Origin of the sequence: Noviherbaspirillum phoenicis (genome assembly GCF_047237965.1) — a bacterium.
Lineage (GTDB): Bacteria > Pseudomonadota > Gammaproteobacteria > Burkholderiales > Burkholderiaceae_D > Noviherbaspirillum_A.
The window spans coordinates 230,687-288,357 of the sequence record NZ_JBDFLX010000003.1 but is presented as its reverse complement, the minus strand read 5'-3'; the positions used below and the strand labels follow the sequence as shown (position 1 = coordinate 288,357).

The window sequence follows — 57,671 nt, the reverse complement described above, 5'->3', positions numbered from 1 at the left end:
CGTAGAGCAGAAAATCGGCCATGACAGTCTCCTGTTGTCGTCGTGTGGATGCCGCCAAGGCTAGTAAAGCCACGCTTAAATGTCCAATATCAAAATCGCTAGCACTGATACCAGATCGATATGAGGCGCCGTCGTGCTGCGTCTGCTGATGCGCAGTCGTCCCAGGCTCTCGATCAGGCCAACTGGAACGGTCTTGCGTTGATAGAGTTACCTTGGTTAATAGAGCGTTAATCCATCCACCTGTCAATTTGTAACTCATAAACAGCTTGGAAAAACCACTGCTATGTTGTGTGGCGTGGATGAGAAATGACGTAATTACCCACGCCATAGTGAGAGTTTTTACCTCCCATTACGACGGCGGCATCTCCGTGCTGCTCGCATCGCAGATGGCATATCAGCATTGTGATGCGTGGCAATCTTTCTAACAAAACCTTGTAAGTTCTTGATTTGCTTCGTGCTGCTCAAATCGAACCTAACAAAGGAAAGGAAAGGATTTTTGAAGAGCACGATTTTGATTAGCGCATTTTAAACGCCATAAATCGCTGAGCGGATAATACCGGTTATCAACCTAGCGATTTTAGAATTTGTCGCCTTAAACTAAAGAAATGATGGCGGGAGAGGAGGGCAGTCGAGCAAGCCGGCGCTGCAAGCAATTTACCTAGGGAAGTCATGTCATGCGCGATTCGACAAGCCAAAGTCGCTTCTCCGATTGAAAAGTGTTGCCCGGTTATCTTCCGATACTGTGATGGGTAGGGCATATGGCCTGGCTATGGCCATCTCCTCTGTCAATGACTTCGGCATGCAGCTATTTCTCTTTGTTTGCAGAATAAAAATAGCGTTGCAATCGCTGTTGAATGTATTATGATGTTCTATAACGTTTCATTACCACTTACCTTGTTTGCGCAGGCCTATATGTCGACGCCCGTCCCGTTAATGTCTTCCAGTGCGGAGCCGCTGTACGTGCAATTGGCAGCACGAATCGCGGCAGAGATTTCGGCTGGTACGCTGCCGCCAGGAAGCAAAATTCCTTCTGAAGCGGAATTAATGTTGACCTATGCAGTAAGCAGGATTACTGTCCGCCAAGCTATCCAACTGCTTTCAAGGAGTGGGCAAGTGATCCCGCATCGGGGCAAGGGCACGTTTGTCAGCCGTCCCAGCCTCCAGCAGGATCTCAGCACGCTGCAGGGTTTCCAGGAAGCACTTCGCAGCCAAGGCATAGAGCCCGAGACCGAATTGCTGGAGTTTTCCGCGTTCGCTGGGCGCATGGATCCACAGTTGCCGCAGGGTCTGGATTTTCCGGTCCGCCTGCGCCGGCGATATTGTCTGGAAGGAACGCCGTTTGCCGTGGTGGAGGCCTACCTGCCGTCCGAAGCTGCATCGCTGGGCGAGGCGAGGGCGCGGCAACTGGCCATCTACGATATTGTTCAGCAGTACATGGGCCTGCGCATCAGTCGTGCCGATGTCGCAATCAAGTGCGCTAAGCCGGGCATCCAGGTTGCGGCTGAACTGGATCTCCCCGCACGAACCAATATCCTGATCATGGAAAGAACTTCCTACAGCGGTACCGGCCACCCCTGTGAATACATGCGCATCAATATAGTCCCTGAGCGATATACCTTTCGCCTCAGTGTTCCGGGGCCGCTCGAAATAGCCAGGGCATTACAACCTGCCAAAACGAAGGCAGCCAAGCAGCAGTCGTGAACAGCGCGTCGGCGGTAATGGGCCAATGCGCAGATAAACAATGAAGGAGACAAGCATGCGGTTCCGGCACATATGCAGGAAAATGGCGGTATTGCCTTTCATAATAGGTTTGGGTGCCTCTGCTGCAGCATGGGCGAATGATAGCCCGGCCTTTCCCACGAAACCGATTCAGCTGGTTGTTCCTTTCCCGGCGGGCGGTCCAACCGATATTGTGGCAAGGCCGTTCGCGCAAATGCTCGGGGAGCGTTTAGGACAATCGGTCGTCGTCGATAATCGGGGTGGCGCCGGCGGTTCGATCGGCGCCAAGGCTGTCACGGCGTCCCAGCCCGATGGGTACACGCTGTTGCTGGGTACCGTTGGGACGAACGCGATCAATCCAAGTTTGTACAAGAATCTGGGCTATGACGTAACCAAGGACTTTACGCCGTTGGCAAGCTTGGCGAGTGCGCCCGTCGCCGTGGTAGTGAATGCGCAGTCCGACATCACGTCGTTGGCCGAACTTGTAAGTAAAGCCAAAGACAATCCTACAAAAATCTATTATGGTTCTGCGGGGAACGGCACTCCCGGGCACTTGGCTGCGGAAATGTTTTCGGCGAAAGCCGGAATCCGCCTGGCCCATGTTGCTTATAAAGGAAGCGCTCCTGCAGTTACCGATTTGCTCGGCAACCAGATTCCATTGATGTTTGATCCGCTCCAGTCCGTACTTCCCCACGTCCAATCAGGAAAGCTGCGGATCCTGGCCATTTCAAGCCGGCAGCGATCGAGCATCCTGCCTGACGTGAAAACAATAGCGGAATCCGGGTTTCCCGAGTTTGAAGCGACGGCGTGGTGGGCGCTGTTTGGCCCGGCCGGCATACCGCCCACCATTTCCAAGAAAATCACAACCGAGGCCGAGGTTGTCACGCAGTCTCCCGAGTTCACCAAGAAGCTGGAAGCCATGGGCATACAACCAATGAAACTTCCGCTCGCTGATTTCCAGAAGTCCGAAACCGCCAAATGGGGCGAAGCTGTGCGCGCCACCGGCATTACCATCAAGTGAGACCTATGATTTTAAATGATGAAGAGAAAGCGATGCTTGCGGGAGAACTGGGCATCGTGGCAAAGACCGCGATTGAACACCAGATCAAAGTCGGCAGGTTCTTTGGCGCTCAGGACTTTGTCCCGGTAACTCAAGCACACATCATGGCTGATACGGAGAGCCTCGGCCAGGCGGGTGTGATGTGGCTAGAGCGCCTGGCTGATGCTGGCGAAGGCGGCGTGCGGATACCGACGATCACTGATCCCCGGGGCACGGACTTTGAAAAGGCATCATTTCTGGGGCAGGAGGAGTGGATGCTCGAACTGGAGCGTCGCGCCATCGCAGCATTTACCCGCCTTGGCGTAAGCATGACGGACACCTGCATCAATTATCAAACGATCCTGGCCGCTACGCGCGGGGAGCATGTCGCGTTCGGCGATACCGGCGTGGTGATCTATTCCAATTCGGTGGGCGGGGCACGTTCCAACTTTGAAGGCGGCCCTTCTGCGCTATCAGCAGGCCTGACTGGGCGCACGCCACGGTATGGTTTCCATCTGGACGGCCAGCGGCAAGCGACGTTAAGAGTGCGTGTGGACTGGACACCACGCGAGCTCAGTGATTGGGGCGCACTGGGCGGGGTGGTCGGACGCTTGGCGAACAACTACTGGCAAGTGCCCGTTCTGGAAGGCCTGGACCGCGGCCCATCCTCCGATGAGTTGAAGCACTTCGGCGCAGCGATGGCCAGCTTTGGATCGACGGCCCTGTTTCACCTGGTCGGCATTACCCCGGAAGCATCGCGGCTTTCCGATGTAGGAGGCGACAAATTGCCTGTTGCCCATCGCATTGGAAAGAGCGACCTGGATGCGCTGCGTGAAGCCTATGCCGTAGAGAAGAATATTGATGTGGTGGTCTTCTCCGCACCGCAACTGAGCCTGTACGAGCTGCGCGACCTGGCCGCGCTGTGCGATGGCAAACGCTTCAAGAAGCCGCTGCTGGCAGTGACCAGCCCACAGGTCAAGCCGGATAGTGACCGCTTTGGCTACACCCAGCGGATTGAAAGCGCCGGCGGCACCGTATTGTCCGGCATGTGCTTCTATCAATCCTATGCCCGGGAGATGCAGGAGGCGAAAGGCTGGAAAAGGTTGGCGACAAACAGTGCTAAGCTCGTCAACATCCTTGGCGGCTATGGCTACGTACCGATGCTGGCGACGATGCAGGACTGCGTGAACGCCGCTATGACAGGAGAACTGAAATGAGCGACAAGACTTACTCGGCTAGGCATTCAATGGGGCGACGTGTCGTCGGGCAGGCGCTCGTGGCACATGACGGCTTTTCGGCGCGCTACGATCTTAACCGTCTGCGCGGTGTGTTCTCACGACCGGCTCATAAGCTGGCTGGCCAGTCCTATGTCGACAAGATTCTAGTGCTGGACACGGCAAAGGGGGGTGTGGCAACCGCATGGATGCTGCACGAAATGCAGTCGCGGAACATGGCGCCGTCCGCCATCATCTTCAATACGGTCAATACGATACTGGCGCAAGGCGCTGCATTGGGCGACGTTACGATGCTTGCTGGCTTTGACACCGACATTACGGCTGTAATTCCGCAGGGCGCCATGGTCGAAGTGGATCCTGAAGCGGGAACGATCCGAGTGCTGGATGACTCGGCAGCACAGCCAGCGCGATCGGTGCCCAAAGGAGCGTCCAAGGTGCATGGTCCAAAGAGCTAGATGCGGCAAGCAGGCTGCCGTTAAGAGCGAATGCGATATGCTGTTCCGCGACACGGTCAGGCGCAATGCATTTTGCGCACACACATTGCGCAGCGTAAGCTGCACTATCGGTCTGGCACCAGTGGCCCAGGCTGCGGATCCTTAAGTTATTGAGGTGATGGCGGAAGTCCAGGTTCACCCTAAAGCAGTATTGGCCATGCTGCTTACCGCCTCGTCGGCCGCAGCAGGGCCCTGCTTAGGTCACACTGGGCTAGACCGATGATAGTGCACATGGAATGAGCTTGACCGCGTTGATCGACTGCTTCGACTGCTTCGCTTAGTGCGTTCCGGTTTTCCGTTTGCCGAGTCCTGGAACGCGAATTTACAGGTCGAGGAAATCTAGCACGGCATCTCCGAACGGTATAACCTGCTCCTGATTCGATATATGCGCTGCAGCGACTTCAACGTAGCGGGCGCCTCGTATTTGCTGCTGCAGGTAGTGTCCATCGGCAGGCGGCGTCGGCAAGTCAAACGTGCCGGAAATGATCAATGTTGGCGAAGTGATGCGCTCGACATCCTTGCGCAGGTCTGCATCGCGCACGGCACTGCACGCCGCTGTATAGCCTGCTGCGGGAGTTGCAAGCAGCATTGCCAGCAACTCGCTTGCCAGCGCAGGATGGGAGGCGGCAAACTCCGGTGTGAGCCACCGTGCGACAGCGCCCGGCGCAATCGATGCAAGACCATTCTCGTTGACTGCGTTAATCCGGTTTGTCCAGTTTTCAGGGGGGCCGATGTAGGCTGCGGTGTTGGCCAGAATCAGGCGCGACAGGCGTTCAGGATGGTGAACACCTATCCACATTCCAGTCTGCCCACCCATTGACAAGCCGCAGAAATGCGCCTTTTCAACGTCCAGGTAATCAAGGAGTGCAATGACGTCCTGGCCAAGCTGGTCAATCGTATAGGGACCGGGCACAACCTCGGACTTTCCATGGCCCCGGGTGTCGTAACGCAGAACGCGAAAATGCTTACGAAACCTCTCCAGTTGGGGCAGCCACGTATCGAGCGACGTACCAAGCGAATTGGATAGAACGAGAACCGGGTTTGATTCCTCGCCGTCAATCGTGTAATGCAGTCTTGCATCTGCTAATTCTGCGTATGGCATATAGATAGTCAGGGAGAGCTATAGTCAGAAGTGGTGTACGGGCTGATGCCTGAAGGCTGGAGGAAGGCGGTGGAAGTTTTTGTTGGAGAATTTGATTGTCTAGGTCAAATCAACCAACAGAGGAAACTCCCACCATGCGCAAGGATAAGCAAGACGCAACCATTGGTCTACCGGAAATTGGCATATCGCTGGACGAACTGGTGCGTCGCGGCGCGCGGCAAGTCATCCAGCAAGTGATTGAACTAGAGCTGGCAGCACTGCTGGAGCAGTACGCCAACGTGAGAACCTTGTCAGGCAAGCGAGCCGTTGTGCGCAATGGCTATCTGCCCGAGCGCGACGTGCTCACGGCAGCCGGGCCGGTGACGGTCAGGGTGCCGAAGGTGCGAGACCGCTCGGGAACGGGCGTAAAGTTCCATTCGACGGTGGTGCCTCCCTATATCAGGAAGTCGCCACGTGTATCGGCAGCACTGCCCTGGCTATACCTCAAAGGCATTTCGACCGGCGACATGAGCGAAGCGCTGTCGGTGCTGTTGGGCGAGGAAGCCAAAGGCCTGTCGGCCAACGTGGTCAGCCGCCTCAAAGCGCAGTGGTCGGACGAATGGCAGCAGTGGGACCGGCGGGATCTGTCCGCTGCCCGCTATGTGTACTGGTGGGCCGATGGCATCCATACCGGCGTCAGGAGCGAGGGCGGCGATGGGCAATGCCTGCTGGTGATTGTGGGCGTTACACCGGATGGCAAGAAGGAGCGCGTGGCCATTGCCGACGGCTTCCGGGAATCGACGGCGTCGTGGCGCGAGGTGCTCCTGGACTTGAAGGCGCGCGGTTTGCAAGCTGGGCCGCTGCTGGCAGTGGGCGATGGCGCCATGGGCTTTTGGGCCGCGCTGGAAAAGGTGTTTCCTGCCACACGGGCGCAGCGCTGCTGGTTCCATAAGCTGGGCAATGTGCTCAATGCGTTGCCGGCATCGCAGCAAGCCAGAGCCAAAGCGGCGATGCAAAACATCTTTATGGCAGCCACCAGGGCAGATGCCCTTGTCGCCTTCGAGAAGTTCGTGACGACCTATGGCGCGAAGTATCCGAAGGCCGCGGACAAGCTGACGCATGACAAGGCGAGTTTGCTGGCGTTTTATGACTTCCCGGCGGAGCATTGGCAGCATGTACGGACCACTAATCCGATCGAATCAACGTTTGCCACGGTGCGGCATCGAACCACGCGGGCGAGGAATTGCCTGTCGCGGGCTACGTTCCTGGGGCTGGCATTCAAACTGATGGAAGAGGCAGAAAAATCGTGGCGCCGGATTCGCGGCGCCGACCGAATTCAGCCATTACTGGACGGCGTGCCGTTCAAGGATGGTATCCCGGCGCCGGACAATCCGCCGGAACAACAGAAGCTCGCCGCCTGATGTTCCTTCTATCCTTCAGGCCAGTCGTACACGACATTTGACATTAGCTCAGTCAGGGAAGGCCCGGTGAATTGCCGGTATTGACAGGATAGATAAGCGGTATAAGTGCGTCCAACACTGATTAAATATCCTTTCCATACCTTGAAGGTATCCCTGTCGAGTGACGGTGCCTGCGTGACTTTGTCGCCATGGCAGGAGGGTGCAACTTCCGTCATGCCGCCCGGAGGCCGCACATCGCGCGGCCGCCTTGAGCGGGATGTATCTAACAACTGGAGAAAATTGCCGGCCGTCCTGCCGCTTGGTCATCCCATAAGCTTTCGGGATCGCGGCCCATGCCCGCGCGAGCAGGTCTACGACAAGCTGATCGGGTCCCCGGAGGCGCCTCGCCCGGGCTTTGCGGACAAAATCGTCCCTGCTTCTTGGACGGTGGGCAGGACCGGGTAGATACCCTGGAAGTGGGAGAGCTACAGGCGCTGCGTCTTCGCAGTTCGGAACACGGATTTGACAAAAGCGAAGTTCGTAAAGATTGTTGTGTTTAATGCTCTTCAAGGGTGTATGGGCAAGACAAAGACAGTAGATTTTGATTTGTTATACTTGTGACAATTGAGTCTTATGTAGATACAACGTATGCCCATTACTTCGACAAAGACGAGACCGGAAACGTTGAGCAATGCAGACCTTGAACTGGCGATTCGCGAGCACTTGGAGCATGTACGCAAGCTCATCGAAGAAGTCCAGACGAGACGATTGGAAGAGCAGCGGCCGAATCAGTCGCAGACACCCAGCGACCAGTAGGATGCACTGCCCGTAAAAGAAGCGTTTCAAGGACAATTAGCCACGGCTGGGCTTGAGAGCGGCGACAGGGAAGCTGGCCGGAATAGAACAAGCACTGACCAGCATCTGATGAATGGCCTCGGCGCGGTCAAGATGGCCATGCTTGTCTACGAATCGCAACCAGGCGAGGTAATTGTCCGTCCAGCGGGTTGCAACGCCGTTGAAGCGGCGAATCCACTGTTTCAGGCGGCGATGGTGAGCATTGACGTGCTGGATGTGGATGATTCCCGCTTGACCCGCACACCAGCCTTCGCGTTGATTTCCTGATCGTCTACGCAAGCCTCTTTCGCGAATTTGAGGTACTGCGCTTCAGCATCCGTGCAAAGGGTCGTCATGCCTTCTGTATGGCTGCCGAGAATGGCTTTAATATCGGAAGAGGCGATTCGGCCCATTCCGGCCACCTGGGACAACACATGGCCCTGCCGGTCCTGTGCAACAAACACGCAAACCTGCTCTTTGCTGATGCCGCGCTTCTTTGCCTTCCCACCGCTTCGGCGAGGCTTTCGCCCGAATACCGCCGCAATGTTCCGATGGCCCTTATGGGATTCGAGGAAGTAAGTCTCATCAGACTCCACGATGCCCGCCAAGCTGTCAAAGCCCATGGCTCGAATCGCGCACAGTACCTTGTGCCGCCAGTAGAACGCCGTACTTAGATGAATTTCGAGCTTCTTCGCAATGTACCGCAGAGGCTTACTGGACACCATGTACTGGATGTACTGCAGCCATTTGTCGCTGTAGCGGGTGCCTGCCAATGGACTCAGCGTAGTATCGTTAAAGGTCTTTCCACACTCAGGCATTTTGCAGCGATAGCGCTGTCGGTCGCGGTACTTCCCAAAGCGCACAACTTGGTCACCGTGGCAATGCGGGCAGCACAGGCTTGAGGTGTTGCGCGCCTCGCGGATGTCCTTGATACGCCCGTGGATGTCCGGCTTCTTGTTAGGGAACAGGTGGTCCTTCAGCGCAAAGAACAGACGATGCTGCTCAGACAGCGCGAGCCGCATTACAGCTTTGGCGACCCTGGCTGCTGACGGCGATTTCCGAGCGGATGGCATGGCGCTGATCTACTCTGGATGCCAGAAAGGGGCAAGAATCAACAATGAATGCGCACTGCGCGTTGACAAAGCACGGCAGCTTCCGTGCCTGGGCGCAAGGCTTGAATGCCGCCTTCGAATGGCTCGTGCCGCACCTTCAGGCAGACGGGTCCTTGGTATGAAAGCATGCTGCTCAAGAACAGGCGCAAGTGTTTCAGTCATTGCAATGTGCGCGACTATCGTCTAATACCAAAGAGCAGCCGGTGGAGAAATCGATGGGGCATGCTACTGAACAGAAAAACGGTGGAGACGGATCGGCACTGACAGAGGATCAAGTCAGACAGGGTTTTACACGAGCCGTTCGCGCGCTTAGAACGTTAAGCGCCGGCGGCCGGACCCTGCTGCGCGCCTCCAACGAGAATGATTTGCTGCAGGAAATGTGCCGGGTGATTGTCGAGACCGGCGGCTACCGCCTTTCCGCAGTCGCCTATGCCGAGCAGGACGAACGGAGGAGTCTGCGCTGGATGGCTGCGGTCGGTGTCGACATCGCATTTCTGGAGACACTGCGTTACACATGGACCGATACGAAGAGCGGACGCAATGCGACAGGCACCGCAATCCGCACTGGCCGCCCCGACGTAGCGCGCAATCTGTTGACCGATCCGGTGTACGCCGACCCAGGCTACGACAGCCTGCGCGAGCGGGGGCGGCGTATGGGCTTTGCTTCTTCCACTTCCTTTCCCTTGCGCATTGATGGCGAAGTATTCGGAGCCTTAACGATGGCCGCGCCTGAACCGGACGCCTTTGACGCCGAGGAAATCGCGTTGCTCGGTGAACTTGCCGACGACTTGGCGTACGGCATCGCGAATCTGCGTCTCAGTGTCCAGCATCGCAAGGCGCAAGCCATCATTGTGCGTCAGGCGTACTACGACCCGCTAACTGGATTGCCAAACCGTACCTTGCTGCAGGAAAAAATCGAAGCGCGGATGACTGACGCCAGGCAGCAGGGCCGCGCGCTTGCACTGCTGCACCTGGAAGTTGGTCGACTGAGCGAAGTGAACAAGGTACTCGGCTACCGTGCAGGAGAGGAACTGCTGCAGGAGCTTGCCCGGCGCCTGGCGAAGGCTGTGCGGCCCGACGAAGTCCTGGCGCGCGTGGGCGACGCCGAGTTCGCCATCCTGCTACAGGACGGCAGTGCCCACTCTGCCACACAGGCAGCGCAGCACTTGGCCGTTACGCTAGGCGAGCCAGTCGAGGTCACCGGGCTGATGCTCCAGGCAGGCATGAGCATCGGCATCGCGCTGTTTCCAGAACACGCGACCAATGCGCAAACCCTGATCCAGCGCGCCAACGCCGCGATGCACCAGGCCAGGCCGATCTACGGCGGCTACGCGATGTACAGGTCTGGCCAGGAGCAGGAATATACCCGTCGCCTGGCACTGATCGGTGACCTGCACCGGGCAATTCGAGGTAACGAGATGCGCCTGTATTGCCAGCCCAAGGTTGACATCGCATCGCGCCGTGTTTGCGGCGTCGAAGCCCTGGTGCGTTGGCAGCATCCGCGGCATGGCATGGTTTCGACCGCCGAATTCATCCGTTTGGCCGAGCAGGCGGGCACAATCACACCCCTGACACACTGGATGCTGGACGCGGCATTCAGACAAAGCCATGCATGGAGCGAAGCCGGCGTGAACCAGGCACTCGCGATCAACCTGTCAGCGTACGACCTTTACAGCCCCGGACTGGCCGATCGCATCGGCGGCCTGTTCTCGACCTGGGGCATATCACCGCAGATGATCCAGTTCGAGCTGACCGAAAGCGCGCTGATGGCCGATCCCGCCGCGGCCATGGAAACGCTGACCTGCTTGAAGAATCTCGGCGTAGAGCTTTTCATTGACGACTTTGGCACCGGCTATTCAGGACTCAGTTACCTGCAGAGGTTGCCAGTCGATGGCATCAAGATAGACCAGTCGTTCGTCATGCCGATGATCAGCAGCGGCGATTCCGAAGTGATCGTGCATTCCACGATTGAACTGGGGCACAACCTCGGCCTGAAGGTGACGGCAGAGGGCGTGGAAACCGACGCCGTCTGGAAGCGCCTCGCCGCGCTCGGATGTGACGTTGCCCAAGGCTACCTGATCAGCATGCCTATGCCAGCGCAGAGTTTTGAAAGCTGGAATCGTCGCTGGGCTGCCAATTAACGGTACGCCGGCAGGTCCCACCGTCTGGATCAGGATCAGCATCGAACCGGCAGCAAGGACACGCGTGGCGATCCCGAGCGTCCCGTGAGCGGGCGCTATTTCGGCGTGGCATGGAATCGGCAGCGGCCAATCCTCAAGCAGAAAATAATAAAAAAATCCGCTTGCATCTAAAACTATATAGGACTACAGTGCAACCAGCGATTCAAACAAAATAGGAAAGAACGACTTCTTCCCTAAAAACTATATAGCTTTATAGGAAAATCGTTGCCGCTCCGATGAAACGGCGGCCCTTCATACCGGGTGCATGGCGCCATGCGCCGAATGTATCCCGGCCTTTAACGGAGAACGAGGCGTATGAACAATCACCACTACCCCAGCCAGCTTCCCTTGCTGATCGACGGTGAATGGTATGGGCCGGAAGGGCACGACACCCAAGCCGTGATCAACCCTGCCACGGAGGAAGTACTCGCGCAATTGCCCCATGCGTCACTGGCCGATCTCGACCGCGCGCTTGCAGCGGCCCGACGCGGCTTCACCACCTGGAGCGCCATGTCGCCCTGGGCGCGAGCCGACGTGATGAAGCGGGCGGCGGAGATTGTGACCGATCGCAAGGCGGCGATTGCGGCAATCCTGACGATGGAAAACGGCAAGCCGCTTGCTGATTCGCTGGGGGAACTGGACCGCGTCATTGAGACCATCATCTGGTGCGCCGAAGAAGGCAAGCGGGCTTACGGCCGGGTCATGCCGCCGCGCGCGCCTGGCGTGACGGAATCGACGATCAAGCGTCCGGTAGGCCCCGTTGCAGCCTTTGCGCCGTGGAATTTTCCGGTCGTGCTGGTGGCGCGCAAGCTTGCCGCGGCACTGGCTGCCGGATGTTCGATCGTGATCAAGCCCGCCGAGGAAACGCCCGGCGCATGCATTGAGCTGGCGCGCGCCTTCCAGGACGCTGGCGTGCCGGCCGGCGTCATTAATGTCGTGTTCGGAAATCCGGCCCAGATATCGGAATACCTGATCAAGTCGCCCATCATCCGAAAAGTCACTTTTACCGGGTCGGTGCCGGTCGGCAAACTGCTGAGCAAGATGGCAAGCGAGCATCTGAAGCCGGCGACGATGGAGTTAGGCGGGCATTCACCCGTCATCGTGTTCGACGATGTCGATGTGGACCGCGTTGCCCGCGCCTGCGCCACCTTTAAATATCGCAATGCCGGCCAGGTCTGCCTGTCGCCCAACCGTTTCTACGTGCATGAGAATGTCCATGACCGTTTCGTGGATGCATTCACAGCCGCTGCGCGCGCGCTGGTCGTGGGCAACGGCATGTCGCCGGCGACGCAGATGGGGCCGCTCAACAACGCGCGCCGGCTCCATGCGGCGCAAGCCTTCGTTGCCGATGCGCGCGATCGCGGCGCCCGTGTCGCCGCCGGCGGGTCGCGCATCGGGACGCGCGGCTTTTTCTTCGAGCCGACCGTTCTCACCGGGCTCGATGAACAGTCGTCCATCTTGCATGAAGAACCGTTTTGCCCGGTCGCGCCGATCATGTCGTTCTCGACGATCGACGAGGCCGTCGCAAAAGCCAATGGCGTCGACTTCGGTCTTGCCGCCTACGCGTTCACCCGCTCGATCCGCAATGCGGCGACGGTTACCGAAGTCTTCGAAGCGGGCTGGATTGGCATCAACAGCTTTACCCCGTCGCTGGCCGACGCGCCGATCGGCGGCTTGAAGCAAAGCGGTGTCGGCTACGAAGGCGGTCCCGAAGGGCTAGATGCCTACCTGCATATCAAGTTCGTCAGCCAGGCAATGCCAGTGTAAGCCCTGTACTTCAAATGCGTTTTTATCAACGATCAAAATTGTTCCTATAACGGAGATACCCATGAGCCAAGTCACCAAGGAAGTCGTTCTGAAGCACATGCCTTTTGGCGGTTACTACAAGCACAAGGACAGCGCAAAGGGCCACGATGCCGAACTCACCCATACCGATGCAGGGACGCCGATGGGTGAATACATGCGCAAGTTCTGGCAGCCGGTTTGCCTGTCGGAAGAATTGAAGGAATTGCCCAAAGCAATTCGCATCCTCGGCGAAGACCTCGTAGCGTTCCGCGACAAGCAGGGCAGGGTAGGCGTGATGCATCGCCACTGCGCCCACCGCGGCGCCTCGCTGGAATTTGGCATCATCACCGACCAGGGCATCCGCTGCTGTTACCACGGCTGGCACTATGCCCTTGACGGCACCTTGATCGAAACGCCCTGCGAACCGGCCGACAGCCGACTGAAGGAAATCGTATGCCAGGGCGCTTACCCGGCATTCGAGCGCGACGGCCTGGTTTTTGCCTATCTGGGTGCGCCCGACTCCATGCCCGAATTTCCAGTGTTCGACTCGTACGTGTATCCGAAGGGAACGCGGCTGGTGCCATTCTCGAATATCTATCCATGCAACTGGCTGCAGGTGTTCGAGAACATCATGGACCACATGCACACCGCCGTGCTGCATAACCACATGACGGTCGAAGGCGTCGATGCCTCCACGTCCGAAGGGGTTTCGCTCGAAGGATTCGGCGACATGCCGGTGATGCAGTGGGAGGCAACCCGGGAAGGCAACGGCATGATTTTCATCGCCGCGCGCCGCCTGCCGGAGGACAAGGTCTGGATAAGGATCACCGAAATGCTGTTCCCGAATTTTCTGCAGATCGGTTCGCTGGTGCCGACCGCTGCGCGCGAGCGGCATTCGACGACGGCAATGACCCGCTGGCAAGTGCCAGTCGACGACACCCACATGATCATCTTTGGCTATCGCCACTTTAACGATGAAGTCGACCCCGACCACCTGGGCAGCGAAGAGGAATGCGGCGTCGACAAGATCGATTTCCTGGTCGGCCAGACGGGCAATCGTACTTATGAGGAAGGTCAGCGCGCTCCCGGCGACTGGGAAGCGCTGGTGAGCCAGCGCCCAATCGCGATCCATGCCCAGGAAAATCCCGGCCGGTCCGATGTCGGCGTATACATGTGCCGCAAGCTGCTGCGCGATGCCGTACGCGGCCATACCAAGCCCAATGCCACTCACAATACGATGCAGGCGGGCGGCGACACCCTGCCTCTGTATGCGCAGGACACGGTATTGCGGGTTCCACAGGAACAGGACGACCGGGCGCTGCTTGCGCGTCTTGGCAAGCAGGTGCTCGCAATCCTCAAGGAAGCAGACGGCCTGCCGAGCCAGGCGCGCGATGCGCATGTACGACGCCGGCTGGATGATCTGGATGGCGGCCTGAAGGCCGGGTTCAAGCAGCTTCGCACGGGAACCGGTTTCTAAGGCAGCCGCATTGCATAGTTCATCAGGAGGAGTACCATGCTAGAGCTTCGCGTACGTTCAGTCACGAACGTGGCCACCGGGATCAACGTCTATGAACTGGTTGACCCGGCCGGCGGCGACTTGCCACCCTTTTCCGCCGGGAGTCATGTGGACGTCCATCTTCCCGGCAATTTCGTGCGACAGTATTCATTGTCGAATGACCCGGGTGACAGCAAACGCTACGTCATCGGCGTACTCAATGCGCCTGACAGCCGTGGCGGCTCCAAGGCCATGCACACTTTGGTGCATGCCGGCGCCACGATCCGGGTATCCGCACCCCGCAACAACTTTCCGTTGCACGAGGGCGCGCGCCGCTATGTGCTCATTGCCGGCGGCATCGGCATCACGCCGATCATGTCGATGGTCAGGGTGCTCGAGGCCCAAGGCCGCGACTACGTTCTGCATTACTGCTCGCGTTCCCCGGAGCGCACGGCGTTCAGGGAAGAGCTCCAAGCGCTGGTGCAGCGGGGAACGCTGGTTCACCACTATGACCATGGCGACCCCGCAAAGGGCATTCCACTGTCCAGAGTCCTCGAATGGGCTGAGCAGGACACGCACCTCTATTACTGCGGCCCTTCGGGCCTGATGGCGGCGATCGCCAAGGCAAGCGCGCATTGGCCGGCCGGCACGGTGCATTGCGAGCACTTTGCCGCCCCGCCAGCAGCGTGGCCTCAAAAGGAAGCGTCCGCCGCCAGCGGCGAATTCCAGGTCAGGATCGCGAGCACCGGCCAGACCATGCCGGTCCCGGAAGGAAAATCGATCCTGCAAACGCTGCGCGAAGCAGGGGTGCCCTGTGAGAGTTCCTGCGAGGCCGGGGTATGCGGTTCCTGCCGCACCCGATACCTGGAAGGCACGCCGGATCACACCGACTTCGTCCTCGACGATACGGAGCGCGAGCAATACCTGATGATCTGCTGCTCGCGCGCGCAGTCCGAACTGCTGGTGCTGGACCTGTAATGACAACGTTGTAGCAGCGCGTTGAAAATCAAGGAGACGAAAGTGGAAGAGCAGGTTTATGACTATGTCATCGTTGGCGCCGGTTCCGCGGGCTGTGTGCTGGCCAATCGGCTGACGGCGAACGGCAAGCACACTGTGCTGCTGCTGGAAGCCGGGCCAGCGGACAAGAATATCTGGATCCATATACCGATCGGTTATGGCAAGACCATGTTCGACAAGCAGGTCAACTGGCAGTTTTACACCGAGCCGGAGCCCAACCTGGGTAACCGGAAGATCTATTGGCCGCGCGGCCGAACTCTGGGCGGCTCCAGCTCGATCAATGGTCTGGTCTACGTCCGTGGCCAGGCCGAGGACTATGATCACTGGGCAGCATTGGGCAACAACGGCTGGTCCTGGAAAGAGGTGCTGCCGTATTTCATCAAGGCGGAATGCAACAATGGCGTGGGCGGCGCCTATCATGGCGCAAGCGGCCCGCTGCACGTTTCGCCGATCCGCGAAAAGCATGAACTGGTCGATGCCTTCATTGCCGGCGCCGGGGAGCTTGGCATTCCGCATAACGAGGACTTCAATGGCCGTACACAGGAAGGCGCCGGCTACTATGAACTTACCTCGCGCAAGGGCCTGCGCTGCTCGTCTGCCAAGGGTTACCTGAAGCCTGCCCGCCTGCGACCCAACCTGACGATCGCGACCGAAGCGCTCGCTTCGAAAATTCTGTTCAACGGCACCGTCGCCACGGGCGTGCGCTACCGCCAGCGTGGCAGGGAGCGGGTCGTACGTGCGCGCAATGAAGTCTTGCTCTGCGCAGGAGCGATCCAGTCGCCCCAACTGCTCCAGTTGTCCGGCATTGGCCCGGCCGCACTGCTGAAGCGATATGGTGTCCCGGTAGTGGCGGACTTGCCTGGCGTGGGCGAAAACCTGCAAGATCATCTGCAGGTGCGGCTCATGTATAAATGTTCCAAGCCTATCACCACCAATGACGATCTCATGAGTCTGTGGCGCAAGGCCAAGATCGGTATGAAATGGACTTTCTTTCGCAAGGGCCCGCTGGCCATTGGCATTCAGCTGGGCGGACTGTTTACCCGTGCAATGAAAGATGCGGCGACACCGGATATACAGTTTCACTTCGGTACGATCAGCGCCGACATGACTGCCGGCAAACCGCATCCGTTTTCGGGATTTACCATGTCCATGTGCCAGCTTCGGCCCAGCAGCCGCGGCACGATAAGGATCAGGTCCGCGGATGCGAGCGTTCCGCCGGAAATGAAGCCGAATTATCTGGACACCGAGCATGACCGGAAGGTAATGATTGCCGGGGTACGCGTGGCGAGAGCGCTGGCGGCGACCCGCGCGATGACACCATACATTCTGGAAGAGTACAGGCCGGGCGCCGCGGTCGAGTCCGACGAGCAGATCCTCGATTTCATCCGCAAGTACGCCACCACGATCTTTCATCCGGTAGGTACTTGCCGGATGGGCAGCGGAAGCGATGCGGTCGTCGACGAGCGGCTGAAAGTCAGGGGCGTCAAGGGTTTGCGCGTCGTGGATGCCTCCATCATGCCGACCTTGATCTCGGGGAACACCAATGCGCCGGCAATCATGATCGGCGAAAAGGCTTCCGATATGATATTGGCCGACGCGGCGGCAGGACAGCACGGGGCAGGTCTCGTTGGCAGCCGTGCCGATGAGCTTGCCGCAGTGCCAAGGCAAGCCGAGGTCATCACGCAAGGCAGGTAGCGGGCGGTCCGTGGATGCATTGATTTTTCGTCGCGCGGCCGCTGAAGACACCGAAGAAAATAGAAATGGCTTGCCTAATCAGTCCGACAGAGCTATATAGTTTCTATACGGATTAAAGAAGAGGTCTGCATCATTCAGGCTCGGCAGTCCGCCTTTTTAGGAAAATCATGGAAATAACAACAGATCATTCTGAGCTTTTCAAACGGCTGCACCAACCCAACCGCAGCGGCTTGCCGAAATACATGCTTCTTACCAATGCGCTAATTGAAGGCATTACCTCGGGCCACTGGAAGGCAGGAGACAAATTGCCGACCGAAGAAGAGCTTGCCGAGATCACGCCGTTCAGCCTGGGGACGGTGCAGCGCGCCCTGCGCAGCCTTGCCGAACAGGGAATCGTGGTGCGCCAGCATGGCCTCGGGAGCTTTGTGGCAGATACGAATCTGCGGCTGGAAGATCCCTGGCATTGCCGCTTCGTGGCGGACGATGGCCATAGCTTTTTGCCGATTTATTCCAAGGTGCTCAAGCGGGAACAAGCTGTTGCGCCGGGAGCGTGGATGCAGTATTTCCCGAACGCCCGCGATAGCGTCATTAAGATCGACAGGGTGATTAATGTCGACAACGAGTTCAATGTCTACACGCAGTTCTACGCCGACAGGAATCTGTTGCCCGCGCTGTGGGCAAAGCCGCTAGCCAAGCTCAATGGACTGAATTTCAAGAAGATGATTGCGCAGGAGTCCAATGTGCCGATTACCCATGTCGACCATCTAGTCCGTCTTACCCGGCTGGATGCGACTATGGCGACCGCGCTGGACGTGGCGGCTAGCACGCCCGGTATCTTCCTGCAGGCGGTGGCTCGGATGGGCACCAGCGCCTGCGTGTATTACCAGGAGTTCTTCATTCCGCCGACGGAACGGGTTTTAAGTGTTCCGGCGGAAATGGGGTCTGCCTTTTCATTGCGAACCATACGGTAAAGCACAGGTTTAAAGAAGGAGCAGGGGCACTTACCTCGTCCTGTTCCTTCGCAGTCAAAAAAATTTTTGTCATTTTTAGTCCTATATAGCTTCATATGATAAGGAGTTGAAGCATGAACAGTACCGGTAAAAATCTGTTAGTCATCATGTCTGATGAGCACAATCCGAAAATGCTCAGCTGTGCTGGGCATCCTATCGTCAAGACCCCTAATCTCGACCGGCTTGCCGCGGGAGGAGTGCGGTTCAGTTCGGCTTATTGCACCAGCCCAGTCTGCATTCCGGCGCGTGCCTCATTCGCCGTCGGCAAATATATCCACCAGATCGGCTACGCCGACAACGCCGACGCCTATGACGGGAAAATTCCAAGCTGGCACCATAAGCTGCGCGACCGGGGCCATCAGGTCGTATCGATCGGCAAGCTGCATTTCCGTGAGACCGGCGAGGACCATGGCTTCTCAGAAGAAATCATCCCTATGCATATCATTGAAGGGAAAGGCGACCTGATGGGTCTGGTGCGCAGCGACCTGCCGGTGCGCAAGGGCGCCTACAAGATGGCCAACATGGCTGGCCCCGGCGAAAGTCAGTACACCTTTTACGACAGGGAGATCGCCGCCCGCGCACAGGTGTGGCTGCGCGAGGAAGCGAAGAAGCATCAGGAGAAGCCCTGGGTACTGTTCGTCTCTTTTGTCGCGCCGCATTTCCCGCTCACCGCGCCACCGGAGTTTTTCTACCAGTACTATGATCAGGTCCTGCCCCTGCCGAAACTGTATGCGCGCGAGGAGCGGCCCACTCATCCTTATCTGATGGACTACCGCAGCAGCTTCAACTACGACGATTATTTCGACGCGGTAAAGCTGAAGAAGGCGCTCGCAGGCTATTACGGCCTGTGCTCCTTCCTCGATCACAACGTGGGCCTCGTGCTTGACGCGCTGACCCAGTCGGGCCTGGCGGGCGACACCCAGGTGGTCTATACCAGCGATCATGGCGATAACCTCGGGGCGCGCGGCATGTGGGGCAAGTCGACGATGTTCGAAGAGGCATCCGGGGTGCCGCTGATCATTGCCGGGCCGAATATCCCGAGGTCCGAAGTGATCGACACGCCCGCCAGCCACGTGGATGTCTATCCGTTTATTTTGGAAGCCGTTGGCGCGGCGGATCCTTCGCTCATGGGAGGCTTCCCGGGGATCTCGCTCAATTCCCTTGCCCAGGGCGAAAAGCCTGATCGCAACGTGCTGGTCGAGTATCACGGCATGGGGTCGTCGACCGGGGCATTCATGATCCGGCACCACCAGTACAAATATGTGTATTACATTGACTATCCGCCGCAACTGTTCGATCTGAAGGCGGACCCCGAGGAACTTACCGACCTTGCAGCCGACCCCTGCCAGGTCGCCGTACTCGCCGAGTGCCATGCCCGCCTCCTCGCGGTCTGCGACCCGATCGCGGTGGACCGCGAAGTCAGGCGGCGCCAGGCGGAACTGCTGCAGGCCAATGGCGGTCGCCAGGCCGTGATTGAACGCGGCGACCTCGGGTTCAGCCCGCCGCCAGGCGCAGCGGTTGTATTTGACTAGGCGGGCAGCCGCCTTCGCAGGCGGCTGCAATGACAGCCAGTCCCGCATCGCATCCGTAAAAAGAACAAGAATAAGCTTAACCACACCTTTCCGGAAAATCTGGAGGAGACAATGTCATACAAACGCTATCAGGGTTTTACAGGCCCATTCCCGCACCTCGCGCGTAGCGAGGAAATCAGCACCAGCAATCGAGCAGCGGTCATCGCGTGTCTACACCATGCGCCGCCATCGTACGGACGGCAGCGAAGTGAGCCGCCTGCGGAGTCCAGCCCGATTTGCCAGTCTTGATCTTATCTTTCTTACGGAGCAAAAAATGTCGCCTGTATCCCGCACCGTCCCACGCGCCTGGGTCATCACTCTGATGCTTGCGCTATTCATGGTCCTGAACTTCATGGACAAGGCCATCCTCGGCATCGTTGCCAAACCGCTAATGGCCGATCTGGGCATTTCGCCTTCCGAGTTCGGCATGATCGCGAGCAGCTTTTTCCTGCTGTTCTCCATTTCGGCCATCGGGTTCGGCTTTATTGCCAACCGGGTGTCATCCAAAGGACTGCTGATTGTTTGCGCGGCCATCTGGGGCATCGCCCAGTTCCCCCTTGCCTTTACTGCTTCCGTTCCGCTTCTTTACTTCTCCCGGATTTTGCTCGGAATAGGGGAGGGGCCGGCTTATCCGCTTGCGTTGCATGCCTGTTACAAATGGTTTCCCGACGACAGGCGCGGTCTGCCCTCGGCAGTGATTTTCCAGGGCGTTACAGCGGGACTGCTTATTTCCGGTCCTGTGTTGTCCTATGTGCTGGTGCGCTGGGGCTGGCACGCCGCGTTCATGGCGCTGGGCCTGGCCAGCGTGGTATGGATGGTGGTCTGGGCCATCTTCGGCGCGGAAGGCAAGGTGGCAAGCCCTGATGCAGCAAAGAGCACGGCCCAGGAAAAGCCGGCTATGGCTATTTCTTACTGGAAGCTCATATCCGACAGGACCTTCCTGGCGAACATGCTGCTTTACTGGACCACGTACTGGATCTTTTCGGTGATGTTTACCTGGATTCCATCCTATCTCGGCACCGTGATGAACTACGACGCTACACAGACGGGCTGGATGTTCATGGTATTCACCGCCTTTAACATCCCTATCGTCCTGGGTGGATCCTGGCTGTCCGAACGCTTGCTGCGGGGCGGTATGCGATCCTGTCGCGCCCGGGGATGGCTGACCTGCAGCTTTGTTCTGCTGGGTGGCGCAATCATACTGTTTGCGGTCTATTTCGTGCAGCAGCCGCTGCTCAAAGTCGTCCTGCTTGCCATCGGATGCAATCTGCCGCAGATAACCTTCGTGCTCAGCTCGACCATTGTTGCGGAAATTATTCCTGACAGCCAGCGTTCCGCAATGATGTCGATTAACAGCGCACTGGCCACTACCGGCGGGCTGGTAGCACCCGCGCTGATGGGCAGGTTCATTCAGGGCGCATCCAATCCTGGCCTAGGTTACGACACCGGTTTTGTTGTCGCCGGGGTGCTTTCAGTCGTCGCCAGCGTAATCGGCTTTGCCCTCATTAATCCCGAGGCCAGCAAGCGGCGTTTTGCGCTTATGAAGAAGCACGCTGAATCCGCCTCCCCAACCCAGGTCGCGCGGCCAATGACTGTCGCGGCCGAGCGCGCATAAGGCAAACGGGCCATAGCGCCGGCGCCGCGTCAGCGCCTTGTCCGGGGCAGGCTCTCCGCTTGCCTGCCCGGGCTCGGCGCCAGCGCTTCTTGCCGACGGCTGTCGACATCACGCGGTATCACATTGCAGGAATGGAGAAAGAAATGCTGATGAAAAAGCTTGTCGTAGCGACTTTGCTCGCCACTAGTACATTGGCCATGGCGCAGGAATGGCCGGACGGAAAACGCGTACGGGTGATCGTGCCTTATCCGGCCGGTGGCGGCGCGGACTTCGTATCCCGTATCGTGTCCAACCGCTTGGGCGAGACGCTGAAGACGACGGTCATTGTCGAAAACCGTACCGGTGCTTCAGGCACCATTGGGGCCGACGCGGTAGCCAAGAGCGCACCTGATGGAAATACCATCCTAATCGCTTCCCCTGCCGAAGTACTGGTTGGCCCGATCTCTGGCCAGAAAACCGCCTATTCGGCGGAGCAAGACTTGGTGCCGGTGACCTTGATCGACGAAACGCCCTTGGTGATCGCCGCCCATCCTTCGGTACCGGCTAGCAACCTGACTGAACTGATCGCGCTGGCAAAGGATGCGCCATCTAAGTATGCCTATGGCACGCCAGGCAACGGCAGTTCGATGCATTACGCGGGTAAGTCCCTTAATGCGATCGGGAAAATCAGCCTGCAGCATGTGCCTTACCGGGGAGCGGCTCCGGCGATAGCGGATCTGCTTGGCGGCCAAGTTCCCATTGGAATGGTTGGCATGCCACCCGTACTGGCGTTTGCTAAAAGCGGCAAGCTTCATGTCCTCGCCGTTACCAGTGCAAAGCGCTCTGCGGCCATGCCCGATGTGCCGGCCGTGTCCGAACTCCCCGGCTTTGCAGGCTATCGTTTCACGAACTGGATGGGAGTCTATCTTCCCGCAAAAACGCCCCAGGCAGTTGTCGATAAGCTGGCCGCCAACATCGCGCAGATCGTGCGAGAGACGGCAACACGGGAGAAACTGCGCGAGCAGGGTGTCGAACCGGTTGGCAACTCGCCGGCTGAATTTGTCTCGTTCCTGAAGTCGGAGCGAACTACCTATGCAAAGGTTGCGGCGGATCGCGATATTCGCGTCAGTCAATAATTGAAGCGCATGCCGCCACCTTGGATGTTGGCTTTACGCATTAAGCTAAAGGCGAGACTGGCCGGCATGCCGCCGCACGGCGGGCAAAAACGAAATTTGTTGATGCGAATCCTCTCATGACTGATCCTAAATGGCGCCGCGAAGGCACCGAGCCAGACTATCGATTCTCATTGGCCAACGAAAGAACATTTCTTGCATGGATCCGCACAGCGCTCGCCTTGATTGCCGGCAGCGTATTGCTCAAGCAGTTGGCGACCAGCATTCATCCGCAGTGGGTTCTGCTTGTCCTGGGAGTCGGCATTGCTGCCCTGGCTGCGCTGCTGTCCGCGCTGGCCTATTACCGCTGGAGGGACAATGAAATCGCCATGCGGCATGCACGTCCATTGCAATCAACGCGCCTGATGCCGCTGCTGTCGGGGCTGGCCCTGCTAGCATCCTCGGTACTGATCGTGGTCGTATTTATCTGATGATTCATCGGGATCCGGGCCTGCAGCCGCAGCGCACGTTGCTTGCCTGGTCGCGAACCGGCTTGGCTGTTCTGGTAAATGCGATCATCGTGTTGCGTACCGCGGTGAATGGCCACGACGGATTTCTCCTGGCATTGGGACTGGGCCTTCTGCTTGCTTCGGGCATTGTGGGTTTGTGCGCAGCTGACCGCAGCACCGCGCTTCGGTCGGGCCTGCACGAGACTGGCGTGCCGTGGAGATCGATAGTCAGCGTAACAGTCGTTACCCTGACTGCCGCTGCCGCTGGAATATTGTGCATGCTGGCCTCGTAAGCATACCGTGCCGCGCAGCTGCGATGGCGTCGAGGAAAGCAATTTTGTCTACATTTTTTCGACACCTACCGTAGGAGACAGCTCGATTTGTAGACAAATTTACTAGCATAAAAAAGAGAGCAGTTAAAACCGGAGGCAACCATTCAGTAAGGCTTGGCGCTACATTTATTATCACGCGAACAATCAGGGAGACAGATGTGTTGCCTAGTAGTGCCTCCGGTTTTAACTGCTCTCCCGCCTTTCTGCTTACGTATTCACGACTGCGACAAAAGGGGCTCGATCGCGTTCAATCTTGCCCGCGGGGTTCCATGCGAGGCCCGGCGAGGCGGAGCGCAAGCGATCTAGGAATCATTGATGTCGAAGTACGCGAAAAGAAGGACTGAAGCCCCTTGCTAGCTGTGATAGACGCGCACAGCGGCCATTTTTCTCCTACTTGCCTTCTAGCTAGCACTACTCTGCCATGTCACTCGCGCTGATGTATGTTTATCGGGGCGCCGCAATTAGGACACCAGAGGCGAATTACGGGACGCAGCACGGCTAGAATGGCGCGGCGTACCGCCGGTAACGTGGGCTGAGGTGGCGGACCCGGTGCATTGGCTTTTGTTTTTCTCCCCCGCCTGTAACTGGCTGGCCAAGCGTCGATGCTGCAGATAGGTAAATGCCATCATCGTCAGTAACGCGTGATGGTGCAGCCCTAGCCAGGATCTGCCCTCGTAATGGTCCAGGCCCAGTTCGTCCTTGAGCTGTTGATGCGCTTGCTCACATGCCCAGCGGGCCTTGATGGCGCGTACCAGCGTCCTGCGTGGCGTATTAGGCGGGTGGTTGGTGAAGTAATATTTGCGCTCGCCGCTGGAGCGTGCTTCGCACACCAGCCATGCGGCCTGGCCAGGAAGATGCTGCCAATGCGAAGCTAGTACACCATCTGCAACGCATACGCGCACAGCAGCAAAGCGCGCGCTAAGCATGCCTTTGGTACCGTAGCGCCACGAACAGCGCCGCAGTGCTTTGGGACCCAACGTATCAATCATCTGTACGACCGACACGCTCGGCACCGAAGGCTTTGCATACTTGGCCGGGCGCCCCACCGGAGGATTGGCTGGCATATCAAGCGTCACATCCACTGGATAGACCTTCTGAGTCGGCTGCACACCCACTGCCCAGCGTAGCCCTCGCTGCGTCAGTCCGGCGCGAAACTCTGCCGAACTGCCATAGCCGGCGTCGGCCAACACGATGCCAAAGCGCACATCGTCGGCCAGCGCAGCATCAATCTGTGCCAGCGCGATGTTGCCCTTGGGTTCGAACGTAACGAATTCAGGCACCTTGGCTGCTGCGCGACGCGCTTCGTCCTGTGCCCAATCTTCGGGCAAGTACAGCCGCAGGGCGATCGGCACTGGCACCTCCTTGCGCGCCAGAGTAAGCGAGACCAATACTTGGCAGTTGGCCTGCTTGCCCAGCACGCCGCAGTGCTGGCGCTTGACACCGACCGAATGCTTGCCCTGCTTGGGCAGCGCTGTGTCATCCACGATCAGTACGGCGTCCTTGCCGCCTACCAAGGCGTCAGCCGTCTTGCGCAGCACCTGTTCCAGCGGCGTAGTGGACCAGGTCGACGTGGATACGAAGTGGTGGAGCTGCTGTGTCTGCCCAGGACACACGCGCTCGGCCATCGGCTCGACACTCTTGCGTGTCCCCGCACCGAGGAGTCCTTGCAAATAGAGTGGCGCCCAGCAGCGCTGCTTGGAACGCTTAAAGGCAGCCAGAAATGGTTGTAGCCATTCTTGGAAATCTGCAAGCCAGTCGGTTCCGGCTGGAATTACGGAATTCATGGATATTCCTCCATAAAGCCATAACCAGAAATCCTACTCCTTTACTTGGCAGAGTAGTGCTAGTCGGTGCTGAACAATTCTACTTTTCAATAAGTCGGGACCATGGGGCGGCCGGAGTTAAGCTTATTAATGATGAGCCGGATATTGTGTCCGGCGCCGCAAAGCACTGCATGTATGGCATCGCCCAGTGTCCCTTTGAGCCAGTTGCGTCTCAGCTTGCCATCGTTCTTCATGTGGCCGATGGTCGGTTCGATAGCGCTTCGGCGCTTGATCATCGCCTTAAGGCCACGCGTGACGCCGCGTCGCTGACTTGATTTCCATATCTCTACGCCGTCGACCTCGACACCGCGATAGCCGCGGTCGACGAACGCCATCAGTGGTTTGACCTCGGCGAGAATTTCGGCCTGCTCCAGGGCTTCGTGGAGTGTATGGCCATCGTAAGGATTGCCTGGCATGGAACGCGCACCGACCACAAGACCTTCTTTCAACGTGTGACCCTGCCCCGATTTCACGTACAGCAGGAAGTTTGTTAACTTTCTAGTTGTATGGAGGAATACATGGGTGAGAAGTTGGTGCCGAAACGGCAGTACACGGAAGAGTTCAAGACGGAGGCGGTCAGGCTGGCGCAATCGGTCGGCCAGCACGAAGCCGCCCGCCGATTGGGCGTGCCGGCGGCAACGCTGGGGAATTGGGCGCGTCGGGAGCGTAATTTGGAGGCCACATCCGCAAGTAGGATCGCGGCATCATCGCCGGTAAAGCGCCCGGTGAGCGAGATGGAGGCCGAGATCACGCGACTGCGCAAGGAATTAGCCAGTGCCAAGCTCGATATCGAAATCCTTCGAAAGGCGACGGCATACTTCGCGAAGGGGTCGCGGTGAAGTATGCATGGATCGATGCCCACCGCGACCAGTACAGCGTCAGTCGACTTTGCCAGGTGCTTGGTGTGTCGCGCAGCGGCTATTGCCAATGGCGTTGTCGGACCCCGAGCTCACGGTCCCAAGCCAATGCCGCGCTGGATGCCGAGGTCAGTGCAATCCACCGTGCCCACTGCGGCAGATATGGGCGGCCACGCATCGTGGCGCAGCTACGGGCACGGGGCCAGCATATCGGTGCCGAGCGAGTGCGACGCAGCTTGCAACGGCAAGGACTACGCTCAGTCTACAAGCGTGCGTACCGGGTGACGACCGATTCCGCGCACAGCTTGCCGGTGGCGCCGAACCTGCTGGATCGGCGCTTTGATGGTTGGCAGCCGAATCAAGCCTGGGTCAGCGATATCACTTTTATCGCGACCGGAGAAGGATGGCTATATCTAGCGGCCATTCTGGACTTGGCCAGCCGGCGTATTGTAGGCTGGTCGATGTCCGAGCGGATACAGTCCGATCTCGTTTGCCAAGCCTTACGCAGCGCGTACTGGCAGCGCAAGCCGCCACCGGGCTTGATCTTACATTCCGATAGGGGCAGTCAGTATGCCAGCCGGGCGTACCGGCAACTGGCCGCATCCTTCGGCATGACGGTGTCGATGAGCCGACGTGCCAATGCCTGGGACAATGCGCCGATGGAGAGCTTCTTTAAGATGTTGAAGGTAGAACGGATTTACCAGACGCACTATGAAACGCGAGCCCAGGCGCGCCTGGACATCGTGGACTGGATCGAAGGGTATTACAATCGCCAACGGCTGCATTCCTCGGCCGGGTATGTCACCCCGGTTCACGCTGAGGAAGCACTCTTGGCTGCATGACTTGCTGTACGCGAAAACGAGGCAAGGTCAGTGGTGACGATCGATACCTTTACGCCGAATTCATACGGTGTTCGAGCTTTGCCTTTAGCGATGCATTCCACTTCGGGCGCATGCAGCGCATACAACTTGTTCTTGTCCATGCGTTGCTGCGTCAGGATACGGCCAGTCCGGGCCAGCAGGTCATCGAGTGTCTTGCGCTGTGGCTGGGGTACCTGATCTAACTGGCGTGCGATATCGCGGTGAACTCGCCCCACTCGTGAGCGCAGGGTACGCAAGGCTGCACGCATGCGCCGGAACTGTTTGGCATGGGCATAGCGGCCTATTTGCTGCACCAGCCGGGGCGCTTCACGGTTGTAATTCTGGCGAAGACGCAGGCTGCACTGGCGTGCTGCCTTCACCAGGTGTTCACGACTGCGTTCCAGCAGTGCCGAATCGGTTGGATAGGCAATTGCCTTCTCCATGACTGTCGTATCGACAATCACCCGCTGCACACTCGACGGCTTGATTACATTGGCCCGCTTGGCCGCCTCGATGCTCTGCGCCAGCAGTTCCTCCATGCCGACTTCGCCCAGCCGCTGGCGCCAGCGTGACAGGCTGGACGGGTCGATGGGTGGCTCGGTCTGCAGATGCGTCTCGCCGGTGAACACCTGCCAATATGGGTTCTCCAGCCAGCCGGCAACGACCTGTTCATCGGAGAGATTGAATGCATGCTGCAGGAACAGGAGGCCGGCGACAAGCCGTGGCCGCAAGATTGGCCGACCCGGCCCGGGCTGAAACGGCTCGGTAGCGACGCGGTCAATGGCTCCCCAGTCAATCATGTCGGCCAGCTCGACCAATGGATGATGCAAGTCGATATGGTCTCGCAACGGGTAGCCTTGCGTGTTGCTGTGTTGGAAAATACGGCGTTTCCTGCGTATGGAAGCCTCCGCCAAATTTGCAAGGAAAAGGCCAGTTATATTGGCCATTCCTGCAAATCCAACACTGACCTATCTCAGCCAAGACCGCGTGGAGGCTGGGCGTCCGCTATATTTCAGCGTCGACTAATTCACCTGTACAGCCAACTTGCGAGGCTTGGCAGGTAATGCTTTGGGTAATTCAACGCGCAGCACCCCATCCTTGCATACGGCCTTCGCTTGGTCGCTCAGGACTTCGGACGGCAATGGGACAACCCGCCTGAACTGGCCGTAGGCGCATTGCAGCACCCGGTATTGCCCTTGCGTTTCTTCTCGCTCGAAACGCTTCTCTCCGGAGACAACCAGCGACTGATCCTGTACTTCGACCTCAAGGTCCTCCCTGCTCACGCCAGGGATCTCCAGGCGCACAACAATGCGCTTGTCATCCTCGAAAACATCATCGCCGAGCATGGACCAGCCTACATGCGGCAGATAAAAGCCATCGTCCACCTGACTTTGCGTCGGGAGATTTGTTTGCGTGCCTGGTTTGAACCTGGTAAGAGAGCTGGAAGCGGACTGGCGCAAATGCTGCCAACCGTCGGACACAGAGTCCCAGAAAGAAGACAGGCCGTGTTTAATGTCGTCTAATTTCATGAGTTACCTCCTTACCTAATGAGGCTTTTCCTGCACCCCCTAAACGGGTGCAGGAAGAACCTTCGGATCAGGCCGCCCTTACTTCGATCCTCCGCGGCTGCACATGTGCGGCCTTTGGTATGCGCAGCTTGAGAACACCATTTCTGAACTCGGCCGACGTATTTTCGGTATCAAGTTCCTTCGACAGACTGAAAACTCTGCGATAACGCGGCAATCTGACTTCGGCGTGTGACGACTCCATTCCCTCAGGGGTTTCAAGAAATACTTCGCCTTCGATCGTCAGACTGTCGGTTTCAAACTGCACGCTTAGTTTGTCCTTGGACACGCCAGGCAGGTCGGCCAGCAGGGTGATTGCCGAAGCGTCCTCGACGACATCGACCGGGGGAGTCATGGCTATGTCGCGCCTGTCTTCCCGCCGGTCCTGCTTTTCCTGCGGCACTTGCCTGTCCTGCTTCGTAACACTGTTTTTGTCGCTCATGATTGTCCTCCTTTCATTCACTGAACTGTGATTCGGCGCGGTTGAGCCGATTCACGACGCTTGAGTTGAATGTGCAGCACGCCATCCCGGTACTTCGCCGACACATCGCTCGGATCAATCTCCTCAGGCAGGCTTAGCACGCGCCGGAAGCGGCCCGCGAAACGTTCATTGATATGAACGGTGGACTTCTCATTCGGAGTCGGCAGGTCGCTGTTGCGCTCGGCAGCAATGGTCAGTACACCACGCTCCAGATTGACGTCGATGCTGGCCGGGTCCAGGCCTGGCGCAAAAGCATAAAGCTCAATCGATTGCGGTGTCTTACCGACATTCAGCATTGGATACGTTCCGATGGTATTGCCGCGAATGCCGCTGCCGGCATTAAATGCACGCTGCACTTGCTGATGCAAGTTCTCTAACTCCGAAAAGATGTCGCTTGAAAACGTTGACTGGAACATTTTTCAATCCTCCTATCATTGTTCATAAACGGCACTCGGACTTACCAAGGCCTTCGCTGCGCAAAATAGGGCTGCCCATTTTGATTTCAAGAGGTCTCGCAATTCTTCGAATAACGTTTCAGAGCGTAAATATTTCTGCAATCGCTTGGACAACAGTGAGGCGCGGTTTGCCCGCTGTATATTGATGACGCATGACCGGGTGATAGGCGACGACTTTTATCTCACCCAGGAATTCCTGGCTGGCATGCTGGGAGCGCACCGCCCGACCATCAGCCTTGTCGCCGGTTCGTTTCAGCCGGCCGGCGCGCTGCAATACAATCGGGCACATGACGGTTCTCCAGCGGGCAGCGTTGGAAGAGATCAGCTGTGAATCCTACAGCATTGTCCAGAAGCATTTCGAGCGCTGCATTGGCCCATTCCGTAAAAACGAAGCATGACCGCTCCAAACGGCGCTTTGTAACCTCTGGACAATTTTCCTTGTGGAAAGTAGATGTGTAGGCGCATCAGGCCTAGTCATACATCTATCATTTTATTCTGCCTCTGCCCCATGCTGCGAGGAGGGCGCAGAGGCTGCTGACCCTTGCAAAGCGGCGATATGTCGCCTATTGCGCCGCAACCGCCGGTTGCAGTTGCGGGGCCGCCGTCCCCACCGCCGCCAGAGGCTCCAGTGCCGCCAGGGCGGCCACTACGCGGGGGCGTCATGCCTAAATCAATCGCGGAAGACGGCGAATCGTCAACCATGCAAGGAGCGGTTGCGCGCTTTCTGACCAATCCGGACGGAGGTGTCGACTGTTTCCTGACGAGCGACGGCGCACAGGTCCGCTTTCCGCCGCACATGGGTTCGCAAGTCACGTCGGCTATTCGCCCGGGTGACAGCGTGCGGGTGGTAGGCCGGCGCGATTCGGCTGGCAACTTTAACGCACAGCGCATCGTCGGCGAGCGAAGTGGTCGTGAACTGATCAACCAGCCGCCCACGCCAGGCGCGTCACCAATACCGCGGGAGTTGCGCGGCGTCCGGCTTTCGCGCCTTGACGCGCAGGGCCAGGTAGCGCACGTCACGACTGCACCGCGCGGCGAAACCGACGGCGTCATCCTGGTCGATGGCACGGTCATCAGGCTCACCCCTCCCGTCGCTAAGCAATTCCCGGCCTTGTTGAAAGTTGATGCGAACGTCGCTGCGCAGGGTTATGGAACCCGCAGTAAATATGGCACGGCCTTGCAGGTCACGGCATTCGGTCCGCCGGGGCACGTGAAGCAGATCTACGACGAAGCCCCGCCGCACCCCTGACCATATCGAAAGATGTCGCGAAAATCATTGAAGAAGGAGAAGCGGCATGCACTGGATCGACCCCGAGAGCCTTTCCGAAAAAAAGGGACCGTTATCCGTTTTTTTACCCAACCCGCACGGCGAACTGGACGGAATCGTACTCGGTCCGCGTCAGCAGCAACAGGTGCATTTTCCACCGCACCTGTCCAGCCAGATCGCTCGCCATATAGCGGTAGGCGATGACGTTCTCGTGCGAGGTGTGAAACCACGTGGTGCTGACATGATTGCAGCGGTCTCGATCATGGCCAAAGGCGGCAAGGTCATCCTTGATAAGGGGCCAAAGCATCACGACGAAAAGCCGCATCGGCCGCATGCCAGGCGCAAGGCCATGGAAGCAAGTGGCGAGGTGGCGCTCTCGCTGTTCGGGCCGAGGGGAGAGCTGCGCGGCGCATTGCTCGACGACGGCACATCCCTGCGCATGCCGCCTCATGCTGCGGCCGAACTGGCGTCGTACCTCGCGCCGGGCGCACTTGTGCAGGCGTGGGGGCATGGCATGAGGAATCGACACGGATGCGTGATCGAAGTGGACGAGATCGCTGAACTTGTCGATGGCGCGCCATGACAGTCGCAATCGGTGACACGCCGCTTGGGTCCGAGCCGGGCGGACCGCATCGGCGCATAGCCAATGCGCCCCGCGAGCGGACGAGCACGGCGCTCCACTGATGTCTCCTCGATAAGCACTCGAAGCGTTGAGCTTCTTCATGGCGGACATGCAGGCAGGCGTCGGTCCCTTTTTGGGCGTCATCCTTCAGTATCCTAGTGGTGTCTTACAAACCGGTGAGCCCGAGGAAAAGGGTGGCGCCGCCGTCGCTTTTTATGGCACGGGTGAAGTGGGGGGATTAACCGTCGCAATAGGGGCAACAGGCCCAGCTAGCCTCTCGCTCGAGATAGGTACGGATGATGCTCGACAGTTCCAGTGAGCGGCAAGCATATCTAGGCAACTGGCCCATTGCGTGCCCCAGTGCTCGACAGTTTTGCTGCGACTGCCGCATCCGCTGCACTCTATGAAATACCCTAAGCGAGCCCACTCGTTGCCAAAGAGCGACGATGCAGTTTTGATTCCAGCAGATCCGCCGCAGAACGGGCAGGGGTGAAGTTGATCGATCACTTTGCCTCCCTTTCAACGCTCTTCCAAATGCGGGAAATGAATTGCATGGATGGATGTTAAGCGGCGATTTCTACCGCCACTTTGGGCAAAGTCAACTTATAGGAAACAGTGCCACAAAAAGTGTAATCTGCCGCTGCCTCTGTTTGAGGGGCGGGCAAGGTGGGGTGGCTAGCCGTGCTTTGAGCCGGAAGTATCTGAGTCGTTGAAGGCCTTGAGAAGCGCCTTGAGTTCTTCGCACTCTTTCATCGCTGCTGCGTAGCCAGCTGCTAGCAAGTCCCGGTCGTGTTGAACTGCTCTTATGACGGCCCGCTGATCCCTAATGATTTCCTTAAGGGCTTCCAGAGAGGCGTCGAGATTTTGAAGAGTTTCTTCGTTGTGCACTGTGTATGTCCCGGTCTTTTTATAGTCGGAAGTATGCGTACTGTCGAGTTGCGAGACTTGCGCGAGGTCAAGCGAGGCGACAGAAATAAAAGCCCGCATCTGGCGAGCTTTAAATCACTGCTTCCAGAGAGTTATGCTGCTGGACTGGCGCCATTCTTGAGCTTCGATGGCCCAATGGAGAGGTTCGGTAGTTTTATGTCCTGACGAGCTTTTGTTTATGCGCCATACAACTTCCCAGCTTTCGCTATCGATGACTTCGTTGAAGTCTCATAGTCGCATACCAGCAAAAGCTTGAGCTTTTTTTAGCTCGTCGAATGTCCCGGTTACGTTCGCGGGATCGTGGCTTGGTTCACCACGCATATACTGACGGAGAAGAAAGCGACGCATCGAATTGGCGGTTAGTGGGTTGAAAAGTACACGTTTGACGCAAGGCTGGCAGTGGCTGCTTTCACTCCGAATCGAGAAGTTCCGCCATACGAATCTCTCGCCGTCTGTCATCCATCAGATCACGCATTTCACGGATGGACATCCCAGACACTTGCTGAATACGATCCAAAAGTTTCTGACTAAGTGCAACCTTACGAAGCTTGATGTTACTGAGTATCGAATGGTCTATTCCCAGCAATTCCGCCAACTTCCTATAGTGCTTGATGCCTTTTTGCTCCATTACCGCACTCAACAATTTTCCTGGATCATATTGCCCGGATGGGACGGAAGTCTTTATTCTGATCATTGCGTTTTGGATGAAAGTTTGGGCCTGCATCTAGCAGGCCCGTTTCAGACACCGAGCTTAATGGGACTAAGCGTTTTTAGCTTTTCCAGCTTTACGGCGAGATGCAGCAACGCCCAGCAGGCCCAAGCCCAGTAGCGCAACGGTAGTCGGCTCTGGAACCGCGGCAGGAGGAGTTACAGCGTCTGGGAGCGACAGGAGTGTGATAGATGCCGTTTGCAGTTGGGACATCGCGCGATTAAACGAAAGATCGGTCAGGTCAATCCTGAATGATCCCACTGTACCGAATGAAACCGTTACCGGCGCCCAGTCCAACGTGTAATCTACTGCATTATCATTTACTTGGCCGGTAGTCGCTGTTCCGACGGCGGTAACAGTTCTGCTTCCAGTGATAGGGTTGCTGAAAGTCAGACTCGCAGTCACTCCGAGGTTGTTGGTTTCCCCCGTAACAATGGAAGATTCGTTAAAGGTTACAGTGCCAATGGTGAACAACGAAGAGGTTTGGTTAACGGCATTAAGCGAAAACGAGGTCGTCGAAAATCCAGTATTACTAAAGTCGACATCCAGAAGTTGTCCACCGCCGAGAAAAGTCGATTCAAAGAGCTCCCAACCATATCCACTCCCGGGAGTAAATCCAGCGTTAGTCACTGTGAACTGGACCGCACTTGCAAGTGGGCTCATTGCCATTGATGCTACTGCCGCTACTGCCAAGACTACTTTTTTCATCGTTTTCATGCCGGCTCCCTGAGGTTAGATTGTGTTGCAACTATGTCTATGCAGCAATCATGCCAGAGAAAAATATTTCTTAAAAAACAACTAGTTGGCTTTAGGTAACTGATCATTGCCTCTCGTCTTTGTAAATATTTCCGACAGGTATGAAAATAGTGAAGTCCGCTTCACATTGGGTCGCGCCAACGAAAGATAGTGCAGTGCACCGATTTGCGCCTTGAATCGTCCCGGCTTTGAACTGACTCCCACGAGTTGGACACAACCTTGGAGGTTTTATGAGGACGTTCGACGTCAAGTTCAAACGGGAGGTGGTCCGGGAGTATCTCTCTCGCAAAAGGGGGATACAAGCTCCTGGCCGCCAAGTTTGACATCGCTGATAGCCAAGTTAGGAGATGGGTCGGTGCATATCAGCATCACGGCAGTGCCGGCCTTACTCGTCAGCGCGGTCGATACACGTGTGAGTTCAAGTTGGAAGTGCTGCACCGCCTCGCGGCCGAAAACCTGTCCTGCCGCGAGCTGGCAGCTCGGTACAATATCGGTAATCCTCATAGCATCACGATGTGGCAGCGACAGCATGAGCGGGGAGAGCTTCGTTCGCCGCAGCATATTCTCCCATTGGATAACCTCGTGCCAACAAGGAAAAAGACCTCGCCTCGATTGCCAGAGCCTGAACAGTTAGAGCAGGCAGACCACTTACTGCGCGAGAATCAACGATTGCGCGCGGAGGTTGCATACCTAAAAAAGTCAGTGCTTTGGTTCTAGCGAAAAAATCAGCGCAGCAGAAAGGGCGCAGATAGTGCTAGAACTGAGGCGTGAATTTCCTTTGGCCGACCTACTGCATGCTGCGCAACTGTCGCGTAGCACGTTTTACTATCAGGCGAAGGTATTGGCTATGCCTGATAGGCATGAGGAGCTCAAAGTGCGGATTCGGGCTGTCTATACGGAACATCGCGGCTTGTATGGCTATCGCCGTGTCACGGCGGCTATCCGTCGCGATGGTTGGTTAGTGAATCATAAGGCTGTACAGCGACTCATGAGCGATATGGGAATGCAGTCACGTGTGCGCCCGAAAAAGTTTCGGTCTTATAGGGGCGAGCTTGGCGAAGCCGCACCTAACTCCCTCAATCGTGACTTCACGGCATCGTAAGCAAACCAGAAGTGGGTTACGGACGTGACGGAGTTCAGCGTCGCCGGGAAGAAGCTATACCTGTCTCCCATCATGGATCTCTACAATGACGAAATCGTAGCTTACGAAACCAGCCGTCGGCCTGATTTCTCTCTGGTGATGGACATGCTAAAGAAAGCCGCAAGGAAATGCAGGGGAAAGGACAGACCGCTGCTTCATTCCGACCAAGGCTGGCACGGCGGATTCAACCGGTCGTCGCAACACTAATCCGCCCAGTTCAGTAGCTATGACTGGCGCGATTTTCTTAAGGCGCATAATCTCGAACAGAGCATGAGTCGACGCGGCAATTGCCACGACAATGCTGTCGCGGAGTGTTTTTTTCAGCTACTCAAGCGGGAGCGCATTCGCCGCCGAATCTATATCAGCCGCGACGAGGCCAGGCAGGACACCTTCGACTATATCGAGATGTTCTACAATCAAAAGCGCCGACACAGCTTCAGCAATAACATGTCGCCAGTTGAGTATGAAAAACAGTATTTCCAGCGGCTCGGAAGTATCTAGAAACGCCGTGGCGATTCAGTTGCACGCTTACAGTGGCACCGTTTGCAGGCTAAGCAGGGCGGAGTGGGGGCAGCAAAACCGTTGCTGAGCCCGATGAAAAGAACGACTTGTGCCGCCGCAGACAGCAGCAGGACCCATGTGGAAAGGCGCCAAGCGAGCAGTTGAGTATGGCGATGCAAACGCAAATCCATTATGTACCGTAAAACGCTAGCGCAGGTACCGTGCCTGCGCATGCGTTTCGTGTCACCTGTCGCTGCTCAGCACGCGCCACGATACCCGGTGAGTCAAGCTGTTAGAAGGCGGCTTAATCGGTGGTGTGATGACTACAGTGCCACCGAGGTCAGTGCCGCCCGAGGCCACGCTCGACGTCCTAATCAAGGCCCGCACCGTTCCGTTCGATTGCTTGATCATGACAGGTCGCGTCACCATCCCGGATCCTAGGCTCATCGCGCCCACACGGTTCGCCCCGTCCACTGAACTCCCGGTCATGTAGTCAAGTGCATAAACGAAGCTGGATGAAGGCCCGGTGTCGGTGCCGCCGCAGGCACTGACCGATGAGCTTTGCGGAGTGACGGTGGTGAACAGCAACGTTCCAAGACCTAACGATGGATCGGTGACGGAACGCTCCCCACTGGACAGGAAATCGATGTACCAGCCATTGTTCGTGCTCCAGTCCACCGGATTGCTTGAAATGGTTCGAATCGCCTGCGTCGGCGAGCATACCGAGGCTGATGTCCCGGCTGGGCATGTGCCATCCACCAGGGTCTGTCTGACAAAGCCGCTGCCGTCAGCGCGCGGGTTGAGATACGTCCTGTCGTTAAGCCTGTCCATGACCGCATAGAATGACTGGGGACTTTTGTCGGCCACGTCGGACGTGCCCAAGTAGCGCCCGGTGCCGGCAAATATCACGGGCTTGCCGCTGATGGTGGCTTCCAGCAACTTGACCGTGATGGGTTGTGCCTTGCCGTTGGCGTCCTTGAAGCTTGCCAGCAGTTGCGCGTCGTACCCCGCCGCGCCGATGTCCCCGTTTATGTCGAAGCGCCATAGGTTGCCGAACATGTCGCCGCCATAGGCCGCGACCGTGGTGTTGTTAGTCATCGGCGAAATCGCATGAGCGCTGATCCGCGCAATGCCACTTGGCGAGTCCGGGCTGCCGACGCCGGTGCTGATGCTTTCGATGGCCGATATCGGCGCGCCGGTATTAGCGTTGAGTACGTAGAGGCGGCCGAGCCCATCCCTATTGTTGTAGCCGGCACCGAGCAGCACGACCCAAGTGCCGTTTTTCAGCTTGGTAATCTTAGGATTGCCGTAAGAATAGCCGAGGTCACCGCCGGCAGTGAACTCCCACAGCAGTTTGGGAGTGGCGGGATCAGTGATGTCCAGCGCGTAATAACCTTTGCCGCCCCGATTCAGACCGCCAATCAGGATGGTCTTCCATTGGGCTGCAGTGCAGGTCGCGCCAGGTGCGAGCGGACAGATGTCCCCGGTTTCCGGCGTATTGTCGACGAAATACTGGTGTCTGGTCGCATAGTTCTTGTCCGCGAGCTTGTAAAGATTCGGCAGCACCATGCTGGGGATGTAGGCCCATCGTTCCTGGCCGGTTGCCGCGTCGAATGCGTGCAGCATGCCGTCGTTTGCACCGACATACGCGGTGCCGGAACGTGCCGCCATGGCAGTTTTGAACTCGTTGTAATTGCTGTCGGTATAGTTAAACAGCGGTGCCTGCACATAACGCGCCTCGGACGATACGATGTCCCCCAGCACATGCAAGCGTTTGCGAAAGAAGATGCCTTCCTGGCTGCGATCGCCCCGCAGAAAGTTGACTAAAGCTTCCCCCGCTGCACCGCCGGTGGCGACCGTTGTATTGGATTGTGCTGCCGTATTCAGACAGGTTGTACCCGATACGCAGAACTGCGACAGGCCGGTGCTTTCGGTGCCGTTATTGCCGGCAACATAAGTCAGCGCCGGTGCCGTAAAATTCGACTGCAGTCCTTCGGTGACTAGGTTAGACCACTGAAATGGAATCAAACCAGCGGCACCCTTGGTGTAGATGGCACGGCTTGCCAGCGGCGTTGTCGGCACCGGTATTGAGGCGGCCTCGTCCACATTCATTACCACGGTATTACTCATGTCGCGCCCGCTGCTGCTGCTATCGAATGTCGTACCACTGACATAGCCTGTGGTGACCGAATAACACCGGTTTGCCTGCGAATACACGTCGCCGGCTGAATAGCTCGTCAGCGCTTTCCAAGGCGTTGTCGCGCAGTCGAGCAGTTTCATGGCCGACCAATTCTGCGCGCCGAGTAGGCCGGTTTCGCTAATTTGCTGGCGGATCAATTCGCCATACCATTCGACCGATTTATAGGACGAGCTAAACACGTAATTATCGCTCGAGCTGACGTTGGGATTGCTGCTGGCAGCCGCCGCTGCAGTGCCTGGCCGCGGCGTGTTGATTATGGTCTGAAGCGCGCTGGTCAGGCCACTCGACAGTGATTCCGGATTGCTTGCGCTGAAATAGGCGCCGCGACCGTTGACCGCCGCGTGCCAGAGGTCATCCACGTTTTCGATCTTGCCGTCCCCTGAAGAATTGACGCCTGGAGTCGGCCAGTTACAGGTTGTTCCGTTCGCTTGCCACGAGCAGATTCCCGAACTTGAATTTGCGGTTGCCCCGGTCGCAATCGCCTTGAAGTCGCCGCTCGTGTCAGTCGCGTAGGTCGGGGAATAAACCATTTTGCCGCGCACTCCCAGGCCCAGCGTGAAGGTGGTCATGTGCTGGGTAGTGGCAACGTCCAGGCCGTTGCTCGGCACGTTGTCGGTGCAGAGATTGTTTGGCGTGGTGGCCGGTGGGATGATCGGGCCAGTGCAGGTGCCGGTGCCGTCCGCGGAAACAGAGCTGCGCAAATCAGTGTTGTAATAATAGGCGGCCACGTCGGCGAGGGTATCCGACGTGCCACCGCTAAGGGACGTGACCTGGCACTGGCGCGCGGTTTGCACGGTATAGCTTGGGCTCGACGATTGCGCGACGGGAGTGCATGCGTTTGCATTGGCCCAGTTCGACCATGGAGTGTACTGGCAGTTGGTCTGCTCAGGCACGGCGGTGCAGGACGATGCGGGTGTCCACGCGCCCAGCAACGGCGCGGCGCTCAGGCACTCCGATGCAATTCCGACGGTAAAAGGCGACCCAGTAGATTTCGGTTGGGCAACGCAGGAACTGGTGGCGGCTGAATACGCGCTCCAGGAGGAGTACTGGCATTCCGTGCTGCTGCTGACCGTGCAACTGGCGACATTGGCCCATGCACTTTTGATCGACACGCTCCCCGAACACCTAGTCTGGGAGGTACCGCTCGAATCGGCGTTGCAGGCGCTGACGTAGGACCAAGCGGTCCATGTGCTGCCACTGTCTGAAGACGTACTCTTCGGCACCTGGCATTGTCTCTGGCTGGCTCCGGAACTGTCCGGCGCGCATGAATCCACGTTCGACCAGGCGCTCCAAGTACTGCCACGATCGGTTGAGGTGCGCGTCTGGATGGAAGGCGCGGTGGCGGTCACGGTCGTGCGAGCTTGCAGGTTGCTGGTACGCCTCTGCTGCTGGGGCGTTACACTCTGGGATTGCAGCGTACTGGTGCGGACTTGTACCTGAGCGCTGCCGCCGTCGAAATACGGGCGCGGCTGGCCGACGTCCTGGTTGCCCACTGCTGTAGTGCCGTCTAGCTTATAGCCGCTGCCAGTGTTCCAAAAGCCGTCGGTTGAAAGAATAGCGTAGTTTTGCTGACAGGAATATTGTAGTGGGTCCGCAATATTAGTGACGCCATTCCTGGTAGTTAGTTTGCCGGCGTACAAGCGTCCGGCATCGGATAGCGCGTTGCGCAGCGGCGTGCTGCCGCTGGGCACGCTGGCATACAGCGCGGCATACCAGCTGCTTTTGGTCGCGGGGGTGAAGTCGTCGATCTGCAGGAAATCTGCGCTGCCGGCAACGTTGTTGATGGCCATGAAGCCGACGCGGAAGCGCTGGTCTATATTTTTGAAGGCCAGGCCCGCCGCGGTTTTCATCATCAGCATGCGGGTGCGGTAATAGCTGTACCAGTTGGCGAAATTCTGCCTTTCCGACGCCGACACGACCACCTTGGTAAACACGCCAACGCCTGGAGAGGCTCCGTTCGTGCTGCTGCACTCCTTGGAAAATGTACTAGTGCTGCTGTAATAATTTTTCAGGGCTTCGGTCGTTTGCGTGCCGCTGTAGGTGAAGTAATATGCTGCCGCCCCCGCAGTATCGGTTTCCGCCCTGAAGTTGCTGCTGAGATCTACGGCGACATTAGTGGAGCTGGCGACCTTGAAGCCGTCGGGAAGAGCTGCGGTAAAGCTTGCGTTAGGATAGTATGTGACGCCATCCGCCTTGACCGGCACGCGATAGACGGTGGCGGGGTTGTAGTAAAGCCCGTTGCACTGACTGCTACGGTAGCCGTAGTAGCCATAGGTAAATGGCACCGCGCTGCCGGCGTCCGCGCTGTTATCGGGCATGTGTTCCCACGCCATGCTGCCTGAATTATCCAGGATGAACATCAGGTTTGGCTTCACATCGGTGGATGATGGCGCGGAATAGGTGTTGAGCGGTTCGGACGAGATATCGATCACAGCCGCGCCAGCCTGAGCCGCGCACGTGAGCGTGACAAAAGCAAGGAAGAGTTTTGTCGGCAAGCGGTGGCTATGGATAGTCATGAATTCTTCTTGAACGTGAGATGCATTTGCGACGAAAGGATGGGGCTGCTGGGAGCTTTCCGAGAGCAGTGTTACAGTGAAACGATTGTCTGCACGTAACTGACTGTATTCTTTGGCCCTGCAACGCGCACCGTGATCCGGTAGTACACCAATGATGCAGCGCTTAGTTGGGGTTCGCCTGCCTCTTCCCCGTTGCCTGTGGCGGTTTGCACTACTGGTGAGGCGACACAGGCGGCGCCCGTAGTCTTTCCGCCCGAGTTATTGCACAGGCGGTCGATAACATAACTGACGGCATTACCGGCCGAATCAGGGGCACCACCGTTTAATTTTACGGCGCGTGCCGTGAGCGACTGCATCCAGTATTCATCCCAAGTCTGGGTGGCAGTCGGGCTTTGCGCCGCATTGCTGCCGCTGGCGTCATAGCCATTGGTCGGATCGTCGCTATCCAGCATCACGCCGGTATTGTTTGCCTCCAGCCAGGCAATCGCCGCTTCCACGCCGGTGTCGCCAGAGTGCGTGGCGGCCCGCTGGAATGCCAGGTTTCCGGCGATGAGGTTACTAGTATCGACCGAGCGCATCATAGACAGTGCAGCCAGCGTCATTGCGACCATCACGATCAGTGCAATGATGAGCACGACGCCGGCCTGTTGATTTCCCGCCTTTCCGGGCAGGTGAAATAGCGGGCGAGTCGTTAGCATCCTTGCACCGCACCCATCCAGGCCACATTGCGAATGGGAACTACTGACTCCAGTACCTTATACCGATAGTGTTTCCATGGCTCGTCCGCCGCTTGGTCCGGACCCAGACTGCCGGTCGCCCCAATCAGGGGCGCCGTGGCGTTTTCCGTCCAAGTCGGAGCGTTGATTGTTGCCGGGGCATTGCGCGACGTTGCCGTTACGACGCTCTTGTCGTATGCGCCGCTGCGGGCAACCAGCGCCATGCCGATCGCAGAAACGCGGACCCAGTCGCAGCCGCTCGCAGGGGCGGCTCGGTCATGGCCATTGGAATCGGGAATTCCATCCATGTCGGGCAGGGCGGTATCGCGCCAGTAGACCGCTTTCAAGCTGATAATGTTGCTGGCCACCGGTGCCCAAACGGCTTCCTTGTCCTTGTTGGCGGCGATGCCGCAGTCATTTTGAAGGTAGTTGCATACCGTCAGGTTGCCGCCGCGGATGGCGTACGCTAGGATTACCGGGGCTGGGCCTAGGTTGTACAAGGCCGTGCCGGCTGATCCTGTTGCCACCGTGACAGTGTTGGTCTCAACAGCGGTGATTTCGTCAATTAGTAGGGTAGTGGAGCCACAGGCGGCCGGCGCGGCTATCACCTTGTCGCCAACGGCGAACGCGGTCGGCATCTGGACCGTGTATATAGCCGATGTCCGGGTCGTGATCGGGTTGCCCTGAGGCTGCCCGTTGTTGTTGCCGTACATGACCAGCATGGTGTCGGTATTGGCGTCGCCGGCGGGGATGATAGCGGTGCCGGGATTGATGGTGACCGGGGCCAGACGCACGGGTGTTGTGATGCTGCTGCCCGAGGCCACTGTCCATGACACATTGCAGTAGAAAACGCTGGCAGCGCTGAACCCGTAGCCTGCCTGGCTGATATCGCGTTGCATCTGCTGGAATGCCAGCGCGTTATTGGTCAGCGCGTCGCTACCATTGCTGAGAGTACGCTTGCGCGATTCAAAGACAGAAAACACTTGCAGCACGACGATAATTGCCAGCATGGAGATTAGCAATCCGACCATAATTTCGACAAGGCTGAATCCTGCATTGGCACGGCAAGATGTCTGGACGGTGGGCGACATGTCCTCTCCTTATTTGATCTGCGCGACGGCATCGTACCGGTGTTCGCGGACGGACGCATTTTCGTTCGGTGCACGCCACCTGACCGTAATCGTTACGACGCCTTGCGCATCCACAGCAACCGAAGGCGGATAGGTTCCAACGTCCGGGAGAGTGGCGGAAACGTTGGTCAGCCACTCGGTATAGCCGGCGCCACCCGTACTGAATTTGGTTTGCAACGCCGCTGCGCTGCGCTCACTTACCCGCATGGTCCCGAGCAACTGATCGACGAGCAGGGTGGCTTCGGACCGGTACCTGGCGTCGGTCACCTGTTTGAACGCCATTGCCTGCATGGCAACGATTCCGAGTACGCCCAACGAGAAAACAAGAATCGCAATCAGGCTTTCGAGCAGCACGACGCCGGATTGTTGACTTATGGGTTTGGGAGCGATGGACATGGCCAGATCAGCATGCTTGAGGATCTAAGGGATTAGATGCGGACAGCTTTGGATCGCACATCCGGACTTGGCCACCGGTCGACACGACTACGCGCAGGCAGCGCATCACGCCCCCGGCCGCGGCGCAGGTGCCGCCTGCGGGATTGCTAATGTTAATCACCGCGGTGTTCCCGGCAGGAAGGAGGCGCACTCTGCCTATTCCGTTGAAGCTGATTTGCGTCGTGATAACAGGGCTTGCGGCTGCGGAATTGGTGGCTGCGACGACTTCGGATAGGGCGACCGTGGCATTCGAGGAACCTTCGGCTGCAGTCCGGGTTTGTATTGTCGCCGGGCAATCGACAACACCATCGTTATCAAGATCTGCTACCACGGTCACGCAGCCTATTGTCCACGCGCCACCGGCACCGAGAGTAAAATTGATGTTGGTATTGCGACGCACCGCTTCCATCCGCGCTAGGCTGAGCCCGTTCTGCACGGCCTCCGCGGCATTTCGGATATGGGTGTTTTGCATGAAGGTGCTAAAGCTAGAAGCGCCAGCGGCAAGCATCAGGCTGACAATTACAAGTCCGATCATTGTTTCGATCAGGCTTACACCGCGCTGCATAGCAAGCCCAGTTAACATGTACCGCCTTTTTTCGTAACCCAGCAGGATGTACTGACGGTCCAACCGGTGGGCACTGCGGAGGTTGCCTTCCCATTGCTTTGATCGACGGTATAGGTAAAGCCAGCCATTGTGCCGGTGCCGATCGCTTGGAGCGTATAGGCGGTCGCCGTGGCAGCGTCGGCGCAGCTAAACGTGAAAAACCGGCTCGACGTGGAGTCGGCTACGCAGGGAGGGGCGTTGGCGTAAGTCTTGTTGTCCTGGAAGTACTGCTCCATCTGCACCCGCTTCATTGCCAGATTGGACGTTGCATCTGGAATTTTGCCGCGTATGACATAATCGCTATAGGACGGCAGGGCAACAGCAGCCAGAATTCCTATGATCGCGACTGTGACCATCAACTCGATCAAGGTGAAGCCGGAACGCAGGTTCATAGATACCTCGTTTTGCGCCATCGTTGCCTATCCTTTCGCTGCTTAACTCATACTTATTCGAAAATACGCTCTACCTGTCTAACAGTCCTGGTAGTAATCTCGAGCAACCTACGGAATTGTTACGAAAAGCGGGCGTGCTTCTGATGATTTACATTGAGACTAAGCTAATCATATACCACACAGAAATTGTTTTCAGTAAATATTTCTTGTTAGAAACAAATCTGTGGAAAATTTGATTCAGCTCGGGAAGATAGCATTCCTGGTCCTAAGAACTGGCTCGGTGTGTAACCACGCACGCATGGGAGCGAGCAAGATGTCCACGAAAGCAATTTTGTCTACATTTTTGCAGCAACTAACATAGGCGACAGCTGGATTTTTATCTAACCTCAGAGCGGGATAAGGGCAGTATCAGAGAATTGGCGCTGTGGTCGCCACGGATAAGCGTGGCTTGTTGGGTGCAAGACAGTAAGCAGCGGCACCGGCCATGAGGTTGACGACGAAATTTAAGCAGGAACGGTAACGTGTATGTTCAATTTGGCATAGGTTCTTCAGCTCATCGAAGATGGTTTCAATGAGCGAGCGTTGCCGCAACAGGGCTTGATCAAACGGTGTGAGCTCAATCGGCTTCAAGTTCTTTCGCACTTTGATGATGAGGTGCACATGCTGTTCTGCCAGCAAGTCCGAAAGCCATCAGGCCAAATAGCCCTTGTCGCCCAACAGCTTGCCGAACAGGCTCTGAGACAGCCTTGGCACCGGCTTGCGGTCTTCGACATTGCCCGGGGTGAGGCGAATTGCCAGGATTTCACCTCGATGATTAATGACGACATGCAGGTTGAAGCCGAAGAACCAGCCCGTCGTACTCTTGCCCCGGGCAGCGAGCTCGGCAAAGACCTTGTGGCGCGAAATACGCAGGTTGTCGCACACGGCAATCGGCGTCGAGTCCACAATGGAAATGCCTGAGCACTGGCCCTTGCGCATGTCAAACAGGGCAGCCAGAGAAAGGGCACAGCGCGGCATGAGTTCGACGCAGCGATGATAGCTGGGTAGATCGGGAAACTCCTGGCGGAGAAATCGGCATACGTAAGCCAGGTAAAAGGTCTTGAAATGGCGGAGCCGAAGTTGGTGAAACAACACGGCCAGTGTCATCGGCTCGGACAATTGCAGTCTCGTCTGGCGACGTCGATGTTGCTGTCCATCGGCCAGCAAGCGCTTGTGCCAAGCTGGTTCGAATTGCACGCAGAAGTCGTCGATCAGGAGCCTGTCAGAATTTTTGTGTAAGCGAGGTCATGAAATAATGCCGAAAGGGATGTTCCATGACCGACGTAAGGACGACCAAAAAGCCTAAAAAACAGAAAGCACCACCGCCGTTTCCGGTCGAACTCATTGACCAGTTACTGGCCCCCGTGCAGAACAAAGATGCCGAATCCATTCTCGGCGAATCCAAGCTGGCCGGCCAGCTCAAGAAGATGCTGGCCGAGCGCATGCTGTCGGCTGAACTGACCCACCACCTGGCTCAGGAAGGGTAAGCCAGCAAAAACCATCGCAACGGTACCTCACCCAAAACGGTATTGGCGCCCGGCGGCGAACTGCAACTCGATGTGCCGCGCGACCGGCTGTCGAGCTTCGAGCCCAAGCTGGTAGCCAAGCACCAGCGGCGCGTGCCTGGCTTTGACGATCATGTCATCAGCATATATGCCCGTGGCATGACGGTACGAGAGATCCAGACCCACCTGCTGGAGTTGTATGGCACCGAGGTCTCGCCTGACTTGATTTCCACCATCACTGACGAAGTGATCGAGGAAGTCACGCAATGGCAACAGCGGCCGCTGGAGGCGATGTACCCGATCGTGTACTTCGGTGCGTTGCGCCTTTAGATCCGCGATGAAGGAACCGTCAAGAACAAGGCGGTGTACTGGGTGTGCGTGCCGATGGCCGCAAGGAAGTACTGGGATTGTGGATTGAGCAAACCGAGGGCGCCAAGTTCTGGCTCAAGGTCTTCACCGACTTGAAGTACCGGGGTTTATACGACATCCTCATTGCAGTGGTCGAAGATCTGCGCCGCTTCCCGGAGGCGATCGAGGCGGTCTATCCGCAGGCCCAGATCCAAACCTGCTATGCGGCTGCGCAAGATTATCAAAAAGCGCAGTCACTTCCCCAGCGACGAGGCCGCTACGAAGCTGCTGTTTCTAGCTTTGCGCAACATTGAGAGAGACTGGAAGATGCCGTCGCAGACACGGAAGCAAGCGGCCAATCAATTCGCTATCATGTTCGGCGAGCGCTTCACCAACGCCGTCAACTAGACCGACTTCGCACACAGAAAAACTGGCACGTCCCGATCAGGCATAATAATTCCGTTAGACTGTCCATGAGCGCCTCCTGCTTTGTGGCGATTGATCGGTATGCAAACCCAGTCTTACGAAGCGCAATGGCGGCGCTCAATCATGTCTACAAAGAAATTCTTTATCCCGAACTGAGGTTAATGTAGTCTCATCCATCCTCCAGCTGGTGCCGACGGCATGCATGTGCTTTTGGAAGCCTTTTTCCAGCACCGGCAGAAACCGCATCGGCCAGCGGTTGATTGAGGAATGGGCGACCGCCACACCGCTTTCCTGCATTATTTCTTCGAGATGCCGGTAGCTTAACGGATAGGCGACATGCCAGCGGATGCAGATCAGAATCACGTCGACCGGAAATCGCATCCCGTTGATATTCAGCATGGCCGCCCGTTCATTTCTTTAAATTCAGCAGTCTGCCGGACGACGGCAGTCACCTCGCTTAATGCGACAGAACCGTTCGTTGATCGCGGCTACAAGGGTTGCGAGGTTGACCAAGTACAGATCTGGCACTCCGGGCAGAGACGTGGAGTGACGCGCGGGCTCAAAGCCATGATCCGTCGTCGCAGCCCCATCGAACCGACGATCGGGTATATGAAGAGCAATGGCAAGCTGGGCCGTAACTGGTTAAAAGGCGCTTTCGGCGATGCCCTGAATGCCGTGCTGTGCGGTGCGGCGCACAACCTGCGTCTCATCATCAATAAGCTCAGAGGTGCTTGCCAGCCTAGTCCCATTCTTTGAACTTCGGAATTCTTCATGGCCGGCGATTGCGCAAATGCTGCTCCCATAAAGCATTGTTTTTTAGCAGAGATAACTGTCGATAATCTTTACATATTGAAAATTCAAAGCTAACCTAAAACTTGCAATGTATCCTGTAAGAAACTGTTTTTCAAAGAGAAATAGTTTCCTGGCATAAACATTGCTAAAAAAAATACAGGCCACGAAGCCTACGACAAACTCTAGGGAACGGACATGAACTTTATGAAGAAAGCACTGTTGAGCTTTGCTGTGGCAACGATCAGTACTATAGCGATGAGCCTACCGGCCGCTGCAATGACGATCACAGTAAGCGGTATGGAGTACGCCAACCCCACGATCACCACTATCCAATGGCCAGCACACCAAGCAGTAGTACAGGCTGGAGGATTTAAAGTTTCTGATGGCAACAAGTCTTTACTCGCTTGGTGCGTAGATATTCTTCAGCTAACCAACTTTGGCCAAGCAGTCAGCGACTACAGCGTAGGTAGTACCGCATCATTCGGGCAAAGCAAGGTGGACGCGCTTAGCCGCCTCGCTACTGAAGCTTTGAGCTTGGTTGTCAATAGCGAGACATCTGGAGCATTCCAGCTGGCAGCTTGGGAAGTGGTCAATGAAAACTCGGGTTCGTATAACCTGACAGGTGGGACATTCAAAGTAGCAGATGGTACGTCGAATGGCGCGCGAGCCTTGGCTCAAACTTGGCTCAATAATTTGCCGACTGTCAGTACCTACTCAGTAGGCCTGTATGTTAGCCCTACGCATCAGGATCTTGCTGTATTCGAAAAGACATCACAAGTACCCGAACCGGCCTCTCTCTCCCTCTTTAGCTTGGGCTTGCTCGGTTTCGCGGCATCGCGTCGCAAGTCAGCCAAGAGCGAGAACTCCTAAGCAGCCTAGCTGTATGAGGTGGACTGTCATAGATGGTCGCCCCGATTGCCAAGCCTCCAATCGATGACGGTAAGCAAGTAAAGATTGCGGCCATAGATCCGGACTTTAATTGAGGCTATTGCCTCTGTCCCTGATGGAATATGCTCGACGGCGCCTCAATCAATAGTTCGCACTTGGAGGTGCCTTAACAGTAGCGGGTTTTGCCGTCCACGGTCCGACCTGTCTTGCCATCACTTCATGATTGCCTGTGCAATCGGTGGAATCAACTGCCTCTCCTATTTCATTGTCTACATGAACATTTTTCTTGCCCGGTCTGATTATGCGGTAGCGTAATCGGACCGAAATCTTTCATCCTTGGCCAGCAAGGCCCACACGATGCGCGCATTCTTGTTAGCCAAGGCTACTGCCGCCACATTCTTGTTGCACCGGCCGATTAGCCGACGTAGCCAACTTTGCTCGTTGAGGTTGCGTTCGGCTCGCAGGATCACCGCTCGCGCGCCATGAATCAGCAAGGTACGCAAGTAGGGGTCGCCGCGCTTACTTATACCCTGCAGGTTCGTTTTGCCGCCTGTCGAGTGCTGTTTCGGGACCAGCCCTAGCCACGCAGCCAACTGCCGTCCGTTGGCAAAGTTCTTTGCGTCACCGATTGACGCGGTTAGTGCGCTGGCGGTAAGCGGGCCGATGCCGGGGACCGCCTCCAGCTTGCAACTAAGCGCGTTAGCCCGGTGCCAGATCTGAATTTGCAATTCCATTTCCCCAACCTGCCGGTCCAACTCTTTCAAATGCGCCAGCAGGCCTTGCACCAGTTCACGGAACACGCCCGGAAGTTCCTCTTTCGCTTCGTCCAGCAAGGCTGGCACGCGTTGATAAACATTCGTGATCCCTTGCGGAAAGATCAGCCCGAATTCACTGAGCAAGCCGCGGATCTGGTTGGCTTGCGCAGTTCTCGCTTTGACCATGCCTTGCCGTGCCCGATGTAGTGCCAGTACCCCCTGCTGCTCGACTTCCTTGATTGGCACGAAACGCATATTGGGCCGCAGGACCGCCTCACAAATTGTTTCGGCATCGGCTGCATCATGCTTATTGGTCTTGACATAGGGTTTGACGAATTGCGGTGCCATCAACTTGACGGTATGGCCCAACGCTTGCAGCTTGCGCGCCCAGTAATGCGCGCTGCCGCATGCTTCCATGCCGATCAGGCAAGGCGGCAGGTTAGCGAAGAATGCCGCCATCTGGCCGCGCTTAAATTGCTTTTTAAGAGAAGCTTTTCCATGCGCATCTACCCCATGGACCTGGAACACGTTTCTTGCCAAATCGATGCCAATCGTCGTAAGCTTCATGGTGGTCGCTCCTTTCGTATCAGTAGTTGTTAACCGATGCTACTTTGGCACATCGATGCCGTTTGAGGAGGGGGCGACCATTCCATTAATAATGGACACTCTCGTGTCAGGCGGCCTGCAGATGTTTGAAGGTATGAGCAAACACTGTAGGGGACAGGTAACCAAGGCGTGAATGATCCTGCCTCGGTTTCACGTACAGCAGGTTATGCGGCTTTCAGCATGTTTTCAACCTCCATCGGAGTACGGTAGCCAATGGAAGAATGAAGGCGCTGTCGGTTGTAAAAGCCCTCGATCCAGTTCACGATGTCGAGTCGGGCTTGCGCCCGTGTTTCGTATCGTCCTTGGTAAATCCGCTCTACCTTCAAAGTCTTGAAGAAACTTTCCATCGCTGCATTATCCCAAGCGTTGGCACGGCGGCTCATGGAAACCTGCATGCCGAAATCGGCAGCAAGGCGACGGTAGGCGCGGCTGGCGTACTGGACTCCCTGATCGCTGTGTAAAATCAAACCGACAGGCGGCCGGCACTGTCCATATGCCGAGCGCAGCGCCTGGCACACCAGGCCGGCTTTCATCCGTTCCGACATCGACCAGCCCACAATCCGACGACTGGCCAGATCCATGATGACCGCCAGATAAAGCCATCCCTCTGCCGTGGCAATGTAAGTCAAATCCGCCACCCAGGCACGATTGGGCGGCCAGCCGTCAAAGCGACGATTCAGTATGTTGGGCGCCACCGGCAGATGATGCGACGAATCCGTCGTCACCCGGTAGGGGCGCTTGTAGACCGCGCGCAGGCCTAGCCGGCGCAAGCTCTGACGAACCCGCTCGCTGCCCACGGGCAGGCCTTGGCGGCGAAGGGCCTGCACAATCCTGGGGCGACCGTAACTGCTGCGACTGTGACCGTGAATCTGCCTGACCTGGGCATCCAGAATGGCATTGGCCTGAGTGCGTGCACTGGGCGCACGACTTCGCCACTGGCAGTAGCCCGTGCGAGAAACCCCAAGCACCCGGCACAGCCGGCTGACACTGTAGTGGTCGCGGTTGGTATCAATCCAGGCGTATTTCACCGCGACCCCTTCGCGAAATACGCCGTTGCCTTTCGAAGGATTTCCACGTCCAGTCTGGCACTGGCCAGTTCCTTGCGAAGCCGGCTAACCTCGGCTTCCAAGTCCGTTGGCGACCGGCGTGCCTGACCGTTTGGCGCCGACTCCATTGCTTCCTTGCCAGGTGCTTTACGCCTTCGCCGGGACCAATTGCTTAACGCCGCGGTCGGAATCCCCAACCGCCGGGCTGCCTCGTGACCGCCAACCGAATCGGCTAGGCGAACGGCCTCTAGCTTAAATTCCTCGGTGTATTGCCTCTTCGGTACGCTCTCTTCGCTCATGTTGACCTCCATGTACACAGAAATTAATCGATTTCTGCTGTACGTGGAACCGGGGCAAGGTCAATCGAGCAATCGGCGCAAAAGTTTCCTGTTCTGTCGGCACCCAATGGGCGCTCAGTACCGGATGAAATCGCATCCGCGAAATGGCTGACGTGGCATGGCAGGGGTTCCGAAGCAGTCGAAAGACTGAAAGGCCTCCATGACATGATTGGCCTCGCGGCGGAGGACGCGGCGTACCGAGCGCTCTGGTGGAATCTGCGCGGGACGTATTGGTACTTGGAATCCATTGCGCAGTACTTGGTCAACTACGGATGGCGTTATTGGCGCGGTATGCCCATCAGCAGCAGCATCGCGGAATCGGCGGTGAATGAAGTGGTCAGTTTGCGTTGTGCGAAGAAGCGGCAGATGCGTTGGACGAATAAGGGGGCACACCTTCTTGTGCAGGTTCGGGTAGCGGTGCTCAACGGCGAGCTGAAAATGCGTGACCTGCCTGATCGACGGCGAACATTCACAGAAAAAGAGAATTACGATCACTGCCAATGCGTAGCATAGCGATGCCTCTGGTTTTGACTGCTCTCCACTTGCCGTTCTTGCTCAGAAACGTCGATGCAGCCTTAAGTAATTGATTCAAAATGAAAATCGATTTCGATGGCACGATGTAGACAAATTTACCCTCGCCTTTTAGACAAAATTGCTTTCCTCTACGCATCGCGCCGCAAGTCAGCCAAGAGCAAGAACGCGTGAGTAGCCCATCTGCTTTATTAAAGCCCGCCAGGAGCAGGTTTTTTTGCGTCAAGTATCGAAGAAAGGCACAAGACACGTATTCTTTGATGTTCAGCAGTATGTATTTGGCATTTCCCAAGTTAAGTGATGCTTTCGTTCAGCTAAGCCCATTGTGGCATGCCGGATCTTACAAAGAGAAATCCGGCTGACTTTTCATCAAAGAATACTTATGCCTACAACTATATGGATCATCCGCCGCCTACTCTCAGACATACTTGCCCATCGCCGAAAAGCAAGCCTGAAATCGTTAATCGCGCGCTTCGTGCGTAGCCTGCGAGTGCTGGCTTACCTGCCGGAACATAAGAAATTCCTGCAACTTGATGTCGTCCGTCTTCATCTAGCAGACAAATGGAATATCGATCTTTTTCACCACTTGAGCCAGCGCTCTTATCTATGCGAGGATCTGCCGGTAAGGACTCGGATCGCCTATTGGTTTGCGCATTACCGGCTAGAAGACCGCACTTTCATCCCGCGGTATAAAACCACCCTTTACCGGAAAGGTGGTTTCTTGCTATGGGAGCGAGAGGTGGCGGGCAAGCGCTTTGCGATCACATTGACGCTGTCACCGAGATGGGCGCCGGAAGGGGAACTCAGCATTTGCTTACTGATGAACGGAAAAACGTTGCATTGTTTAAGCTTCAACTGGATTGACGGCACTTTCGCTGGCCTCGGACAACCCATTGTCCCACTTGTTGCCCGCAACCAAGGTGCCTCCTCCCACGTTCAGGATGCGCTGGCAGCATTCAACCAAGCGTTTCCTAACAACTCCCCCAGTTTTTTTTGTTTCGCCGCTATGCAGGGAATTGCCGAAGCGGTCCACAGTAACTATGTGGTCGCGATAAAAGGTGATGCCAACATTTGCTATGAAAACAAGGGCAAAGCCAGTAATTTCACCAATGCCTACGACAAATTCTGGAAGAGCCTGGGCGGTGTAGAGGTCGCAAATGGGAAATATTTGATTTCTTTGCCGTTCTATACGAAGCCACTTGAAGAGATTTCCGCAAAACATCGAAAGCGAGCATCCATACGTCGGTCATTCTGGAAAGATATCAGCAGCTCGTCTTGTAAAACTATCCAGCCATATACGTTCCATAAATGCAACACATTAATTGCAGCATAAAAAGCAAATTAAGGTTGCGTCGGCTTTGCAGCATCGCGGCGCAAGTCTGAGAAGAAGTAAAGGGACTACAGTCTGATTCACGCGAGCTTCTCCAACCGACAGTTAAGACACCATATGCTCCCATACGCGAAAAGACTTTGGGAGGCGCTAAACTATTAGCGCGTTTTAAGGCGCGCGCGACGGGTATGTGTTTGATGGGAAATGGGCCGCGCAGAGGGCCTACTTTCGCCGGCGCGATAGGCTTTTTATTGCTACATTCGCAGGTTTCCCTTGCTCAGGACCCACCTTGGGCATGGATCGCTATCAAGCGTTTCTTGGCTAGCATCAGGTTCGCCATGCCAAACAGCGTTAGCAGTTGAGCCGTGTTCTTCGCCAGGCCGCGATAGCGGGTCTTGCGGTGCCTAAACAGATTCTTTACCACATGCAACGGATGCTCGACCTTGGCGCGTATGCTCGCTTTGGCGTGCTCAATCTTCTCCAGTAATTCGCCCAACGGCATGTCCGGTAAAACGCGCCGCTTACCCGGCTTCATGGCGACGTGCCAAGTCACAGTACTGGCCAGGTTCTTTTCCCGCCTGGTCAAGCCGGTATAGACTGCATCGCCAAAAGCGTGCGTCTCTTCTCCATGCAGCAGCGCATGAGCCTGCGTCACATCATTGACATTGGCTGCGGTAGTCACAACGGTATGGACGAGAAGCGGCATCCACGCCAATACGCGTTCTCATGCCGAAATGCCACTCATTTCCCTTTTTTGTCTGGTGCATGTCCGGGTCGCGTTCTCCAGCCTTGTTCTTCGTCGAAGGCGGCGCAGCAATGATCGTGGCGTCCACGATAGTGCCTTCCTTGAGCAGCAGTCCCTTCGCGGCCAGGTGGCCGTTGATGGTGTCAAACACCACCTTGGTCAGATGGTGCGTTTCCAGCAGACGACGAAACTTTAACAATGTGGTCGTATCGGGCGCGGTATCGACACTCAGATCGATGCCAATGAAACGGCGAATGGCCTGGCTGTCGTCGACCGCACCTTCCATGCCTTCATCCCACAAGCCAAAGCATTGCTGGACGATATACATGCGAAGCATGCGCACTAAACCAATCGGCGGTCGTCCGCGGCCTTCGCCCTTCGGATAGCAAGGTTCCAGTACCGTGACCAGATCGGTCCATGGGGTAAGGGTCTCGATCTCCGCAAGAATCCGGTCACGTCGCGTTACCTTCTTTTTGGCTGCATATTCCAGTTCAGAAAAGCTCGACTGCATCGTTCTGCCCCAAAATGACTCACGTAGCATTCTGGCAGAACGTCAGCAGTCAACTTAAGCCAGAATAAATCAGCGTCTCTTAGGCCTTCCCTGTCCCAAGAATTGAGAAACCACGTAACTATTGTTTTAGTTTAAATTTTTAGCATGCAAAACTATTATTCGCTGACAGTCACAAATGCATTTCCATCAATAAACTAACACCAAACACATTTTCATGTCATTCGAAATTGAAAATTATTACTTCCAAGGCACGACAACAATATAGATTGTGATATATCAAGGGCTTTAATGGAATGGACGCATCCTTCCTGAGACGGTATTGAAGTGCCAAAGTGGATGTGCAGGAAGTCCACAATCAGAAATGATGCGTCCATTCCATTAGAGCCAGCTACAAACCGTAGCGGACTAAACCGTTTTTACGCTTGCTTAAGGCGACAGCTCAGGCCCAGACCCATCAGGCCCAGACCGATCAGTGCAACGCTGGCCGGCTCAGGCACCGCATTGTTGAACACGACGTCCAGAGAGCCGTTGATCGTCTGTGTCCCGGTTGGCGAGAAGTTGTTCAGCTGACCGGACTGGAACGACACGTTGTATAACGGATTCGGTGCGGTGAAGTACTGGCTGCCCGAGGCGTTCAGTGCGAAAGTCGAGGTGGCGCCGAAGCTGCCGCAATTGATGCCATTGCCGCAGGTAGCAGGTTCGGGGCCAGCGTACCCTGGCCAATGGTTGGGGTGCCGGTGGCGATCTGCAGATCGTCGCCCGCATTGCCCGTGGTCCAAGCCGTGGCGCCGGTTCCCGGTGCGCCAAACGTGGTGTTGGAGTTCGGATCGAGGAACAGGCGCTGGCTGCTGCTGGCGCTCGGCGTGAAGTTGAACGTGGTCACGCCGTCGGATTGGGTGAAGGTGCCGGATGCTTGGTACAGCGCATAGAGGCCGTATTGAGCACCGGTGCCGCCAGTGGAACTGAGGTTCGAGGCAACCGGGGTAGTACCATCGTTCGAAACGAACTGACCTGCATTCCACACCAGGGATGCCTGGAAGGTATTCCCCAAGAAGGTAATGACCTCGACATAATTACCCGTGATCTTGTCTGCAGTGATACCAGTGAGCGTGCCGCCGGCAATCGTTGCATTTACTCGGAAATCCGGAAAGGTCGCTTGTGCCATTGCGCCGGAGTTGAAGACGCCCAATGCTGTGGTGATGGCTGCTGCTGCCAAAGTCTTGCTCATCATTTTTTTCATTCTGTTTCTTCATAGACATTGAGTATATTCAACTTTCAGTGCCTCCCCTGATTGGATTAGCCCCTAAATCTTTATTTCCAAAATTCAAAATTTTATTGTTATAGCCCGACAAGTTTCCTATTGCATTAATCATGCCTGGACAATAAAAACACTTTTATTCAGATGCTTATGAGATATTCAAGTAAAGAATGTTATACGAATGTAAATCCAACCGATATTTCTTTTATGAATTGTTGATTATAAGAAAATATGCGAATTTAGTTTAAAGCGTACATCATTAGTAGTTCCCAGATGAAAGATGATTTCCTTATGTAATTCCGGTTGACGTGTCACTGTGCTAAGGCAGCATTGTCTATGCGACGCGATCTCTATTCATAGACAGCCATTCCAAGTATGGCTTGAAACCTCTCTTTGTTAGAAAGATTTTAATGATATGCAAGTTTGATTCGTTGAAACGGTCATATTTAATTTTTGAAATGTTATTAATGTGAATAATTAATCCAATTCAAGAAAAAACTGTCGAATATTTTTACACACCCGATTTTTCCCTTTAATAAATCCTTTTCTAATCACTGATTTAACCGATAAGAGGAACATAGGCCCAATTTATGCATTTATTTTCGCAGGGGGTATTTGTTAAATTGGAGAAACGGACATGAATAATTTATCGAGGAAAACTGTACTCACGCGTGCATTGGTCAGTGTTTTTGCGCTAGCAACTTCTAGTGCAATTGCCCAATCTTTCCCGGACTTCACAGTCAGTGAAGCGCCCGTTCCGGGCGCTACTGGTAGCACCGTGAACGCGGATAAGATCACCGGCAATTACACTGAGGTCGTGACCTTTAACGGCAGCCCAAGCAGCGGCACTTTCGATGTATCGCTGAGGTGGAATGCTGGGCAATTTGTCGCCAATAATGGAAGTACGCCGGTTGCGTCACAGCTGGGTGGCGTTACCGCCAATCAATATGGTCTGTATGCTCTATATCGTGGAAGCGGCACCTATACTACTGCTAGTTCACTAACGACCTTTATCTACAACCCGACGGGGAATCTGAGCATATTTCTGGATCCTGCTTCGAATACCACATTTATCCAACCGGGAACGGGCACTACACCTTTCGTAACAGGCAACAACAGTGATGATATTGCGCTTGCAAACGGCATAACGACTACCGGTCAGGGGCAGCTTGATCCGACCTTGCCTACCTGTCCGGGTGCAGGTGGCAGCGGCAGTGGCAGTGGGATTAACTGCGGCAATTTTGGCGTGAACACGACGTTTAACTTGAGCGCTGCTGGGACCCAATATTTTACTGCCCCGGTCCCGTTCTATAACGTTTCCTTCCAGTCGGCTCAGTTGAACAACGGGGTTGCGCCGAATGGCACGCAAGTCATTAACGGCTCATTGGACGTCACATTTGTTGGCGGCAGTTCGGTGCCACCAGGACCCGGCCCCTCCCCAGTCCCCGAGCCAGCGAGTATTGCGCTGATGGCGCTGGGTCTCCTCGGTCTGGGGCTGAGCCGTCGTCGCAATGGTTGAGAAGCCGAGATTGCCGAAGCAAGGCTGCGCTGTCGGAAGCAGCTTTGCTGGCATCGAAACATGGGGGCACCAACGCGAAATAACTGACCGACTCAGCAAAACTTGGCTCATCTGGCTACGGTGTCCATTCTTTGAATATATAAGTCCTTTTAGCTCCGCGTATTGTTCCCTTCGCTAAATTGGCAACAATGCGATATTGCGAGAACGATCAATCACCATCAAGCCAATGCCGGCTATATTTAAATACGAAACGACCTACTGTGAATGCGGAATCTATGGAACATTACCGTTATAAAAATAATAGTGTAGAAATCTTTCCTGCCAAAATAGGAGATAAGTGGACGGCCGCATTTATGGTCAATGGAAAGGCCAGAAATCCGATCAAAGATGCAGGCTTTGATACAAAGGAATTGGCCTCGGAAGCAGCGAAAGCAGAGGCCGAAACCCTCATTGATCAACATGGCGGAGTAATCCGTTGCCATTCAGAGTTTGAGGCACAAAAGGCGCCGCCCAGCATTTTCCTTTAGAAATGAAATTAGCCCGCATAGCGACAACGGCGAGTTTCGCAGTTCCAGAGAGCCTAGCTAGAAAGGAACTCCCCACACTTTGTACAATTGTGTCCAATGGAGCCAGCGGTTTTCAGGTAGTACGCAAATTCTCAGCCACTTTAGGCTAGCGACGCGGCAGCAATACAAAGCCTTGTTTGGCTCGTGTATGTTTAACCACCAAAAGGCCGAACCTATGCTTGGCAGCCTGGCTTGCCGCATTGTCGCCAGCATATCTTTGGTTGACTAAGGTGACCTCGACGGTATCGCCGGTTACCTGCTGAACGGCTTGGGCTAATTGCTCCACTTAAGCCCGGGCTTATTCACCGGCGGCAGTTACATGCAATGGAGAGCAGTCAAAACCGGAGGCCACCGTTCAGTCAAATTTGGCAGTACACTATTGTCTTAAGAACAATAACGGAGACAGTCATGCGGATGGTCATCGAGGCGCAACTTGAAGACAATGCTGGCCGTAGTGTACAGATCCGATTGGCTGAATTTGGACGCGCCGATGGTGAACTGAAGCAGTTGGGGTTGAGCCTGGCCGAAGGCAAAAATCTGGTGCACGAGGCTCAGCGCGTTTTGATCAACGCCCAAGCGCACGGTTTCTTGGTTGCTTCCAAATACTGCCCACAGTGCGGTGCAGCCTTGTCCATCAAAGCCAAGCATACGATCCGATATCTAACGGTTTTCGGTAAGGTGGCCATCGACAGCCCTCAGCTGCGTGTCTACAAATGCAGTCGGGACATGAGCAGCAAGTCACTTAGCCCGCTTGGAGCCGAGCTAGCCGGACGCCTCAGCCCGGAACTGGAATACCTTCAGGTCAAGTGGGCAGCGCACCTGCCGTATGCGGTCGCTACGGCGCTCTTGAAAAAGACTTTGCCGGTCGATCAGGCGATCTCCGTCTCTGGGCACAAGAACTGCTTATGGGCGGTTGGTCAAGAACTGGACCACGCCACCGAAAGTGCCATTCGCGGTGAACGTGCCTACCCGCCCGCAAACAGCAAGGTCAAGATTATCGCCCTGGCAGTAAATCGGCATGGTTACGTCATCGACCGTCACAACAGGAACAGGACGAAGCCAAATTGGCGCAGTATTTCCCCTCAAAGCGAGTTCCGTCCACTGGACGTCACGTGAACATCATCGCCGGCCGGGCTGTCCTCGCCGACGGCAGTTGCAAAGTGTATGGCTACGTTAATCGGGAGGTCACGTCGGCCGCGACACGCCTTGACCATTTTCTCTCGGAGCAAGGCGCTGCGCCGGACCAAAAGATCACCATCGTCTCCGACGGCGCAGGCGAATTCGAAAAAGCGGTCGA

Annotated in this window: 46 protein-coding genes and 9 pseudogenes (2 of these 55 running past the window's edge); 30 read left to right on the top strand and 25 right to left on the bottom strand. The window is 56.4% G+C overall.

Going from position 1 to position 57,671, the window contains the following annotated elements; genetic code table 11:
• Positions 1 to 22: pseudogene (locus ABC383_RS23555) on the bottom strand (crotonase/enoyl-CoA hydratase family protein); it reaches 774 nt to the left of the window's first position.
• Between the two features lie 839 nt (positions 23 to 861).
• Between ABC383_RS23555 and ABC383_RS23550 the strand changes: the two are divergent.
• From ABC383_RS23550 to ABC383_RS23535, 4 genes are read left to right on the top strand one after another with little or no spacing between them, the layout of a single operon-like run.
• Positions 862 to 1,701 carry a GntR family transcriptional regulator gene (locus tag ABC383_RS23550; RefSeq protein WP_413017770.1) on the top strand — a complete coding sequence of 280 codons (840 nt, stop codon included), beginning with the start codon at positions 862 to 864 and terminating at the stop codon, positions 1,699 to 1,701.
• A 55-nt stretch (positions 1,702 to 1,756) separates the two neighbouring features.
• Complete coding sequence (locus ABC383_RS23545) at positions 1,757 to 2,740, top strand: Bug family tripartite tricarboxylate transporter substrate binding protein (protein WP_413017768.1); 984 nt, start codon at positions 1,757 to 1,759, stop codon at positions 2,738 to 2,740.
• Positions 2,741 to 2,745: 5 nt separating this feature from the next.
• Positions 2,746 to 3,975 (top strand): aconitase X, encoded by a 1,230-nt coding sequence (locus ABC383_RS23540; protein ID WP_413017766.1) that lies wholly within the window; start codon positions 2,746 to 2,748, stop codon positions 3,973 to 3,975.
• Complete coding sequence (locus ABC383_RS23535; protein WP_413017764.1) at positions 3,972 to 4,448, top strand: aconitase X swivel domain-containing protein; 477 nt, start codon at positions 3,972 to 3,974, stop codon at positions 4,446 to 4,448. The genes ABC383_RS23540 and ABC383_RS23535 overlap by 4 nt, the downstream gene beginning before the upstream one ends.
• A gap of 361 nt (positions 4,449 to 4,809) precedes the next feature.
• Here the strand turns inward: ABC383_RS23535 and pcaD are convergent, their stop codons facing one another.
• Positions 4,810 to 5,589: a 3-oxoadipate enol-lactonase gene (gene pcaD, locus ABC383_RS23530; protein ID WP_413017762.1), complete on the bottom strand. Its 780-nt coding sequence runs from the start codon at positions 5,587 to 5,589 to the stop codon at positions 4,810 to 4,812.
• Positions 5,590 to 5,723: 134 nt separating this feature from the next.
• Between pcaD and ABC383_RS23525 the strand changes: the two genes are divergently transcribed.
• Positions 5,724 to 6,989, top strand: a complete 1,266-nt coding sequence (locus tag ABC383_RS23525; RefSeq protein ID WP_413017646.1) for an IS256 family transposase — start codon at positions 5,724 to 5,726, stop codon at positions 6,987 to 6,989.
• Positions 6,990 to 7,820: 831 nt separating this feature from the next.
• Here ABC383_RS23525 and ABC383_RS23520 read toward each other — a convergent pair.
• Positions 7,821 to 8,824: pseudogene (locus ABC383_RS23520) on the bottom strand (IS1595 family transposase).
• A gap of 293 nt (positions 8,825 to 9,117) precedes the next feature.
• Between ABC383_RS23520 and ABC383_RS23515 the strand changes: the two are divergent.
• The 11 genes from ABC383_RS23515 (at position 9,118) to ABC383_RS23465 (ending at position 23,175) form a co-directional block, all read left to right on the top strand.
• The gene (locus ABC383_RS23515; RefSeq protein ID WP_413017760.1) at positions 9,118 to 11,055 is read left to right on the top strand and encodes a putative bifunctional diguanylate cyclase/phosphodiesterase; all 1,938 of its coding nucleotides are present in this window, start codon (positions 9,118 to 9,120) and stop codon (positions 11,053 to 11,055) included.
• A 354-nt stretch (positions 11,056 to 11,409) separates the two neighbouring features.
• Positions 11,410 to 12,861: an NAD-dependent succinate-semialdehyde dehydrogenase gene (locus ABC383_RS23510; RefSeq protein WP_413017758.1), complete on the top strand. Its 1,452-nt coding sequence runs from the start codon at positions 11,410 to 11,412 to the stop codon at positions 12,859 to 12,861.
• A 61-nt stretch (positions 12,862 to 12,922) separates the two neighbouring features.
• Positions 12,923 to 14,356, top strand: a complete 1,434-nt coding sequence (locus tag ABC383_RS23505) for a Rieske 2Fe-2S domain-containing protein (protein WP_413017756.1) — start codon at positions 12,923 to 12,925, stop codon at positions 14,354 to 14,356.
• A 69-nt stretch (positions 14,357 to 14,425) separates the two neighbouring features.
• Positions 14,426 to 15,352: a PDR/VanB family oxidoreductase gene (locus ABC383_RS23500; protein ID WP_413017754.1), complete on the top strand. Its 927-nt coding sequence runs from the start codon at positions 14,426 to 14,428 to the stop codon at positions 15,350 to 15,352.
• A 42-nt stretch (positions 15,353 to 15,394) separates the two neighbouring features.
• Positions 15,395 to 17,086 (top strand): GMC family oxidoreductase, encoded by a 1,692-nt coding sequence (locus tag ABC383_RS23495; RefSeq protein WP_413018471.1) that lies wholly within the window; start codon positions 15,395 to 15,397, stop codon positions 17,084 to 17,086.
• A 167-nt stretch (positions 17,087 to 17,253) separates the two neighbouring features.
• The gene (locus ABC383_RS23490) at positions 17,254 to 18,057 is read left to right on the top strand and encodes a GntR family transcriptional regulator (protein WP_413017753.1); all 804 of its coding nucleotides are present in this window, start codon (positions 17,254 to 17,256) and stop codon (positions 18,055 to 18,057) included.
• Positions 18,058 to 18,170: 113 nt separating this feature from the next.
• Entirely contained in the window at positions 18,171 to 19,628 is a 1,458-nt protein-coding gene (locus ABC383_RS23485) for a sulfatase family protein (RefSeq protein ID WP_413017751.1), read from the top strand.
• A gap of 313 nt (positions 19,629 to 19,941) precedes the next feature.
• Positions 19,942 to 21,282, top strand: a complete 1,341-nt coding sequence (locus tag ABC383_RS23480) for an MFS transporter (protein WP_413017749.1) — start codon at positions 19,942 to 19,944, stop codon at positions 21,280 to 21,282.
• 143 nt (positions 21,283 to 21,425) lie between these two features.
• Positions 21,426 to 22,397, top strand: a complete 972-nt coding sequence (locus ABC383_RS23475; RefSeq protein WP_413017748.1) for a Bug family tripartite tricarboxylate transporter substrate binding protein — start codon at positions 21,426 to 21,428, stop codon at positions 22,395 to 22,397.
• Positions 22,398 to 22,513: 116 nt separating this feature from the next.
• Positions 22,514 to 22,864 (top strand): YidH family protein, encoded by a 351-nt coding sequence (locus tag ABC383_RS23470; protein ID WP_413017746.1) that lies wholly within the window; start codon positions 22,514 to 22,516, stop codon positions 22,862 to 22,864.
• Positions 22,864 to 23,175: a DUF202 domain-containing protein gene (locus tag ABC383_RS23465; protein WP_413017745.1), complete on the top strand. Its 312-nt coding sequence runs from the start codon at positions 22,864 to 22,866 to the stop codon at positions 23,173 to 23,175. Before ABC383_RS23470 ends, ABC383_RS23465 begins: the two co-directional genes overlap by 1 nt.
• Positions 23,176 to 23,675: 500 nt before the next feature.
• Here the strand turns inward: ABC383_RS23465 and ABC383_RS23460 are convergent, their stop codons facing one another.
• On the bottom strand, positions 23,676 to 24,998 hold the full coding sequence (locus tag ABC383_RS23460) for an IS701 family transposase (RefSeq protein WP_413017743.1): 1,323 nt from the start codon (positions 24,996 to 24,998) through the stop codon (positions 23,676 to 23,678).
• Positions 24,999 to 25,084: 86 nt separating this feature from the next.
• Positions 25,085 to 25,489 (bottom strand): annotated as a pseudogene (locus ABC383_RS23455) (IS5/IS1182 family transposase); the annotation flags it as partial.
• Between the two features lie 54 nt (positions 25,490 to 25,543).
• Between ABC383_RS23455 and ABC383_RS23450 the strand changes: the two are divergent.
• Positions 25,544 to 26,736, top strand: a protein-coding gene (locus tag ABC383_RS23450) for an IS3 family transposase (RefSeq protein ID WP_413017741.1) whose coding sequence is annotated in 2 segments (ribosomal slippage) — positions 25,544 to 25,838 and positions 25,838 to 26,736 — 1,194 coding nt in all. Because the reading frame shifts where the segments join, the coding sequence is not laid out codon by codon here.
• Here the strand turns inward: ABC383_RS23450 and ABC383_RS23445 are convergent.
• The 4 genes from ABC383_RS23445 to ABC383_RS23430 all read right to left on the bottom strand — a co-directional run bounded on the left by ABC383_RS23445 (position 26,706) and on the right by ABC383_RS23430 (position 29,216).
• Entirely contained in the window at positions 26,706 to 27,635 is a 930-nt protein-coding gene (locus ABC383_RS23445) for an IS5 family transposase (RefSeq protein WP_413018469.1), read from the bottom strand. The genes ABC383_RS23450 and ABC383_RS23445 overlap by 31 nt on opposite strands.
• Positions 27,636 to 27,776: 141 nt before the next feature.
• Positions 27,777 to 28,283, bottom strand: coding sequence for an Hsp20/alpha crystallin family protein (locus ABC383_RS23440; RefSeq protein WP_413017740.1), 507 nt, complete (start codon positions 28,281 to 28,283; stop codon positions 27,777 to 27,779).
• 67 nt (positions 28,284 to 28,350) lie between these two features.
• Positions 28,351 to 28,761 carry an Hsp20/alpha crystallin family protein gene (locus ABC383_RS23435; protein WP_413017738.1) on the bottom strand — a complete coding sequence of 137 codons (411 nt, stop codon included), beginning with the start codon at positions 28,759 to 28,761 and terminating at the stop codon, positions 28,351 to 28,353.
• A 17-nt stretch (positions 28,762 to 28,778) separates the two neighbouring features.
• On the bottom strand, positions 28,779 to 29,216 hold the full coding sequence (locus tag ABC383_RS23430; RefSeq protein WP_413017736.1) for an Hsp20/alpha crystallin family protein: 438 nt from the start codon (positions 29,214 to 29,216) through the stop codon (positions 28,779 to 28,781).
• Positions 29,217 to 29,400: 184 nt separating this feature from the next.
• Here ABC383_RS23430 and ABC383_RS23425 point away from each other — a divergent pair, with 184 nt between their 5' ends.
• The 3 genes from ABC383_RS23425 (at position 29,401) to ABC383_RS23415 (ending at position 31,105) form a co-directional block, all read left to right on the top strand.
• Positions 29,401 to 29,586: a helix-turn-helix domain-containing protein gene (locus ABC383_RS23425; protein WP_413017734.1), complete on the top strand. Its 186-nt coding sequence runs from the start codon at positions 29,401 to 29,403 to the stop codon at positions 29,584 to 29,586.
• Positions 29,587 to 29,916: 330 nt separating this feature from the next.
• Positions 29,917 to 30,504, top strand: a complete 588-nt coding sequence (locus ABC383_RS23420; protein ID WP_413017732.1) for a hypothetical protein — start codon at positions 29,917 to 29,919, stop codon at positions 30,502 to 30,504.
• A gap of 46 nt (positions 30,505 to 30,550) precedes the next feature.
• Positions 30,551 to 31,105: a hypothetical protein gene (locus tag ABC383_RS23415; RefSeq protein WP_413017730.1), complete on the top strand. Its 555-nt coding sequence runs from the start codon at positions 30,551 to 30,553 to the stop codon at positions 31,103 to 31,105.
• Between the two features lie 714 nt (positions 31,106 to 31,819).
• Here the strand turns inward: ABC383_RS23415 and ABC383_RS23405 are convergent.
• From ABC383_RS23405 to ABC383_RS23395, 3 genes are all read right to left on the bottom strand, one after another.
• Positions 31,820 to 32,032 carry a hypothetical protein gene (locus tag ABC383_RS23405; protein ID WP_413017726.1) on the bottom strand — a complete coding sequence of 71 codons (213 nt, stop codon included), beginning with the start codon at positions 32,030 to 32,032 and terminating at the stop codon, positions 31,820 to 31,822.
• 448 nt (positions 32,033 to 32,480) lie between these two features.
• Positions 32,481 to 32,699: a hypothetical protein gene (locus ABC383_RS23400; protein ID WP_413017724.1), complete on the bottom strand. Its 219-nt coding sequence runs from the start codon at positions 32,697 to 32,699 to the stop codon at positions 32,481 to 32,483.
• A 132-nt stretch (positions 32,700 to 32,831) separates the two neighbouring features.
• Positions 32,832 to 33,497, bottom strand: coding sequence for a PEP-CTERM sorting domain-containing protein (locus ABC383_RS23395; RefSeq protein WP_413017722.1), 666 nt, complete (start codon positions 33,495 to 33,497; stop codon positions 32,832 to 32,834).
• Positions 33,498 to 33,766: 269 nt separating this feature from the next.
• Between ABC383_RS23395 and ABC383_RS23390 the strand changes: the two are divergent.
• Positions 33,767 to 35,178: pseudogene (locus ABC383_RS23390) on the top strand (IS3 family transposase).
• Positions 35,179 to 35,421: 243 nt separating this feature from the next.
• Here ABC383_RS23390 and ABC383_RS23385 read toward each other — a convergent pair.
• The 7 genes and pseudogenes from ABC383_RS23385 to ABC383_RS23355 all read right to left on the bottom strand — a co-directional run bounded on the left by ABC383_RS23385 (position 35,422) and on the right by ABC383_RS23355 (position 44,425).
• A complete protein-coding gene (locus ABC383_RS23385; protein ID WP_413017720.1) occupies positions 35,422 to 39,894 on the bottom strand; it encodes a PilC/PilY family type IV pilus protein in 4,473 nt (1,490 codons plus the stop codon).
• 71 nt (positions 39,895 to 39,965) lie between these two features.
• The gene (locus ABC383_RS23380; protein ID WP_413017718.1) at positions 39,966 to 40,592 is read right to left on the bottom strand and encodes a pilus assembly PilX family protein; all 627 of its coding nucleotides are present in this window, start codon (positions 40,590 to 40,592) and stop codon (positions 39,966 to 39,968) included.
• Positions 40,586 to 41,701 carry a hypothetical protein gene (locus tag ABC383_RS23375; RefSeq protein WP_413017717.1) on the bottom strand — a complete coding sequence of 372 codons (1,116 nt, stop codon included), beginning with the start codon at positions 41,699 to 41,701 and terminating at the stop codon, positions 40,586 to 40,588. Before ABC383_RS23375 ends, ABC383_RS23380 begins: the two co-directional genes overlap by 7 nt.
• Positions 41,702 to 41,710: 9 nt before the next feature.
• Positions 41,711 to 42,136, bottom strand: a complete 426-nt coding sequence (pilV, locus tag ABC383_RS23370) for a type IV pilus modification protein PilV (RefSeq protein ID WP_413017715.1) — start codon at positions 42,134 to 42,136, stop codon at positions 41,711 to 41,713.
• Positions 42,137 to 42,143: 7 nt separating this feature from the next.
• Complete coding sequence (locus ABC383_RS23365; protein ID WP_413017713.1) at positions 42,144 to 42,803, bottom strand: GspH/FimT family pseudopilin; 660 nt, start codon at positions 42,801 to 42,803, stop codon at positions 42,144 to 42,146.
• Entirely contained in the window at positions 42,752 to 43,171 is a 420-nt protein-coding gene (locus ABC383_RS23360; protein WP_413017711.1) for a type IV pilin protein, read from the bottom strand. The genes ABC383_RS23365 and ABC383_RS23360 overlap by 52 nt, the downstream gene beginning before the upstream one ends.
• Positions 43,172 to 43,579: 408 nt before the next feature.
• Positions 43,580 to 44,425, bottom strand: a pseudogene (locus ABC383_RS23355) (IS982 family transposase).
• A 59-nt stretch (positions 44,426 to 44,484) separates the two neighbouring features.
• On the opposite strand from ABC383_RS23355, the pseudogene ABC383_RS23350 reads away from it, so the two are divergent.
• Positions 44,485 to 45,471 (top strand): annotated as a pseudogene (locus ABC383_RS23350) (IS256 family transposase).
• 183 nt (positions 45,472 to 45,654) lie between these two features.
• Here ABC383_RS23350 and ABC383_RS23345 read toward each other — a convergent pair.
• Positions 45,655 to 45,888: pseudogene (locus ABC383_RS23345) on the bottom strand (IS6 family transposase); the annotation flags it as partial.
• A 78-nt stretch (positions 45,889 to 45,966) separates the two neighbouring features.
• On the opposite strand from ABC383_RS23345, the pseudogene ABC383_RS23340 reads away from it, so the two are divergent.
• Positions 45,967 to 46,245, top strand: a pseudogene (locus ABC383_RS23340) (IS5/IS1182 family transposase); the annotation flags it as partial.
• Positions 46,246 to 46,476: 231 nt separating this feature from the next.
• Complete coding sequence (locus ABC383_RS23335) at positions 46,477 to 47,151, top strand: PEP-CTERM sorting domain-containing protein (RefSeq protein ID WP_413017709.1); 675 nt, start codon at positions 46,477 to 46,479, stop codon at positions 47,149 to 47,151.
• Between the two features lie 317 nt (positions 47,152 to 47,468).
• Here ABC383_RS23335 and ABC383_RS23330 read toward each other — a convergent pair whose 3' ends face one another.
• On the bottom strand, positions 47,469 to 48,491 hold the full coding sequence (locus ABC383_RS23330; RefSeq protein WP_413017707.1) for an IS110 family RNA-guided transposase: 1,023 nt from the start codon (positions 48,489 to 48,491) through the stop codon (positions 47,469 to 47,471).
• Between the two features lie 203 nt (positions 48,492 to 48,694).
• Positions 48,695 to 49,887 (bottom strand): IS3 family transposase gene (locus tag ABC383_RS23325; protein ID WP_413017705.1). Its coding sequence is split into 2 segments (ribosomal slippage): positions 48,695 to 49,593 and positions 49,593 to 49,887, totalling 1,194 coding nucleotides; the frame shifts between segments, so codons are not numbered across the junction.
• A 192-nt stretch (positions 49,888 to 50,079) separates the two neighbouring features.
• Between ABC383_RS23325 and ABC383_RS23320 the strand changes: the two genes are divergently transcribed.
• Both ABC383_RS23320 and ABC383_RS23315 read left to right on the top strand, forming a co-directional pair.
• Positions 50,080 to 50,427: a hypothetical protein gene (locus ABC383_RS23320; RefSeq protein WP_413017703.1), complete on the top strand. Its 348-nt coding sequence runs from the start codon at positions 50,080 to 50,082 to the stop codon at positions 50,425 to 50,427.
• A 400-nt stretch (positions 50,428 to 50,827) separates the two neighbouring features.
• A complete protein-coding gene (locus ABC383_RS23315) occupies positions 50,828 to 51,778 on the top strand; it encodes a DUF535 family protein (RefSeq protein ID WP_413017701.1) in 951 nt (316 codons plus the stop codon).
• Between the two features lie 274 nt (positions 51,779 to 52,052).
• Here the strand turns inward: ABC383_RS23315 and ABC383_RS23310 are convergent.
• The 3 genes and pseudogenes from ABC383_RS23310 to pepA (ABC383_RS23300) form a co-directional block, all read right to left on the bottom strand.
• Positions 52,053 to 53,031: pseudogene (locus tag ABC383_RS23310) on the bottom strand (IS5 family transposase).
• Between the two features lie 416 nt (positions 53,032 to 53,447).
• Complete coding sequence (locus ABC383_RS23305; RefSeq protein WP_413018467.1) at positions 53,448 to 53,669, bottom strand: PEP-CTERM sorting domain-containing protein; 222 nt, start codon at positions 53,667 to 53,669, stop codon at positions 53,448 to 53,450.
• Positions 53,666 to 54,271 carry a flocculation-associated PEP-CTERM protein PepA gene (pepA, locus tag ABC383_RS23300; RefSeq protein ID WP_413017699.1) on the bottom strand — a complete coding sequence of 202 codons (606 nt, stop codon included), beginning with the start codon at positions 54,269 to 54,271 and terminating at the stop codon, positions 53,666 to 53,668. Before pepA (ABC383_RS23300) ends, ABC383_RS23305 begins: the two co-directional genes overlap by 4 nt.
• Positions 54,272 to 54,926: 655 nt before the next feature.
• Here pepA (ABC383_RS23300) and pepA (ABC383_RS23295) point away from each other — a divergent pair.
• The 4 genes from pepA (ABC383_RS23295) to ABC383_RS23280 all read left to right on the top strand — a co-directional run.
• Positions 54,927 to 55,808 carry a flocculation-associated PEP-CTERM protein PepA gene (gene pepA / locus ABC383_RS23295; RefSeq protein ID WP_413017697.1) on the top strand — a complete coding sequence of 294 codons (882 nt, stop codon included), beginning with the start codon at positions 54,927 to 54,929 and terminating at the stop codon, positions 55,806 to 55,808.
• A gap of 275 nt (positions 55,809 to 56,083) precedes the next feature.
• A complete protein-coding gene (locus ABC383_RS23290; RefSeq protein ID WP_413017696.1) occupies positions 56,084 to 56,335 on the top strand; it encodes a hypothetical protein in 252 nt (83 codons plus the stop codon).
• Positions 56,336 to 56,782: 447 nt separating this feature from the next.
• Positions 56,783 to 57,490 carry a hypothetical protein gene (locus ABC383_RS23285; protein ID WP_413017694.1) on the top strand — a complete coding sequence of 236 codons (708 nt, stop codon included), beginning with the start codon at positions 56,783 to 56,785 and terminating at the stop codon, positions 57,488 to 57,490.
• On the top strand, positions 57,487 to 57,671 hold the start of the coding sequence (locus ABC383_RS23280; protein ID WP_413017692.1) for a hypothetical protein. It continues 553 nt past the right edge of the window; 185 of the gene's 738 nt are visible here — the first part of the coding sequence; its start codon is at positions 57,487 to 57,489; the stop codon falls past the right edge of the window. The genes ABC383_RS23285 and ABC383_RS23280 overlap by 4 nt, the downstream gene beginning before the upstream one ends.

What these genes read in the sequence shown, in the direction of transcription:
- ABC383_RS23550 (WP_413017770.1), top strand. Translation starts at nt 862, where the DNA reads ATGATGTTCTATAACGTTTCATTACCACTTACCTTGTTTGCGCAGGCC.
- ABC383_RS23545 (WP_413017768.1), top strand. Translation starts at nt 1,757, where the DNA reads ATGCGGTTCCGGCACATATGCAGGAAAATGGCGGTATTGCCTTTCATA.
- ABC383_RS23540 (WP_413017766.1), top strand. Translation starts at nt 2,746, where the DNA reads ATGATTTTAAATGATGAAGAGAAAGCGATGCTTGCGGGAGAACTGGGC.
- ABC383_RS23535 (WP_413017764.1), top strand. Translation starts at nt 3,972, where the DNA reads ATGAGCGACAAGACTTACTCGGCTAGGCATTCAATGGGGCGACGTGTC.
- pcaD (WP_413017762.1), bottom strand. Translation starts at nt 5,589, where the DNA reads ATGCCATACGCAGAATTAGCAGATGCAAGACTGCATTACACGATTGAC.
- ABC383_RS23525 (WP_413017646.1), top strand. Translation starts at nt 5,724, where the DNA reads ATGCGCAAGGATAAGCAAGACGCAACCATTGGTCTACCGGAAATTGGC.
- ABC383_RS23510 (WP_413017758.1), top strand. Translation starts at nt 11,410, where the DNA reads ATGAACAATCACCACTACCCCAGCCAGCTTCCCTTGCTGATCGACGGT.
- ABC383_RS23505 (WP_413017756.1), top strand. Translation starts at nt 12,923, where the DNA reads ATGAGCCAAGTCACCAAGGAAGTCGTTCTGAAGCACATGCCTTTTGGC.
- ABC383_RS23490 (WP_413017753.1), top strand. Translation starts at nt 17,254, where the DNA reads ATGGAAATAACAACAGATCATTCTGAGCTTTTCAAACGGCTGCACCAA.
- ABC383_RS23485 (WP_413017751.1), top strand. Translation starts at nt 18,171, where the DNA reads ATGAACAGTACCGGTAAAAATCTGTTAGTCATCATGTCTGATGAGCAC.
- ABC383_RS23480 (WP_413017749.1), top strand. Translation starts at nt 19,942, where the DNA reads ATGTCGCCTGTATCCCGCACCGTCCCACGCGCCTGGGTCATCACTCTG.
- ABC383_RS23475 (WP_413017748.1), top strand. Translation starts at nt 21,426, where the DNA reads ATGCTGATGAAAAAGCTTGTCGTAGCGACTTTGCTCGCCACTAGTACA.
- ABC383_RS23470 (WP_413017746.1), top strand. Translation starts at nt 22,514, where the DNA reads ATGACTGATCCTAAATGGCGCCGCGAAGGCACCGAGCCAGACTATCGA.
- ABC383_RS23465 (WP_413017745.1), top strand. Translation starts at nt 22,864, where the DNA reads ATGATTCATCGGGATCCGGGCCTGCAGCCGCAGCGCACGTTGCTTGCC.
- ABC383_RS23460 (WP_413017743.1), bottom strand. Translation starts at nt 24,998, where the DNA reads ATGAATTCCGTAATTCCAGCCGGAACCGACTGGCTTGCAGATTTCCAA.
- ABC383_RS23440 (WP_413017740.1), bottom strand. Translation starts at nt 28,283, where the DNA reads ATGAAATTAGACGACATTAAACACGGCCTGTCTTCTTTCTGGGACTCT.
- ABC383_RS23435 (WP_413017738.1), bottom strand. Translation starts at nt 28,761, where the DNA reads ATGAGCGACAAAAACAGTGTTACGAAGCAGGACAGGCAAGTGCCGCAG.
- ABC383_RS23430 (WP_413017736.1), bottom strand. Translation starts at nt 29,216, where the DNA reads ATGTTCCAGTCAACGTTTTCAAGCGACATCTTTTCGGAGTTAGAGAAC.
- ABC383_RS23425 (WP_413017734.1), top strand. Translation starts at nt 29,401, where the DNA reads ATGACGCATGACCGGGTGATAGGCGACGACTTTTATCTCACCCAGGAA.
- ABC383_RS23420 (WP_413017732.1), top strand. Translation starts at nt 29,917, where the DNA reads ATGCCTAAATCAATCGCGGAAGACGGCGAATCGTCAACCATGCAAGGA.
- ABC383_RS23415 (WP_413017730.1), top strand. Translation starts at nt 30,551, where the DNA reads ATGCACTGGATCGACCCCGAGAGCCTTTCCGAAAAAAAGGGACCGTTA.
- ABC383_RS23400 (WP_413017724.1), bottom strand. Translation starts at nt 32,699, where the DNA reads ATGGAGCAAAAAGGCATCAAGCACTATAGGAAGTTGGCGGAATTGCTG.
- ABC383_RS23395 (WP_413017722.1), bottom strand. Translation starts at nt 33,497, where the DNA reads ATGAAAACGATGAAAAAAGTAGTCTTGGCAGTAGCGGCAGTAGCATCA.
- ABC383_RS23385 (WP_413017720.1), bottom strand. Translation starts at nt 39,894, where the DNA reads ATGACTATCCATAGCCACCGCTTGCCGACAAAACTCTTCCTTGCTTTT.
- ABC383_RS23380 (WP_413017718.1), bottom strand. Translation starts at nt 40,592, where the DNA reads ATGCTAACGACTCGCCCGCTATTTCACCTGCCCGGAAAGGCGGGAAAT.
- ABC383_RS23375 (WP_413017717.1), bottom strand. Translation starts at nt 41,701, where the DNA reads ATGTCGCCCACCGTCCAGACATCTTGCCGTGCCAATGCAGGATTCAGC.
- pilV (WP_413017715.1), bottom strand. Translation starts at nt 42,136, where the DNA reads ATGTCCATCGCTCCCAAACCCATAAGTCAACAATCCGGCGTCGTGCTG.
- ABC383_RS23360 (WP_413017711.1), bottom strand. Translation starts at nt 43,171, where the DNA reads ATGAACCTGCGTTCCGGCTTCACCTTGATCGAGTTGATGGTCACAGTC.
- ABC383_RS23335 (WP_413017709.1), top strand. Translation starts at nt 46,477, where the DNA reads ATGAACTTTATGAAGAAAGCACTGTTGAGCTTTGCTGTGGCAACGATC.
- ABC383_RS23330 (WP_413017707.1), bottom strand. Translation starts at nt 48,491, where the DNA reads ATGAAGCTTACGACGATTGGCATCGATTTGGCAAGAAACGTGTTCCAG.
- ABC383_RS23320 (WP_413017703.1), top strand. Translation starts at nt 50,080, where the DNA reads ATGATTGGCCTCGCGGCGGAGGACGCGGCGTACCGAGCGCTCTGGTGG.
- ABC383_RS23315 (WP_413017701.1), top strand. Translation starts at nt 50,828, where the DNA reads ATGCCTACAACTATATGGATCATCCGCCGCCTACTCTCAGACATACTT.
- pepA (WP_413017699.1), bottom strand. Translation starts at nt 54,271, where the DNA reads ATGAAAAAAATGATGAGCAAGACTTTGGCAGCAGCAGCCATCACCACA.
- pepA (WP_413017697.1), top strand. Translation starts at nt 54,927, where the DNA reads ATGAATAATTTATCGAGGAAAACTGTACTCACGCGTGCATTGGTCAGT.
- ABC383_RS23290 (WP_413017696.1), top strand. Translation starts at nt 56,084, where the DNA reads ATGGAACATTACCGTTATAAAAATAATAGTGTAGAAATCTTTCCTGCC.
- ABC383_RS23285 (WP_413017694.1), top strand. Translation starts at nt 56,783, where the DNA reads ATGCGGATGGTCATCGAGGCGCAACTTGAAGACAATGCTGGCCGTAGT.